At 72.6% G+C, this 56,427-nt stretch carries 46 protein-coding genes, 1 tRNA gene and 3 pseudogenes (1 of these 50 cut by a window edge); 28 read left to right on the plus strand and 22 right to left on the minus strand.

Going from position 1 to position 56,427, the window contains the following annotated elements; all coding sequences use genetic code 11:
• Positions 1-255: 255 nt before the first annotated feature.
• Positions 256-343: transfer RNA gene (locus tag ACWFQ8_RS05170), tRNA-Leu, on the plus strand.
• A 244-nt stretch (positions 344-587) separates the two neighbouring features.
• On the opposite strand, the pseudogene ACWFQ8_RS05175 reads toward ACWFQ8_RS05170, so the two are convergent.
• The 3 genes and pseudogenes from ACWFQ8_RS05175 to ACWFQ8_RS05185 form a co-directional block, all read right to left on the minus strand.
• Positions 588-716: pseudogene (locus tag ACWFQ8_RS05175) on the minus strand (DUF6879 family protein); the annotation flags it as partial.
• A 404-nt stretch (positions 717-1,120) separates the two neighbouring features.
• Positions 1,121-1,819, minus strand: a complete 699-nt coding sequence (locus ACWFQ8_RS05180; protein ID WP_453784810.1) for a CDP-diacylglycerol diphosphatase — start codon at positions 1,817-1,819, stop codon at positions 1,121-1,123.
• Positions 1,820-2,810: 991 nt separating this feature from the next.
• Positions 2,811-3,152: a hypothetical protein gene (locus ACWFQ8_RS05185; RefSeq protein WP_453784811.1), complete on the minus strand. Its 342-nt coding sequence runs from the start codon at positions 3,150-3,152 to the stop codon at positions 2,811-2,813.
• A gap of 56 nt (positions 3,153-3,208) precedes the next feature.
• On the opposite strand from ACWFQ8_RS05185, the gene ACWFQ8_RS05190 reads away from it, so the two are divergent.
• A complete protein-coding gene (locus tag ACWFQ8_RS05190; RefSeq protein ID WP_453784812.1) occupies positions 3,209-5,020 on the plus strand; it encodes an outer membrane protein assembly factor BamB family protein in 1,812 nt (603 codons plus the stop codon).
• A gap of 546 nt (positions 5,021-5,566) precedes the next feature.
• Here the strand turns inward: ACWFQ8_RS05190 and ACWFQ8_RS05195 are convergent.
• Both ACWFQ8_RS05195 and ACWFQ8_RS05200 read right to left on the minus strand, forming a co-directional pair.
• Positions 5,567-6,265 (minus strand): annotated as a pseudogene (locus tag ACWFQ8_RS05195) (IclR family transcriptional regulator domain-containing protein); the annotation flags it as partial.
• Between the two features lie 827 nt (positions 6,266-7,092).
• The gene (locus ACWFQ8_RS05200) at positions 7,093-7,614 is read right to left on the minus strand and encodes a sigma factor-like helix-turn-helix DNA-binding protein (protein ID WP_453784813.1); all 522 of its coding nucleotides are present in this window, start codon (positions 7,612-7,614) and stop codon (positions 7,093-7,095) included.
• A gap of 592 nt (positions 7,615-8,206) precedes the next feature.
• Here ACWFQ8_RS05200 and metG point away from each other — a divergent pair.
• The 3 genes from metG (at position 8,207) to ACWFQ8_RS05215 (ending at position 11,688) form a co-directional block, all read left to right on the plus strand.
• Positions 8,207-9,922, plus strand: a complete 1,716-nt coding sequence (gene metG, locus ACWFQ8_RS05205; RefSeq protein ID WP_453784814.1) for a methionine--tRNA ligase — start codon at positions 8,207-8,209, stop codon at positions 9,920-9,922.
• A gap of 313 nt (positions 9,923-10,235) precedes the next feature.
• Positions 10,236-10,832: a hypothetical protein gene (locus ACWFQ8_RS05210; protein WP_453784815.1), complete on the plus strand. Its 597-nt coding sequence runs from the start codon at positions 10,236-10,238 to the stop codon at positions 10,830-10,832.
• A gap of 76 nt (positions 10,833-10,908) precedes the next feature.
• Positions 10,909-11,688 (plus strand): bestrophin-like domain, encoded by a 780-nt coding sequence (locus ACWFQ8_RS05215; RefSeq protein WP_453784816.1) that lies wholly within the window; start codon positions 10,909-10,911, stop codon positions 11,686-11,688.
• Between the two features lie 9 nt (positions 11,689-11,697).
• On the opposite strand, the gene ACWFQ8_RS05220 is transcribed toward ACWFQ8_RS05215, so the two are convergent.
• The 3 genes from ACWFQ8_RS05220 to ACWFQ8_RS05230 form a co-directional block, all read right to left on the minus strand.
• On the minus strand, positions 11,698-12,897 hold the full coding sequence (locus ACWFQ8_RS05220; RefSeq protein ID WP_453784817.1) for an MAB_1171c family putative transporter: 1,200 nt from the start codon (positions 12,895-12,897) through the stop codon (positions 11,698-11,700).
• Positions 12,894-13,451, minus strand: coding sequence for a toxin-antitoxin system, toxin component (locus ACWFQ8_RS05225; RefSeq protein ID WP_453784818.1), 558 nt, complete (start codon positions 13,449-13,451; stop codon positions 12,894-12,896). The genes ACWFQ8_RS05220 and ACWFQ8_RS05225 overlap by 4 nt, the downstream gene beginning before the upstream one ends.
• Positions 13,452-13,515: 64 nt before the next feature.
• A complete protein-coding gene (locus ACWFQ8_RS05230; protein WP_453784819.1) occupies positions 13,516-14,184 on the minus strand; it encodes a helix-turn-helix domain-containing protein in 669 nt (222 codons plus the stop codon).
• Positions 14,185-14,520: 336 nt separating this feature from the next.
• Here ACWFQ8_RS05230 and ACWFQ8_RS05235 point away from each other — a divergent pair, with 336 nt between their 5' ends.
• The 4 genes from ACWFQ8_RS05235 to ACWFQ8_RS05250 all read left to right on the plus strand — a co-directional run bounded on the left by ACWFQ8_RS05235 (position 14,521) and on the right by ACWFQ8_RS05250 (position 19,922).
• The gene (locus ACWFQ8_RS05235; protein WP_453784820.1) at positions 14,521-15,390 is read left to right on the plus strand and encodes a helix-turn-helix domain-containing protein; all 870 of its coding nucleotides are present in this window, start codon (positions 14,521-14,523) and stop codon (positions 15,388-15,390) included.
• A 206-nt stretch (positions 15,391-15,596) separates the two neighbouring features.
• Positions 15,597-16,946, plus strand: coding sequence for a 6-phospho-beta-glucosidase (locus tag ACWFQ8_RS05240; protein WP_453784821.1), 1,350 nt, complete (start codon positions 15,597-15,599; stop codon positions 16,944-16,946).
• A 62-nt stretch (positions 16,947-17,008) separates the two neighbouring features.
• Positions 17,009-19,105: an MDR family MFS transporter gene (locus ACWFQ8_RS05245; RefSeq protein ID WP_453784883.1), complete on the plus strand. Its 2,097-nt coding sequence runs from the start codon at positions 17,009-17,011 to the stop codon at positions 19,103-19,105.
• A gap of 154 nt (positions 19,106-19,259) precedes the next feature.
• Positions 19,260-19,922, plus strand: coding sequence for a GOLPH3/VPS74 family protein (locus ACWFQ8_RS05250; protein ID WP_453784822.1), 663 nt, complete (start codon positions 19,260-19,262; stop codon positions 19,920-19,922).
• Positions 19,923-20,039: 117 nt separating this feature from the next.
• On the opposite strand, the gene ACWFQ8_RS05255 is transcribed toward ACWFQ8_RS05250, so the two are convergent.
• Positions 20,040-20,585 carry a nucleotide triphosphate diphosphatase NUDT15 gene (locus ACWFQ8_RS05255; RefSeq protein WP_453784823.1) on the minus strand — a complete coding sequence of 182 codons (546 nt, stop codon included), beginning with the start codon at positions 20,583-20,585 and terminating at the stop codon, positions 20,040-20,042.
• Positions 20,582-21,208 carry a helix-turn-helix domain-containing protein gene (locus tag ACWFQ8_RS05260; protein ID WP_453784824.1) on the minus strand — a complete coding sequence of 209 codons (627 nt, stop codon included), beginning with the start codon at positions 21,206-21,208 and terminating at the stop codon, positions 20,582-20,584. The genes ACWFQ8_RS05255 and ACWFQ8_RS05260 overlap by 4 nt, the downstream gene beginning before the upstream one ends.
• A 137-nt stretch (positions 21,209-21,345) precedes the next feature.
• Here ACWFQ8_RS05260 and ACWFQ8_RS05265 point away from each other — a divergent pair, with 137 nt between their 5' ends.
• Positions 21,346-22,728, plus strand: a complete 1,383-nt coding sequence (locus tag ACWFQ8_RS05265) for an NAD(P)/FAD-dependent oxidoreductase (protein ID WP_453784825.1) — start codon at positions 21,346-21,348, stop codon at positions 22,726-22,728.
• A gap of 16 nt (positions 22,729-22,744) precedes the next feature.
• Here the strand turns inward: ACWFQ8_RS05265 and ACWFQ8_RS05270 are convergent, their stop codons facing one another.
• The gene (locus ACWFQ8_RS05270; protein ID WP_453784826.1) at positions 22,745-23,860 is read right to left on the minus strand and encodes an ATP-dependent DNA ligase; all 1,116 of its coding nucleotides are present in this window, start codon (positions 23,858-23,860) and stop codon (positions 22,745-22,747) included.
• A gap of 75 nt (positions 23,861-23,935) precedes the next feature.
• Between ACWFQ8_RS05270 and ligD the strand changes: the two genes are divergently transcribed.
• Both ligD and ACWFQ8_RS05280 read left to right on the plus strand, forming a co-directional pair.
• On the plus strand, positions 23,936-24,967 hold the full coding sequence (gene ligD, locus ACWFQ8_RS05275) for a non-homologous end-joining DNA ligase (protein ID WP_453784827.1): 1,032 nt from the start codon (positions 23,936-23,938) through the stop codon (positions 24,965-24,967).
• 244 nt (positions 24,968-25,211) lie between these two features.
• The gene (locus tag ACWFQ8_RS05280; protein ID WP_453784828.1) at positions 25,212-25,454 is read left to right on the plus strand and encodes a WhiB family transcriptional regulator; all 243 of its coding nucleotides are present in this window, start codon (positions 25,212-25,214) and stop codon (positions 25,452-25,454) included.
• Positions 25,455-25,584: 130 nt separating this feature from the next.
• Here the strand turns inward: ACWFQ8_RS05280 and ACWFQ8_RS05285 are convergent, their stop codons facing one another.
• From ACWFQ8_RS05285 to ACWFQ8_RS05295, 3 genes are all read right to left on the minus strand, one after another.
• Positions 25,585-26,556 carry an acyl-ACP desaturase gene (locus ACWFQ8_RS05285; protein WP_453784829.1) on the minus strand — a complete coding sequence of 324 codons (972 nt, stop codon included), beginning with the start codon at positions 26,554-26,556 and terminating at the stop codon, positions 25,585-25,587.
• A 302-nt stretch (positions 26,557-26,858) separates the two neighbouring features.
• Positions 26,859-28,496 carry an ABC-F family ATP-binding cassette domain-containing protein gene (locus tag ACWFQ8_RS05290; protein ID WP_453784830.1) on the minus strand — a complete coding sequence of 546 codons (1,638 nt, stop codon included), beginning with the start codon at positions 28,494-28,496 and terminating at the stop codon, positions 26,859-26,861.
• 239 nt (positions 28,497-28,735) lie between these two features.
• On the minus strand, positions 28,736-29,152 hold the full coding sequence (locus tag ACWFQ8_RS05295; protein WP_453784831.1) for an SsgA family sporulation/cell division regulator: 417 nt from the start codon (positions 29,150-29,152) through the stop codon (positions 28,736-28,738).
• Positions 29,153-29,613: 461 nt separating this feature from the next.
• On the opposite strand from ACWFQ8_RS05295, the gene ACWFQ8_RS05300 reads away from it, so the two are divergent.
• Positions 29,614-30,654 carry a WD40/YVTN/BNR-like repeat-containing protein gene (locus tag ACWFQ8_RS05300; RefSeq protein ID WP_453784832.1) on the plus strand — a complete coding sequence of 347 codons (1,041 nt, stop codon included), beginning with the start codon at positions 29,614-29,616 and terminating at the stop codon, positions 30,652-30,654.
• Between the two features lie 52 nt (positions 30,655-30,706).
• Here ACWFQ8_RS05300 and ACWFQ8_RS05305 read toward each other — a convergent pair whose 3' ends face one another.
• Positions 30,707-31,006, minus strand: a complete 300-nt coding sequence (locus ACWFQ8_RS05305; RefSeq protein ID WP_453784833.1) for a YciI family protein — start codon at positions 31,004-31,006, stop codon at positions 30,707-30,709.
• 26 nt (positions 31,007-31,032) lie between these two features.
• Here ACWFQ8_RS05305 and ACWFQ8_RS05310 point away from each other — a divergent pair, with 26 nt between their 5' ends.
• On the plus strand, positions 31,033-31,713 hold the full coding sequence (locus ACWFQ8_RS05310; protein WP_453784834.1) for an endonuclease V: 681 nt from the start codon (positions 31,033-31,035) through the stop codon (positions 31,711-31,713).
• Here ACWFQ8_RS05310 and ACWFQ8_RS05315 read toward each other — a convergent pair.
• Positions 31,710-32,909 carry a saccharopine dehydrogenase family protein gene (locus ACWFQ8_RS05315; RefSeq protein WP_453784835.1) on the minus strand — a complete coding sequence of 400 codons (1,200 nt, stop codon included), beginning with the start codon at positions 32,907-32,909 and terminating at the stop codon, positions 31,710-31,712. The genes ACWFQ8_RS05310 and ACWFQ8_RS05315 overlap by 4 nt on opposite strands.
• Before the next feature lie 268 nt (positions 32,910-33,177).
• Between ACWFQ8_RS05315 and ACWFQ8_RS05320 the strand changes: the two genes are divergently transcribed.
• The 5 genes and pseudogenes from ACWFQ8_RS05320 to ACWFQ8_RS05340 all read left to right on the plus strand — a co-directional run bounded on the left by ACWFQ8_RS05320 (position 33,178) and on the right by ACWFQ8_RS05340 (position 39,288).
• Positions 33,178-34,425: a CaiB/BaiF CoA transferase family protein gene (locus ACWFQ8_RS05320; protein WP_453784836.1), complete on the plus strand. Its 1,248-nt coding sequence runs from the start codon at positions 33,178-33,180 to the stop codon at positions 34,423-34,425.
• 60 nt (positions 34,426-34,485) lie between these two features.
• Positions 34,486-34,617: pseudogene (locus ACWFQ8_RS05325) on the plus strand (LLM class F420-dependent oxidoreductase); the annotation flags it as partial.
• Between the two features lie 10 nt (positions 34,618-34,627).
• Positions 34,628-35,770: an acyl-CoA dehydrogenase family protein gene (locus tag ACWFQ8_RS05330; RefSeq protein WP_453784837.1), complete on the plus strand. Its 1,143-nt coding sequence runs from the start codon at positions 34,628-34,630 to the stop codon at positions 35,768-35,770.
• Positions 35,771-35,797: 27 nt separating this feature from the next.
• On the plus strand, positions 35,798-37,012 hold the full coding sequence (locus ACWFQ8_RS05335; RefSeq protein WP_453784838.1) for an acetyl-CoA C-acetyltransferase: 1,215 nt from the start codon (positions 35,798-35,800) through the stop codon (positions 37,010-37,012).
• A gap of 104 nt (positions 37,013-37,116) precedes the next feature.
• A complete protein-coding gene (locus ACWFQ8_RS05340; RefSeq protein ID WP_453784839.1) occupies positions 37,117-39,288 on the plus strand; it encodes a 3-hydroxyacyl-CoA dehydrogenase NAD-binding domain-containing protein in 2,172 nt (723 codons plus the stop codon).
• A gap of 104 nt (positions 39,289-39,392) precedes the next feature.
• Here the strand turns inward: ACWFQ8_RS05340 and ACWFQ8_RS05345 are convergent, their stop codons facing one another.
• Positions 39,393-40,127 (minus strand): MerR family transcriptional regulator, encoded by a 735-nt coding sequence (locus tag ACWFQ8_RS05345; protein ID WP_453784840.1) that lies wholly within the window; start codon positions 40,125-40,127, stop codon positions 39,393-39,395.
• 85 nt (positions 40,128-40,212) lie between these two features.
• Here ACWFQ8_RS05345 and ACWFQ8_RS05350 point away from each other — a divergent pair, with 85 nt between their 5' ends.
• Positions 40,213-42,054, plus strand: a complete 1,842-nt coding sequence (locus ACWFQ8_RS05350; protein ID WP_453784841.1) for an AMP-dependent synthetase/ligase — start codon at positions 40,213-40,215, stop codon at positions 42,052-42,054.
• A gap of 69 nt (positions 42,055-42,123) precedes the next feature.
• Here ACWFQ8_RS05350 and sph read toward each other — a convergent pair whose 3' ends face one another.
• Positions 42,124-43,110, minus strand: coding sequence for a sphingomyelin phosphodiesterase (sph, locus tag ACWFQ8_RS05355; RefSeq protein WP_453784842.1), 987 nt, complete (start codon positions 43,108-43,110; stop codon positions 42,124-42,126).
• A 255-nt stretch (positions 43,111-43,365) separates the two neighbouring features.
• On the opposite strand from sph, the gene ACWFQ8_RS05360 reads away from it, so the two are divergent.
• On the plus strand, positions 43,366-44,292 hold the full coding sequence (locus tag ACWFQ8_RS05360; protein WP_453784843.1) for an oxygenase MpaB family protein: 927 nt from the start codon (positions 43,366-43,368) through the stop codon (positions 44,290-44,292).
• A 6-nt stretch (positions 44,293-44,298) separates the two neighbouring features.
• Here ACWFQ8_RS05360 and ACWFQ8_RS05365 read toward each other — a convergent pair whose 3' ends face one another.
• Positions 44,299-45,822 carry a M1 family metallopeptidase gene (locus ACWFQ8_RS05365; protein WP_453784884.1) on the minus strand — a complete coding sequence of 508 codons (1,524 nt, stop codon included), beginning with the start codon at positions 45,820-45,822 and terminating at the stop codon, positions 44,299-44,301.
• Positions 45,823-46,160: 338 nt separating this feature from the next.
• On the opposite strand from ACWFQ8_RS05365, the gene ACWFQ8_RS05370 reads away from it, so the two are divergent.
• The 5 genes from ACWFQ8_RS05370 (at position 46,161) to ACWFQ8_RS05390 (ending at position 52,450) form a co-directional block, all read left to right on the plus strand.
• On the plus strand, positions 46,161-47,024 hold the full coding sequence (locus ACWFQ8_RS05370) for an SCO6745 family protein (RefSeq protein ID WP_453784844.1): 864 nt from the start codon (positions 46,161-46,163) through the stop codon (positions 47,022-47,024).
• A gap of 93 nt (positions 47,025-47,117) precedes the next feature.
• On the plus strand, positions 47,118-49,595 hold the full coding sequence (locus tag ACWFQ8_RS05375; RefSeq protein ID WP_453784845.1) for a Tex family protein: 2,478 nt from the start codon (positions 47,118-47,120) through the stop codon (positions 49,593-49,595).
• A 309-nt stretch (positions 49,596-49,904) separates the two neighbouring features.
• A complete protein-coding gene (locus ACWFQ8_RS05380) occupies positions 49,905-50,402 on the plus strand; it encodes a hypothetical protein (RefSeq protein ID WP_453784846.1) in 498 nt (165 codons plus the stop codon).
• On the plus strand, positions 50,392-51,579 hold the full coding sequence (locus ACWFQ8_RS05385; protein ID WP_453784847.1) for an MAB_1171c family putative transporter: 1,188 nt from the start codon (positions 50,392-50,394) through the stop codon (positions 51,577-51,579). The genes ACWFQ8_RS05380 and ACWFQ8_RS05385 overlap by 11 nt, the downstream gene beginning before the upstream one ends.
• Positions 51,580-51,625: 46 nt before the next feature.
• Positions 51,626-52,450, plus strand: coding sequence for an SDR family NAD(P)-dependent oxidoreductase (locus ACWFQ8_RS05390; RefSeq protein WP_453784848.1), 825 nt, complete (start codon positions 51,626-51,628; stop codon positions 52,448-52,450).
• On the opposite strand, the gene ACWFQ8_RS05395 is transcribed toward ACWFQ8_RS05390, so the two are convergent.
• Both ACWFQ8_RS05395 and ACWFQ8_RS05400 read right to left on the minus strand, forming a co-directional pair.
• Positions 52,437-54,074, minus strand: a complete 1,638-nt coding sequence (locus tag ACWFQ8_RS05395) for an ABC-F family ATP-binding cassette domain-containing protein (RefSeq protein WP_453784849.1) — start codon at positions 54,072-54,074, stop codon at positions 52,437-52,439. The two genes, ACWFQ8_RS05390 and ACWFQ8_RS05395, sit on opposite strands and share 14 nt — an antisense overlap.
• Positions 54,075-54,300: 226 nt before the next feature.
• Entirely contained in the window at positions 54,301-55,083 is a 783-nt protein-coding gene (locus tag ACWFQ8_RS05400; RefSeq protein ID WP_453784850.1) for an enoyl-CoA hydratase/isomerase family protein, read from the minus strand.
• On the opposite strand from ACWFQ8_RS05400, the gene ACWFQ8_RS05405 reads away from it, so the two are divergent.
• Together ACWFQ8_RS05405 and ACWFQ8_RS05410 are read left to right on the plus strand one after the other, a co-directional pair.
• Positions 55,082-55,213, plus strand: coding sequence for a hypothetical protein (locus ACWFQ8_RS05405; protein WP_453784851.1), 132 nt, complete (start codon positions 55,082-55,084; stop codon positions 55,211-55,213). The two genes, ACWFQ8_RS05400 and ACWFQ8_RS05405, sit on opposite strands and share 2 nt — an antisense overlap.
• A gap of 130 nt (positions 55,214-55,343) precedes the next feature.
• A complete protein-coding gene (locus ACWFQ8_RS05410) occupies positions 55,344-55,847 on the plus strand; it encodes an ATP-binding protein (RefSeq protein WP_453784885.1) in 504 nt (167 codons plus the stop codon).
• A 29-nt stretch (positions 55,848-55,876) separates the two neighbouring features.
• Here ACWFQ8_RS05410 and idi read toward each other — a convergent pair whose 3' ends face one another.
• On the minus strand, positions 55,877-56,427 hold the 3' portion of the coding sequence (gene idi / locus ACWFQ8_RS05415) for an isopentenyl-diphosphate Delta-isomerase (protein ID WP_453784852.1). 49 nt of this gene lie beyond the right edge of the window; 551 of the gene's 600 nt are visible here — the last part of the coding sequence; the start codon falls outside the window, past its right edge; it ends in the stop codon at positions 55,877-55,879.

Genomic DNA, 56,427 nt, shown 5'->3' on the forward strand with positions numbered 1-56,427 from the left:
CCCCGCCCGGTCCCCCCCGTGCCGAGACGGGCCCAAACCGAAATTCCCCGGCCATATAAACCGCCGCCCCCGCCCCCCCCCGCCCCCCCCCCCCGCGCCCCCCCCCCCCCCCCCCGCCCCCCCCCCCCCGCCGAGGTATGCGCGCAGGTCAGCACGGCGTGGCGGGCACCGACCGCCTCGATAACTGGTCGGAAGCCCGCCGATCCTTTGCTATGGTTGTCCATGTCGCCGCGGGAAACCGGGGCCGACCACCTGGTCCGGGTGGCGGAATGGCAGACGCGCTAGCTTGAGGTGCTAGTGCCCTTTATCGGGCGTGGGGGTTCAAGTCCCCCCTCGGACACCAGCTGGGACCCCACTTCATGTGGGGTTTTTTGCTTTCCAGGGCTGTGGCGTGACCCGCCACGCGACCAACGGCCCAACGATTCCCCAGGTCAGCCCAAGGATGACAGGCCGGGTCGGCCCGCTCCGGAGCGGCGAGCTTCCGCGCTCCATCCTTACGTGCATGCCCGTACCGGGCCATGGTGCAGCCCGGCGAGTGGTGCCGGACCTTCGCTGAGACCCCTGTGTGCGCGCAGCTCTGCCACTCAGTCGGCGTTGTAGCCCTCCGGCTGCTGCTGGCCGGCCTGGAACGCCCGGTAGGCGTCTGTGTTCCCCGAGCGGCTGTAGTCGTCCGGAGTCTCCAGGCGGACTGCTTCGTACGGGAAGCGCTCGAACAGCTAGGCGAAGCTGCTGGACGAGGGCATCAGTAAAGGCCTTCTTGATCAGCTCGACGGGGATCTCCACGAGGGATACGACGCACGGCCGCACTGCGATCCATGCCAGTCGACGCGGGGCCGTGACGTGGCGATCATCGCGCATCCGCCGGGTGAGGAGATCCAGTTCGACTGGCCTGAGCCCGCGGCGCCTCTACGGTCGCCGGGCGGCTGTTGGCGCTGGCTGCGGTCCGCCTCGTGCCGGTGGAGTTTCTGACTGATGAGCAGGCCGAGGCGTGCGGGACGCTCTCCCAGGTGCCCACGCGCCCGGAGCTGGAGCGGTTCTTCTACCTGCCCGGTAAGACCGCAAGATCACCCCATGGTTCTTTTTGGGCTTACCTCGGCGATGCCCCATACGGGGCGGGGGCTCAGGCGCAGTCGAGGAGGTGGTTGCAGGTGTTGGTGCCGCTGGGGAGGTCGCTCTCACTGTTCAGGATGTAGAAGCCGTACTTCGCCGGAAGCACGATCATCGTCTGATACTGCATCCGGCTGTCGTCCCCGACCACGTGATGCCTGAGGGAGTAGAAGAGGTTGCCGCTGAGGTTCGGGGACTTCATCACCCGGTAGTTTCGGGTCTCCGATGCGAAGCCCGTCACCGGAAGCACCGCATTCTTCCACTTCGTCACGTCCGCAGTGATCTTCTGCTGCTTCTCATATCCTTCGAGGTCGCGCAACGCCTGGGCGGCGCAATGGGACATGTGGATGTGCAACTGGTCCTGTCTGCGGGCCTGTTTGGAGTTGATGCCCAGTCCGGCCGCAGCTGGTTGACTGAAGTAGTGGGGGATCCTGCCTTGCGCGGCAGACCAGTAGTCGGTAGCGCCGCCGGCCCAGATCCTGGAGCATTCGATCCCTTTGAGGCGCTCCGTCGGAACCAGTTGAAAGTCCGTCGTGCTTCCCTTACGGCCCGCCATCACGCCCCAACGGCTTTCCACTTCCAGGCAGGGTCCGGGCTGTTTCAGGACGCACGCCTGGATTTCCTTCCAGAGGTGTCCGTCGTCCGTCTGGCTGCCGCAGTCGTCACCGAAAGGATCGGCGCTGGGAGCGTTCTCCTGATTATCCGTGGACATGGCATGCCTCCGCCCCTTTGGAGTCGTCCGAGAGCCTGTGTGCAGGATCGGCTGAGTTCAGGAATCCCCCCGATATTGAACAGATAACCAGTCAGGTGAGCCAATCACCCGCAGGTGCAGCTGTGACGCCGCCGAACGTCCCAGCCGCCTGGTCTCCTCACCTCGCGGCTCACCTCGCCGAACACCACAAGGCTCAGACGTACCCCAAAGCCGTCGCGCAGGCGGACGCCGACTTCGCCGACCTCCAGGACGCCGACGACATCCCCCGCCCCCGCCGAGTCCGCATCCGGCGGCCGGACGACCCGCTCACCCCAACGCCAACCGGACCATGATCAATCTCAGCGGCACTTTCAGCCCCTCAAACACGCTCATGCTCCCCACCTTCCCCAGACGCCCCAAACCGGAACAAGTGAGGAGGAGGAGCACCTCTGGCCGTTTTCAAGGAGTCTCATCAACAGTCCGCCGTGGGTCCAGCAGGCCGATATCGACACGGCCGAGCCCGACCAGGGCTACGCCACCCGGACACGCCGGTCCCTGGAAGCCCGGCGCCAGCTCGACGACCCGACATTGGGACTGGTGGCCGGGGTGTGGGGCGGAGCCCCGCGCATCGGTGACAGATCCCCCTGCCGGCCCGGCCCCGGCCTTGCCCTCCTCCGGTCCGGCCCTCGGCGGGGTGCACGACCGGATCGTGTAGCCGTCACACCGCCAGCCCGGCCGCACGCGCCCGGTCGCGTTCCCGCCACGCCGCTGTACGGCATCGCCCAGAACAAAACACCTGGTCAGAGCGAGTGAAATAGCCGGAAGCCAGACGGCGGCCACACGTCGGACACCTCGGGCCCCGTCCCGATCGTGTGGGAGGCGATGAGGTCCGGTCCGCGGCCGTAACGGCGGTATTGCCGGAACCAGGCCGCCTTGCAGCGGGCTGAGCAGTACCGGCGCCGCGGCGCTGCGCCCGGGGGCAGAACGGTTTCAGCCGTGGCGCATTCCCGTCTCAGAGCACGCCGTGCAGGGCGTTCTCCTTGAACCCGTCGTCGGCCTCGCGGTAGCCGCGCATGCTCTTGGAGCCGTTGGCCCATCCGCCTTGGCGTTCCATGACCGCGTCGGGGTTGCCGGCGCGGGCGGACTCGGTGACGAGTCCGCGGCGGAGGCTTTGGCCGGTGGGCCGGATGTCAAGCTCGGCGCGGGCGCCGATGCGGGTGAGGACGTCGCCGACGGTCTCGGCGACGAGTCCGCCTTTCAGGACGGTTCCCCACCGGTTGTGCGGGCGGCGGTAGGCGAATCCGTCCGAGTCGTCGCCGTGACCGGCCGATGGTGAGCACTGTGGAATCGCCATCTCGTCAGGGGCCTGTACGGGAGAATGCGCGCAGTTCTTGGAAGGCGGGGGAGCCGGTGGCGCAGCGGGTGATCGCGGGCAGGTATGAGTTGGAGCGGTTGCTGGGCCGGGGCGGGATGGGGGAGGTGTGGGCGGCCCGCGACGGCATGATGGAGCGTTCCGTGGCGGTGAAATTGCTCCAGGCGCATCTCGAAACGACCGAGGGTGAGGAGCTGTTCTTCCGAGAGGCCCGCACGGCGGGGGCGCTGAGCCATCCGGGGATCGTCACCGTCCACGATCTCGGACGGGACGGCGACGGCACGCTCTACCTGGTAATGGAGAACGTTCCCGGCCGGAACCTGGGCGTTGTGCTGAAAGACGGCCTGCCGCCGGTCGCGGACGTCCTGGCGTGGACCGCGCAAGCCGCCGACGCGCTGCACGCCGCGCACACCGCTCGGATCCTGCACCGTGACCTCAAGCCTGCCAACCTGATGCTCACCCCGGCGGGCAGCGTGAAGATCCTCGACTTCGGAATCGCCCGCTACATCTCCACCCGGACCGTCGCCAGCCGCGTCGTCGGCACGGCCGCCTACATGCCGCCCGAGCGGCTCCGGGGCAAGGTCGGCGACACCCGCGGGGACCTGTACTCGCTGGGCTGCGTGTTGTACGAGCTGCTGACCGGCCGCACCCCGTTCGGTGACCTCGACGCCCTCGCCCTGATGTACGCCCATGCAAACACCCCGCCCGCACCGCCCTCCAGCCACCGCCCCGGCCTGCCGCCCCACCTCGACACGCTGCTGGCCGAGCTTCTTGCCAAGGAACCGGGCGACCGGCCCGCCAGTGCCGCCGAGGTCCGTAACCGCCTCAGCCACCCACCCTCGTCCCCGCCCCCCGGACCACCCCCGGCTCTGCGGGCAGGGCCCAGCCACCGGCTTGCCGACACCGCCGTCGTCCCCGGCGGCCTCCGGCCCCCACCTGCCCGGCCCACCCTGGCGACGCCCTCCAACCAGCCCTGGACATACCCCACCGGCGGCTGGGTGTGGTCGTCGCCGACGGTGGTGGACGGCATCGCCTACATCGGCAGCAACGACAGGAAGGTGTACGCGCTGGACGCGGCCACCGGGCACTGCCGCTGGACACACACCACCGGCAGCATCTGGACGTCTATCTCCACTGGCTCCGGGGTCGATTCGTCGCCAGTGGTCGTGGACGGCACCGTCTACGTCGGCAGCAGCGACAGGAAGGTGCACGCGCTGGACGCGGCCACCGGCACCCCCCGCTGGACACACACCACCGGCGGCCGGGTCGAGTCGTCGCCGGCGGTCGTGGACGGCACCGTCTACATCGGCAGTTGGGACAGGAGGGTGTACGCGCTGGACGCGGCCACCGGCGCCTCCCGCTGGACACACACCACCGGCGGCCGGGTCGAGTCGTCGCCGACGGTCGTGGACGGCACCGTCTACATCGGCAGTTGCGACAGCAAGGTGTACGCGCTGGACGCGGCCACCGGCACCCCCCGCTGGACACACACCACCGGCGGCGTGGTCACGTCGTCGCCGACGGTCGCGGACGGCACCGTCTACATCGGCAGTTGGGACAGGAACCTGTACGCGTTGGACGCGGCGACCGGCACCCCCCGCTGGACACACACCACCGGCGGCGTGGTCTCGTCGTCGCCGACGGTCGTGGACGGCACCGTCTACATCGGCAGTTGGGACAGGAACCTGTACGCGTTGGACGCGGCGACCGGCGCCCCCCGCTGGACACACACCACCGGCAGCCATGTCTCGTCGTCGCCGGCGGTCGTGGACGGCACCGTCTACATCGGCAGCCACGACAGGAAGGTGTACGCACTGGACGCCGCTAGCGGTCAGGCCGGCGCCTCGTGACCGGAGCGACCGGACGTCTGGGGCCCGTTCGGTGCGACAGCCCCGGTCACAGCACGCCGAGCAGGGCGTTGTCCTCCCACTGGTCCACCACTTCGAGGTAGCCGGCCAGGACTTTGGAGTGCGGAGCCCATCCGCCCTTCGGTGGGGTTCTTCCGCGTTTCCGGGGGTCGGCCCGCGGGTCGCGCGTGCCGGCCGCGTCCGGTCGGCTCAGGTGCGCAGGACCACCAGGCCGCTCGGGGTGGTCAGCGTGCCCGGTGTGACCGGGGTGAAGGTGTGGGGGAGCGACAGGCAGGGGGGGTCGGATTCCGGGACGGCGTCGAAGAGGTAGGCGGCGGCGGACGTGGTGTCGCTGACCAGGTGGGGGCCGCCGGGGGAGGGGGTCGCACCCGTCAGGCGGGTGCGGAACAGGCGGCGCAGGTACCGCAGCGTCTCCGGCGTGAGGGGGATCTGCGGCTGCGGGCGCCGCGGCGCGGGGTCGGGGTCCGGTCGGCGACCGAGGTCCCGCGCCGGCTCCGGGGGCGGGGCGTGCGGGGGGATCGCCCCCGTCAGGAGGAGCGCGAGGAGGACCGGTACCGCCTTGCGGCGCAGGGCCTCGGTCGCCGACCGGAGCCGGTGGGCGTGGGCCACCGGGAGGGACAGCGCGAGGCTCCCGGCCGCGTCGCCGATCGTGATCGGGACCGCCGCGCAGACGACCCCGGGCGAGTACTCCAGCAGGTCGAACACCGGAGCGCCGGGGGCCACCGCGTCCAAGGCGGTGAACAGGGCCCGACTGTCGGTGATGGTCTGCGCAGTGAGCCGCGCGGGCCGGTGTCGCGCCACGTGGTCGGCGCGGCCGTCGTGGTCGAGCTGGGTCAGCAGGCACTTGCCCACCGCGCTCGCGTGGGCGGCCGCCCGGAAGTCCACCCACTCCCGCACCGGGGGTGTCGCCGGACCGTCCGCCATCTGCGTGATCCGGACCTCGCCCTCCGCGTACCGGCTCAGGTACACGGCGGCGCCCGCGCTGTCCCGTGCCAGCGCCAGCGTGCGCTGGAGCTGCCGCGCCAGGCCCTGCCCGCCGGGTGCGGCGAGCCGGTCGAGGGCCGGCCCGCGCGCGAACACGCCCGCGCCCGGGCGGTACGCGTACCCCTCCTCGCACAGCATGGCCAGCAGCGGGCGCAGCGCGGCCTCGCTCAGCCCGGTCTCCCGGCCGAGCTGGCCGGCCCGTACGCCCAGCGGGTGCCGCTCCAGGACCCGTACGACGGACAGCGCGCGGCGCGCCTGCGCGAGCGCGGCACCGGTGCCGGCCTGGACGGAGGTACGGCGGGCGGCCGCCGTGAGCGCCGGGTGGCGCAGCGGGCCCGCGGCCGGCCGGGGCCCTGCGGGCGGAGCCACCCGTACGGTGACGGGCGGTGGCGGCAGGAACCCCGCGACCACCGCGGGCAGTCCCGGCCGGGGCAGCGGCACCGGGCCCAGATCGGGATCGTCGAACTGGTCCACGAAGCGCAGGACGGCGGCCTGCGCGCACAGCCGCACCTCCCGGAAGTCCCGGCGCCCGCTCGGCCGGAATCCGCGGCGTCCCAGCTCGCGCGCCCAGAACCGGGCGTCGTGGTGCTCACCGCGCCGGGAGTGGTCGAGGAAGAGGCAGTACGCGGCCGAGGAGGTCCGGGGGCTGCCCGAACCGGCGGCGAACTGCCACCAGAACCGGGCGCCCTCGCGCAGCCCGGCGAGGTGGAGCAGACAGCCGAAGACGGCCGCGCCGGCCAGGTCGGTGCGCCCGTCCGAGACGAAGGAGTCGAGCTGGTCCCCGGCCTTCGGCGCGCACACGGCGGCCAGGCAGGCGGCCTTGAGGTCGCGCCGGGCCCGTTCCGCGTCGAGGGGGCACTCCCGCGCGGGGTCGCTCCAGCCGTGGGCGGCGCGGCGCCGGGTGCGGTGCCCGGGCAGGGGCGAGTGCCGCGTCGCGCGCAGCAGCCGCGCCTCGGCCGCGCCGAGGTCGTAGTGCGGATAGCGGTCGCGGACGACCGCGCGGGCCAGGAACTCGGCCAGGGAGCGGGAGGTGCCGTCGTCCTCCCGCCGCTCGTGCCCCTCGTACCGCCTCATGATTCGGCGGACGTGTCGAGCAGACGGGCGAGGCGGCGGTGGGCCTGGCCCAGCTGCGAGCGGATGGTCGCCTCGTCGACGCCCATCACGGCCGCGGCCTCGCCGGGGGTGCACTGGAGCCCGTACCGCAGCAGCACCGCGTCGCGTTGCCGCTCGACGAGCCGGGACACGGCGGAGTAGAAGCGGATGGTGTCGGTCAGCACCTCGTAGCGGTCGGCGTGGGCCTCCTTGAGCGCGGCTTCGAAGGCGCTGATGTCCATGGGTTCGGGCCACGGGCTGCGCCGGTGCTGACGGTCCACCAGGCAGAGTTTGAGGACGGTCCAGGCGTAGGCGTCCAGGCGGTCCATGTGCAGCATCCGCAGCCACTGGTTCATGATCGAGTCGAAGGCGGCGTCCACCGCTTCCTCGGCGGCCGCGTCGGAACCGAGCTGCAGGTACGCGAAGCGCATGTACGCGGGCCTCCGATTGGCGTGGAAGGCCCAGTACGACAGGCGCGCCGTCGGATCCCACTGACTCATGGGCGTCGGCCGCCGGCGCCGACTCGGCAGTCCCACGGCTCCACCGGACTCCTCCGGACCACCATCGCTCACCGTTCCACCTCATCCCCTGTGCGCGCAGAACAGGAAAGCAGCGCGGGCGCACTCAGAGGGCGTAGAGAGGAAACCTGTAAGGATTACGGTCGGTGATGACCGACCTGTGATCGATGTCGACCGGGCCGGGGTTCAACCAGCGCATACGCATATGCCCCCCTCATGGGCGCGCGCACCGCGTGTGACCATCCCGCGATTCACTCGTTCGCCGGATGCGGTCCCATCGCGGCGATCCGGCTCCGAGTCCCGACTCCGGCTCCCACTCCCGCGCCGGACCCGGGGCGTCCGGTCCCCGGACACACGGAGTCCGGCTCCCGGACGCCGGTCGGGGGCCCCGTCGTCCGGCTGTAGCATGGGCCCATCGCGAGGGCCGTGACGGAGAGGTCACTGCCCTCGCTTTTGCGTTACGCCACCCCCGAACAAATGCGGCGCGTGGCCTTTCGGCGGTTCGATACGATGAACCGCACTCACAGACCGTCACGTCATGCTGTACCGCATATATGAAATGGAGCATCCGAGGATGGCTCGACACCTGATCACCAGCGCGCTTCCGTACATCAACGGGATCAAGCACCTGGGCAACATGGTCGGGTCGATGCTTCCGGCGGATGTGTACTCCCGGTACCTCCGCCAGCGCGGCCACGACGTCCTCTACATCTGCGCCACCGACGAGCACGGCACCCCCGCCGAACTCGCCGCGAAGGAAGCCGGCATCTCGGTCGCCGAGTTCTGCGCGCAGGCCCACGACGCCCAGAAGGCGGTCTACGACGGCTTCGAGCTGTCCTTCGACTACTTCGGCCGCAGCTCCTCGGTGCAGAACGCCGAGATCACCCAGCACTTCGCGCGCCGACTCCAGGAGAACGGCTTCATCGAGGAGCGCGCGATCCGGCAGGTCTACTCGCCCGCCGACGGCCGCTTCCTGCCGGACCGCTACGTCGAGGGCACCTGCCCGCACTGCGGCTACGACAAGGCCCGCGGCGACCAGTGCGAGAACTGCACCCGCGTCCTGGACCCCACGGACCTGATCGAGCCCCGCTCGGCCATCTCCGGCTCCACCGAGCTGGAGGTCCGCGAGACCAAGCACCTGTTCCTCCTCCAGTCCGCGCTCCAGCACGAGGTCGAGGCCTGGGTCGCGGAGCACGAGGAGGAGTGGCCGCAGCTCGCGTCCTCCATCGCCCGCAAGTGGCTGACCGAGGGCCTGCACGACCGCGCCATCACCCGCGACCTCGACTGGGGCGTTCCCGTCCCGGCCGACACCTGGCCCGAACTGGCCGCCGAGGGCAAGGTCTTCTACGTCTGGTTCGACGCGCCGATCGAGTACATCGCCTCGACGAAGGAGTGGGCGGACGCGGACCCGGCGAACCGCGACTACAAGTCGTGGTGGTACGAGGCCGAGGACGTCCGGTACACCCAGTTCATGGCCAAGGACAATGTCCCCTTCCATACCGTGATGTTCCCGGCCACCGAGCTGGGCGTCCGCGAGCCCTGGAAGATGGTCGACTACGTCAAGGCCTTCAACTGGCTGACCTACTACGGCGGCAAGTTCTCCACCTCGCAGAAGCGCGGCGTCTTCACCGACCAGGCGCTGGAGATCCTCCCGGCCGACTACTGGCGCTACTTCCTCATCGCCAACGCGCCCGAGTCCGACGACTCGTCCTTCACGTGGGAGCACTTCACCGCCACGGTCAACAAGGACCTCGCCGACACCCTCGGCAACTTCGTCAACCGCGTGCTGTCCTTCTCCCGCAAGCGCTTCGGCGACGACGTGCCCGCGGGCAACGCCGCCGGGGAGGTGGAGGCCAAGCTGGGCGAGCAGATCGCCGAGCTGCTCGCCGAGTACGAGGGCCACATGGACACCCTCCAGTACCGCAAGGCCGCGGCCGCGCTGCGCGCCCTGTGGTCGGCCGGAAATTCCTACCTGGAGGAGAAGGCCCCCTGGTTGGAGATCAAGACCGATCCCGAGGGCGCGGCGCTCACCCTGCGCACCGCGATGAACCTCATCCACCTGTACTCCGTGGTGTCCGAGCCGTTCATCCCGGCCTCGGCGCGCGCCATGCGCTCCGCGTTCACGCTCGCCGGGGACACCGCGACCTGGGTGACCCCGGAGCAGGCCAAGGCACTGGACGCGGTGCCGGCCGGCACGCCGTTCACCGTGCCGCCGGTGCTCTTCGCGAAGATCACCGATGAGGATCTGGAGTCCTACCGCGAGCGCTTCGGCGGTACCCCGGAGGCCTGACCCTCCCGAACCGCCACCGAGGGGCGCGACCCGCGAGGGGTCGCGCCCCTCCGGCGTGTCCGGGCGGCGGCGACCGGTCCACCGATCACCGGGCGGGTACCCGCGGGCGCCGCGGTGGACGGGGCCGACCGGATGGCGGGCAGGGCGGAGCGTCGGGGGCGGGCCGGTCGCTCACGGTCCGGTCCGCACCCCCCTGGCTTGAAGTGGCCCCTCGGCCAGGGATCTTGACCTGTCTGCCGCGTGTCGAACCGGCCCCGTGATCGTTTCTTCAGCCGTAACCCTCACAAGTGCTGCGGAATCGGGAGGACGCGCGGTGACCTCATGGCGGTACTTCGCCGGTGCGGGCCTGGTGGCGGCGCTCTGCCCGCTGCACGGCCACGTGGCGGTCGCGGGCGACGGCGCCCGGGTCGACGTCTGCGTCCCGGGCGGCAGCCCGGGACGGCCCGTCGTCAGGCCGCCCTCGGTACGTCCCCCCGTGCCGTCGGGGCGGCCCTCCGTACGGGTGACCGTGCCAGGGGCCGACCGGCCGACCGTGCTGCACCCGGGGCGGATCGAGGTACCACCGCTCGCCCCGGTCCCCGCCCCGCCGCGGTCGCCGGGGCCGTCCGACCCGCCCGCGCCCGTCGCGAAGGCCGCTCCCGACGACCCGAAGCCGCCCGGCCCGGACGCCGCACCCGCGCCGGACGCCGCACCCGCGCCCGGCCCGGAGCCCGCGGCCGTCGCGGCCCCGCCGCCGGCCGCGGCGGCGCTCGTGCGCGCCAGCGCCTTCCGGGTGCGCCCGTACCGCGCGGTGGCCCTGGAGCGGCGCGGCCCGGACGGCCTGTCCACCGTGATGCTCATGGCCGTCATCACCACCCCGGCCGTCCTCGCGGCGGCCGCCCTGCGCCCCCGCTCCAAGGGGCGCGGCTGACCACCGCCCCGCCCCCCTCGCGGGCACCGACCGCCCCATCCGTACGCTCCGCACGATCCACACCGGGAGAATCCACGTGTCCGAATGGCTGGTCCTGGCCATCGCCATGGCGCTCGTCTGCGCCGTCGTCCTCGCCATCACCGCGATCCGGCACCGCCGGGCCGCCGACGACGAGGACACCAGCGAAACCCCCGACGTCATCGAGTACATGACGATGATGGTGGGCGTGGTCTACGCGATCGTGCTGGGCCTGGCCATCGCGGGAGTCTGGGAGGCCCGCGGCGCGGCCGAGGACAGCGTCCGGCGCGAGGCGCAGGCGCTGTACGAGGTCACCCAGCGCGCCGACGTCTACCCGGTGCCCGTCCGCGACCGCATCCGCGGCGAGGTGGACGCGTACGTCTCGCACACCGTCGCCGTGGACTGGCCGCTGCTGACCTCCGGCGAGACCGCTTCGGCCCAGGGCGCCCAGCTGCTCGGCAAGCTGCGCAGCGACGTCACCCACCAGAGTCCGGCGACGGAGCTCCAGGCGCAGGCCTACCAGCCGCTGCTGGACCACATCGCGGCCGCCGACGACGCCCGCCACTCACGGACCCAGAGCGACGAGTCCACCCTGCCGGGCGTGGTGTGGTTCGGGCTGCTGGTCGGCGGAGTGGTCACGGTCGGGCTGATCTTCACCTTGCAGATCCGCAAGTCCGGGCGGGAGCTGCTGCTGGCGGGGCTGTTCAGCGCGCTGATCGTCTTCCTGCTGTTCATGGTGTGGAGCTTCGACGCGCCCTACGGGCGGGACGGGACCGATTCCGCCGGACCGTTCCAGGACCTGTTCCCGAGGCTCGCGGTGTCGGCGGCCGCCCGCTGAGACTCCGCCCTACGGCGGCCCGTGGCCCGCCGGGGCCGCCGCCCGCCGGCGGTCCGCCTGCACCACCGGCGAGTGCCGCAGCGCGTGTGAGATCCGCAGCAGGTCGCGCGGCCCGTCGGTGGTGGGGAGCGCGCCGTCCGAGCCGTTCTCGCCCTCCCCGATGACCTTGCCCTCGGGGTCGGCCGAGCGGGCCCGTACGGCGGCCACGACCATGGCCGCGTCGGCGACCGCGCGCGCGGTCTCCTCGTCGTCCCCCGACGCGACGGCCCGCGCGTAGGCGTCGTCGTGGCGGCTGCGGTCGAAGTACGGGCACAGGTGCAGGAACCCGTCGTGGATGTCCGACTCCCGCTGGATCACCCGCAGCTCGGCGGCCGACCACCAGGACATCCGGACGCCGGCCGCGGCCCCGGGCGCGGCGATCCGCACCTCCTGCCAGAGCGTGCCCAGTCGGCGGTACGTCCCCCAGATGTGCCAGTTGTCCGACAGCCGCTGGCAGACGAGCGGGACCACGAACCCCATCGCGCTGATCAGCGCGCCCACGGCGGCCAGCGGCGGGGCGACGGAGGTGCTCAGGACGTCGAGGTCGTGGCCCAGCCAGCGGGCGACGACCGCCGAGATCTTGGTGGCGTCGTAGCTGAGGTTGAACACGTAGCCCGACACGATGATCACCAGGCCGACCCGGAGCCAGCCGCGCACCTGGAGCGACCAGCGCCAGCACATCGCCACCATCACGACCGCGGCCACGTGGTGCGCGCCCAGGTACAGGGCGATCATCTGCCGCATGTACGGGGTGTTCGCGTAGTACGTGTCGAAGTCCCGCAGCCGCTCCACCGGGGCGTCACCCAGGAGGAAGAGCACGACCAGGGCCACGATCACCGCGCCGTAGCCCAGGATCCAGCGCCGGGAGACGCGCCGGGTGCGTTCGGGCGGCCCGCCGCGCCAGTTGACGACCAGGACCAGGCAGGAGGCGCTGAAGGCGGTGATCAGGCAGTACACGAGCGGGGCCGAGAAGTTCGCGATCCCGGTCCAGCGGTTGACCGCCAGGATGGTGGGCGGCGCGGCGAAGGCGAAGACCGCTCCGGCCAGGGCCAGCAGCGCGCAGACCGAACGCAGCAGCGGATCGCGCCAGTTGGTGCGCAGCGCGGGCAGTTTGAAGGCCAGGCTGACGGCCATCGCCGCTGCCGGTATGTAGTAGTCCTCGCCGTTCAACGGTCGTTCCTGTGCCCCCGGTATCCGAGCGAGGCCTCGATGCGGCCCGCCAACTGGTCACGCTGCGCCGGGGCGCGGTGGCTCGACGATCCGGCCAGCCAGTTCCGGCACCTGCTGCCGAGCAGCAGGCCGAAGGTCTCCGCCTCGGTCTCCTCCTGCACGTCGGCGCGGGTGCGCGCGGCGACCCGGCGGACCGTCTCGCCGATGTCGGCCTGGTCGGTCAGCAGCCGGGCCGCGACGGCGGCGCCGTCGACGTGGTGGCTGCAGTGGCCGGCCTTCATGTGCCACAGCTCGTGGCCCAGGATCACCAGCTGGTGGTCCGGCGCGGTGCGGTCCTCGATGACCACGAGGTCGCGGTCCGCCATGTCGAGCCACAGCCCGCTGGCCGTGCCGGGCGGGAACGAGGCCATCCGGAACTCCACGGGACGGCCCCGGTGCCTGCTCATGCCGTCGCAGAGGGCGGCGTAGAGGTCCACGGGTGCCACGGGGGCGGTCAGCCGGATGCCGGCCACCAGCTCCCCGCACAACCGCCGCTGCTCTCTGCCTATGCTCACCGTTCTCCCCGTCGGCGCGGATCCGGATCAGGACTCAAGGAACAGACCCAGAATTTCGACTGGGTCAGGATTCGTTCGGTTTAACGCTTTCGAGGAGCATGTCCAGCCATTCCGTCACCTTGTCCCGGTGTTTGTCGCTGGGGAGTTGGGCGGCGCGCCAGGCGATTCCCCGTACGCCGTGGTTCTGGAGGAGTCGTGCCAGCGGATCGCCCGCCGAGGCGGCCGGGACGGGTACGGTCTCCCGTGCGCGCCCGGCGAAATCCTGCAGCAGTTGCTGCTCGGTCCGTTGGAGGGCGTCGGTGAGGGCGTCCGCGTCGTGGGCGGTGAGGAATCCCGCGTGCACGCCGAAGAAGCGCTGGATCGCGTCGCAGTGCTCCATGGTGGGTCGGCGGTCGCCGTTGATCAGGGCTCCGGCCTGCTGCCGGGACATGCCGGCGCCGTCCGCGATCTCCTGCTGCGTGTAGCGGCGGCCGTTGGGTTTGACGCGCGTGCGCCGGAGCAGGTCGAGGCGCTGGAGGAACCGGGTCTGCAGGTCCGGTTCACCCGCCTGCCTGCCGTCGAGCAGGGTCCGGACCACGTCCGCGGGCACACCGGACGCCTCGGACAGTCGCCGCAGGTCGAAGACCTGGTTCAGGTCGCGACCCATCTTGCCCGCGAGTTCGGCGACCCGTGCGACGGTGGCGGCCAGGGGTGCGTGGGCCACCGCGACGGGAGCCGGGAAGCCTTCTGTCACCAGTGGTTCTCCTAGATCGCGCGATGTCGGTACGAGCACGTGGTCGGCTTCTGGAATCTAGCCGTTCTCCACCCGGAGGGCTATAACGTGCCACAGCTGTGGCGGGAATGAGCTGTCAACAGGCCGGAATTGCCACAATAGTTGACACTCGAATGAAGTCGGTAGCAGGATCGCCACACGGAAATTGAAGATCCAGACCGTGAGGAGGGGGAGCTCTCGGTGCCACATCTCGCAGCGGTGGGCCCGTCCGATGGCCTCGCCCGAGCCGGTGAGGACCGCCTGGCGGGCGAAGAATCCGCACGCGGTGTCGTGCGGTCGGAACGACGCAAGGAGATTTTGCGCCAGCGCCGCGAGGAACTGGGCCTGAGTCAGGAGGATGTCGCCGCTCGGCTGCGCATCAGCGTGCGCGCGTACGGAAACTGGGAGCGCGGCCTGGTCAAGGAATGGACGGACCGCAAACTGCTCGCCCTGGCCGAGGCCCTGGAGATGAGCGAACGCCAGTGCTGCTGGCTGTTCCGCATCATGGTCGACCGCGACCCGCCGCCCACGTGGCGCGCGGCGGAGGAGAGCCGGCTCCCCGCGGACCCCGCCCAGCGCGACTACCTGTGCGACTACGCGGCCCTCATGGAATCCACGCCGTACCCGAGCTTCCTGGTGGACCACCGCTGGGACGTCGCGCTCACCAACTCGGCCTTCGACCAGCTCTTCCTGTCCGTCCGGCCGCACCCGACGGCCCTGCCGGACGACAACTTCCTGCGCTTCGTGCTGTTCCACCCGGACGCGGCGGGCGTACTGGAGGATCACGAACCGGCCTGGTGCGTCCCGCTGCTGGCCCAGTTCGCGACCGCGCTGGCCGGCGCCCCGGACGACGAGGGACTGCGCAGCATCCGGCAGGAGGTGGCCCGCGACCCGTTCATGGAGGCCGCCTACCGGTACGGGGTGCCGCACTGGCTGGGCACCCACGGGGCCGAGGCCGCCGAGCGGGACGGGGCGGTGCGCACCGTGCGCCACCCCGACGCGCGGTGGGGGCAGACGCGCTGCCGGATGGTGGCCGAAACCAGTCGGATGCTCGACGCGATGGGGCTGACCCGGATCACGCTGATCCTCACCGCCGCGCAGGGCGGGCCGGTGGGACCCGCCCGGGACGGCGGGGCCGTGCAGCAGCACGGGGCCCGACTGCGCGCCGTGCCCTCGCTCGGGGACTGACCGGACGGGGGACACTGGTCCCCCCGGCCGCGCGCGCGGCCGGGAGCGCCGCCGGGTGCGGCGGAGCGCGGCCGCCGCGGACCGCGTCACGAGCCGTCGATGTCACGGATCGTGGCATGCGGCGCGTGGCGTGCGGCACACTCCGGCCCGCGCAGCGGCGCACCCGTACCGCGGCGTGGTGCGGCACTGGCGAAAGGCGGTAGGGCGTGCGGCTGACGATCCTCGGCGGGGGCGGCTTCCGGGTACCGCTCGTGTACGGAGCACTGCTCGGCGACCACGCGGAGGGCCGGGTCTCCCGGGTGACCCTCTACGACGAGGACGCCGGCCGGCTCGCCGCCATGACCCGGGTGCTCTCGGACCAGGCCGCCGCCGTGGCGGACGCCCCGGCCGTGACGGCCACCGGGGACCTCGACGAAGCCCTGCGCGGCGCCGATTTCGTCTTCTCCGCCATCCGCGTCGGCGGCCTGGACGGGCGCGCCGCGGACGAGCGGGTCGCCCTGGCTGAAGGGGTGCTGGGGCAGGAGACGGTGGGCGCGGGCGGCATCGCGTACGGCCTGCGGACCGTCCCCGTGGCCCGGGAGATCGCGGCGCGCATCGCCCGTATCGCCCCCCAGGCGTGGGTCATCAACTTCACCAACCCGGCCGGGCTGGTCACCGAGGCCATGGCCGAGCGGCTGGGGGACCGGGTGATCGGCATCTGCGACTCACCCGTGGGACTCGGCCGGCGCCTCGCCCGGCTGCTGGGAGCCCGGCCCGAGGAGGCCTGGATCGACTACGTGGGCCTCAACCACCTGGGCTGGGTCCGCGGACTGCACATCGGCGGCCGCGACGAACTGCCCCGGTTGCTGGCCGACGCCGCGGCGCTGGAGTCCTTCGAGGAGGGCCGGCTCTTCGGCGCGCAGTGGCTGCGCTCGCTCGGCGCGGTCCCGAACGAGTACCTGCACTACTACTACTTCAACCGCGACACCGTCCGCGCGTACCAGGAAGCCGAGCAGACCCGCGGCGCCTTCCTGCGCGACCAGCAGCGCGGCTTCTACGCCGAGGCGGGCCGGCCCGGCCGGCCCGTCGGCGCGGCCCTGGCCGCCTGGGACCGCACCCGCGCCGAGCGCGAGGCCACGTACATGGCGGAGAACCGCGAGGCGGCGGGCGCCGGGGGGCGCGAGGAGAGCGACCTGGAGTCCGGTGGCTACGAGAAGGTCGCCCTCGCCCTGATGCGGGCCATCGCCCGGGACGAGCGGGCCACGTTGATCCTCAACGTCCGCAACCGCTCCACGCTGTCCGTACTCGACCCCGAGGCGGTCATCGAGGTGCCCTGCCTGGTCGACGCGAACGGCGCCCATCCGGTGGGCGTGGCCCCGTTGCCGCTGCACGCGGTCGGGCTGGTCACGTCGGTCAAGGCCGTGGAGCGCGAGGTCCTGGCGGCCTCGGCGAGCGGTTCGCGGGCGGACGCCGTGAAGGCCTTCGCGCTGCACCCCCTGGTGGACTCGGTGGGAGTGGCCCGGCGCCTGCTCGACGGGTACGCGGCCGTCCACCCGGGGCTGGGCTACCTGCGCTGATGCGGCCCGTCCGCGGCCCTCCTCGGCGCGGGCGGGCGATCACCCGTACGGGCCCGTCGGGCATGCGGCCGGACGGGGGAGCTGTGAGGGTTCCAGGTGTGACCACTGCCCCCGCCACGGCCCCGGCGCCGCCCGTGCTCGACCGTCGGCGGCGCAACGTCATCTTCGCGACGATCATGCTGGGCGTGCTGCTGGCCGCCCTCGACCAGACGATCGTGGGCACCGCCCTGCCCACGATCGTGGCCGACCTCGGCGGCGGCGACCACATGTCGTGGGTGGTGACCTCCTACCTGCTCGCGGAGACCGTCGCGACGGTGCTGGTCGGCAAGTTCGGTGACGTCTTCGGCCGGAAGTTCATCTTCCAGCTCTCGGCGATCATCTTCATCAGCGGCTCGTTCCTGTGCGGGTTCGCGAGCAACATGACCCTCCTCATCCTGTGGCGGGGCGTCCAGGGCATCGGCGCCGGCGGCCTGATGGTCACCGCGATGGCCCTGATCGCCGACGTGGTGCCGCTGCGCGAACGGGGCAAGTACCAGGGTGCGATCGGAGCCGTGTTCGGTGTCGCCACCATCATCGGGCCGCTGCTGGGAGGCCTGTTCACCGACTCCTTGAGCTGGCGCTGGTGCTTCTACGTCAACGTGCCGATCGCCATCCTGGTGGTGGTCGCCGCCGCGCGCACGATCCCCTCGGTCCGGGCCGCGGGGAAGACCGTGATCGACTACCTCGGTATCGCGCTGGTCGCCGTCGGGTCGAGCGCCCTGATCCTGGCCACGAGCTGGGGCGGCAACGAGTACCCCTGGGCCTCCCCGGTGATCATCGGCCTGTTCGCGGTCGGGGTCCTGGCCCTGGGGCTGTTCTGCCTCGCCGAGGTCCGGGCCGCCGAACCGATGCTCCCCATGCGGCTCTTCCTGAATCCGGTCTTCTCGGTCTGCTCCGTCCTGAGCTTCGTCGTCGGCTTCGCGATGCTCGGCGCGATGACCTTCCTGCCGACCTACCTCCAGTACGTGGACGGGGACTCGGCCACCGTGTCGGGCGTGCGGACGCTGCCGATGGTCGTCGGCCTGCTGATCGCCTCCGTCTTCAGCGGCAACGTCACCAGCAAGACCGGCCGCTACCGGATCTTCCCCATCGTGGGCTGCGCGGTGATGGGCGTCGGGCTGTACCTGCTGTCGCTGATGGGGCCGGGGACCAGCACCTGGCTGGAATCGCTCTACATGTTCGTGCTGGGCACCGGCATCGGACTGTGCATGCAGGTCCTGACCATCGCCGTGCAGAACACCGTGGACTACGCCGACCTCGGCACGGCGACCTCCGGCGTCACCTTCTTCCGTACGCTCGGCAGCGCCTTCGGGACCGCCGTCTTCGGCACCATCTACGCCAACAGCCTGGGCCCCGGCCTGGAGGCGGCGGTGGCCGAGGCGGCCCGGGCCACCGGAGCCGATCCGGCGCAGCTGGGCGCGGCCGCGTCCAGCCCGCAGGGCGTGCACGGGCTGGACCCGGCGCAGGCGGCCCCGGTGATCGCGGCATACGCGCAGGCGCTGCAGACGGTGTTCCTGTGGACCGTGCCGGTGGCGGTGTTCGGCTTCGTGGTCGCGCTCTTCCTCAAGCAGGTCAAGCTCCGCGACAGCGCCCGGGCGGGCTCGACGGACATGGGCGACGGTTTCGCCTCGCCCGCGACGGCCTCGGGGAACTCGGCCAAGCTGCTGGAGCTGGCGGTCGGCAAGCTCGTACGGAACATGGGGGCGCGGGAGGCGCGGGCCATCGTCGAGGGCTCCGACACCCGGTTGGACATGGCCGGCGCCTGGACCGTGATGCAGGTGGAGCTGCTGACCCGGACCGTGGGCCACGCCAGTCTGGGACTCGTCGCGGGCCGGCGGCACCTGCCGCCCGAGGTGCTGCTGCCGGCCTTCGACCGGATGGTCGAGGAGGGCTACCTCACCCGCACGGGCAGCTTCTTCACGCTCACCGCGGGCGGGCAGCGGGAGGCCGACGTGATCTCGGCGGCCTGGGCGGACTGGCTCGGGAGTCGACTGGAGAAGGACCGGGGCCGGCCGCGGAGCGCGGAACTGCGGGCGGCGGCCGACGCGATCGCGAAGCGGCTGCTGGCGGAGGACCTGGGCGAGGGGAACTTCGCGCCGAGGGTGGGGGCGCGGGGGTAGCGCACAGCGCGGCGGCGCGCAGGGGCAGGCCGGGGCTGCGCGCGGGGGTGCCGGGGTCGTGGCCGGAGGTAAGGGGCGCAAGGAGGCGGCGGAACTTTCCGTGGCTCCGGGACGTCCTCCTCTGCGAGGCGCACGAGCTACGGGGGTACCGCTCATGAGGATCACGCTGGCCGAGGAGATCATGCTGCTGTCCCTGGACGACGCGTCGGGGGCGGTACGGGAGCGCCAGTCGGTCAGTTGGGCGGTGGCCGGAGGCCTCCTGCTCGAACTGGTCCTGGCCGGGCGGGTGTCGGTGACGGGCCAGTACCTCGCTCCGGCGGACACCGCGCCCACGGGCGATCCGCTGCTCGACGGCCGCGTCCGGCTCATCGAGGCCTGGTTGCGGGGCCGCGACAAGCGCCGGGTCACGGACTGGCTGACGAAGGACCGGACCCCGTCCGTCGGCGCCGTGCTGGAGAGCCTGCGCGGACGCGGGCTGGTCACCGAGGAACAGCGCCGGGTGCTGGGGGTGGTGCCGGTGCGGCGGCACCCCGAGACGGACGGTTCGTACGAACGCGCCCTGCGCGCACGGCTGGCCGCCGTCGTCCTGGACGGGGCCGAGCCGGACACGCGCACGGCCGGCCTGATCGCCCTGATCCACTCCGCCCGGCTGCACCGGCTCGCGTTCCCCGACCTGCCCCGCCGGCAGGTGGCGCCGAGGCTGGCGGAGACGGCCGCCGGCCACTGGGCGTCAGAGCAGGTCCGCGCGGCGATCAGGGACATGCAGGCGGCGATGGTCGCGGTCACCCTGGTGACGGCGGCCGGGGCGGTGCTCTAGGTGCAGTGACCCGCAGGGGTGCGGGCGCGACCGAGGGGCGGCGTCGACGCGGGGTACGGATACGGCCAATCGGGGGAGGCGTGCTCCGGCCGTGGGGCACCGGCCTCCGCACCACGCTCACAGGTGCGCGGGTCCTGGGCCGTCGGGCGCCGGCCCGAACCCGTTCGTGGCGGGGTAGTCGTACGCGGGCGCGTGCGCCGGGGCCAAGAGGTCCGGGCGCCAGGTGCGCAGGACGGCTGCCGAGGGCGCGTAGAGCGCCGAGGGGAGATCGGACGGGGCGAACCACTGCCAGCGCACGATCTTGTGGGGTTCGGTGACCTTGGGGACGCCCTGCGCCGCGGTGGTGACGGCGGCCGCCGTCAGGCGGGTCACCCCGGACCTCGCGTCGATCTGGACGGCAAGGATCCGGATGGTCCCGGGCGCCGTCCGCAGGTCCGTCTCCTCGGCGAGCTCGCGGGCGGCGGCCTGCTCGAAGCCCTCCCCGGGGTCGACCTTGCCGCCTGGGAGTTCCCAGCGGCCGTCGTGGGCCTGCCCCAGCAGCACCCGGCCGTCCGGCCCGACGACGACCAGCCCGACGCCGACCACGGCGTTGGGCTGCGGGGCCGCGCGCTCCGGGCGCTCGGGTCGCGTGGCGGGTGCCCGGCACTCGTCGGGGTCCGTCATGTCCGTCCTTCCGGTGGGGTGGCGGTGGGGGTGGTCCGGGCCCGCACGTGGATCCGTTCGCCCTGCGGCCCGAACAGGCTGAGGAACTCGGCCGGGTACGCGCCCGCGTTGAAGAAGGCGTGCGGGGTGCGCGTGTCGAACTCGGCCGCCTCGCCGGGGCCGAGGACGAGGTCGTGCTCTCCGAGCAGGAGCCTGACCTGACCTGAGAGCACGTACAGCCACTCGTAGCCCTCGTGCACCTTCAGTTCCGGCTCGGCGGGTGGGCTCTCGACGGGCGGCAGGATCTGCTTGAAGGCGCGCACTCCGCCGAGGTCGCGGGTCAGCGGGATGTAGGTGCTGCCGTTGCGGACGAGGGGGCGGGGGCGGATCCGGGGGTCCCCGGTCTCCGGGGCGCCGACCAGCTCGTCCAGCGGGACCCGGTGGGCCTTGGCCAGGGGCAGCAGCAGCTCAAGCGTCGGCCGGCGCTGCCCCGACTCCAGCCGGGAGAGGGTGGAGAGGGAGATTCCGGTGGTCTCGCCGAGCTGCGCCAGCGTGATGCCGCGCTGCTGGCGCAGGGCGCGCAAGCGGGGCCCCACGGCGGTGAGCACGCCGGCGAGCTCCTCGTCCCGTTCCTCGGTGGTCATGGAACCAATGTGCCGCTTCGGCAAGGCGTTCTGTCAAACGGAACCCTCGGACATCTGTGCGGGTTTCGGACATGGCCGGCTCGTGCAGGCTCTGTGCGGTCTGATCGTCGTACCGTTCATCGGCTCAGGGGGCGCACATGGCACACGTGCTGGTCATCGGCGGGGGTGTCGGAGGCCTGGCCACGGCGCTGCTCGCGGCACGGCGGGGACACACCGCCGAGTTGTTCGAGCGCGACACCCGGGCCCCGGGCACCGCGCTCGACCGGGACTCCTTCGGCTGGCGGCGACCGGCCGTCCCGCAGGCGAACCAGCCGCACGCGCTCCTCGGGGCCGCGCGCAACGTGCTGCGGCGCGAACTGCCCGACGTCCACCGGGAGATGATCCGGCTCGGCGCGCGAGAGCGGCACGAGCTGGACTGGTTCGACGTACGCCCGCCCGCGCGCCCCGGCGACGAGGACCTCGTGATGCTCCAGGCCCGGCGCATCGTGCTGGAGAGCGCCCTCGTCACCGCCGTGCGTGCCGAACCGGGTGTCGTCGCGCGGTACGGGCAAGCGGTCACCGGGCTCACCACCGTTCCCGGGATCCGGGTGACGGGAGTGTCCACGGACGCCGGCACCCACGCGGGCGACCTCGTCGTGGACGCGAGCGGGCGGCGCGGGGGTACCGAGCGCTGGCTGGCCGCCGCGGGCTGCCGGCCCGCCGTCGTGGAACGGCACCGCACGGGGATCGCGTACTTCTGCCGCTGGTACCGGCTGCCCGAGGGGGTGGACGAAGGCCCGCGCCGGCCGTGGGCCGTGGCCGGCGGAGCCTTCGCGGGGTGCGCGGTCTTCCCGGCCGACAACCGGGTGTTCGCCGTGACCCTGTTCGTGCACACGACGGACACCACGCGCTCCGCGCTGCGCGATCCGGCGGCCTTCGAGTCCGCCGCCCGGGCCTTCCCGCCCGGCGCGGCCTGGCTGGGCCCGGGCGCCGAGCCGCTGTCCGGGGTACTGGCCGCCGCGTGCGCGGACAACCGCTGGAGCGCTCTGGCCGACGAGCGGGGCCCGGTGGTGACCGGGCTGGTGCCCGTCGGGGACGCGATCACCCACACCAACCCCACCCTGGGCCAGGGCGCGTCCCTCGCGCTGTGGGCCGCGAGCAGGGTGGCGCGCACGGCGCACCGGGACCCGGGATCGGAGCGGTACGCCGCCGACCACCACGCCTGGGCGGTGCGCACCCTGAAACCGTGGTTCGACTTCCAGGTCGTCGCCGACGCGGCCATCGGGGAGCGGTTCGCGACCCGGGCCGCCCGGACCGGGACCGCCCGGGAGGTGGCCGCGCTGTTCGACTGTGCGCTGGAGGACCCGGAGGTGATGCGCGCGCGGGCCAGGGTCCGCCACCTGGCGGAGCAGCCGCAGCGGGCGTACGCCGACCCGGCGATCAGGCAGAGGGTGGCGCGCTGGCTCGCGGCCCGGCCGGACTACGCGCCGAACGCGGTCGGGCCGGACCGGGAGGAGTGGGAGAAGCTGACCTCGGGGTGAGGCGGGGACGCGCGGCCTACTCGGTGCCGGTGCCGGTGTTCGTCTCGGTATCCGTCTCGGTCTCGGCGGGAGGGGCTCCGAGGACTTCGGCGAGGTCGTAGCCGACGACTTCCTCCAGCTGGGCGTAGGTGCAGCTCTCCGGCTCCCGGTCGGGCCGCCAGCGGGCGAACTGGGCCGTGTGCCGGAAGCGGTCCCCCTCCATGTGGTCGTACCGCACCTCCAGGACCCGCTCCGGCCGCAACGGCACCCACGACAGGTCCTTCTTCCCGGTCCAGCGGCTCTGCGCGCCCGGCAGCCGCGCGCTCTCGTGGGCCGACTCCTGCGCCCATGCTGCCCACGGGTGCCCCTGCGGGTCCGGCATGCGCAGTGGTTCGAGCTCCTCGACCATCTCGGCCCGGCGCTTCATCGGGAAGGCGGCGCACACGCCGACATGCTGGAGCGCGCCCCCGTCGTCGTACAGACCGAGGAGGAGTGATCCGATGATCGGACCGCTCTTGTGGAAACGGTAGCCCGCGACGACGACGTCCGCCGTACGTTCGTGCTTGACCTTGAACATGAGGCGGGCATCGGGCCGGTAGGGGAGATCCAGGGGCTTGGCGATCACCCCGTCGAGCCCGGCGCCCTCGAACCGTTCGAACCACTCCCGCGCGAGCGCCGGATCGGTGGTCGCGGGCGCGAGATGGACGGGGGGACGAGCGGTGGAGAGGATCTGGGCGAGGGCGGTGCGGCGCGCGCTGAGCGGGGTGTCGAGGAGCGCCTCGTCGCCGAGCGCGAGCAGGTCGAAAGCGACGAAACTCGCCGGCGTGGCACCGGCGAGCAGGGTGACCCGCGACTGCGCGGGGTGGATGCGCTCGGTCAGCCGGTCGAAGTCCAGGCGCCCGTCGTGCACGATGACGATCTCGCCGTCCACGACGCAGCGGTCGGGCAGGTTCTCCTTCAGCGCCGCCACCAGCTCGGGAAAGTACCGGTTCAGCGTCTTGCCCGTGCGGCTGCCGATCTCGACCTCGTCGCCGTCGCGGTGCACGATGGCCCGGAAGCCGTCCCACTTGGCCTCGTACTGCATGCCCGGCGGGATCTTCGCCACGGACTTGGCGAGCATCGGTTTCACGGGCGGCATCACCGGCAGGTCCATGACTGAAATTCTGCGGTGGTACGTCCGGCCCCGCCCGGTATGCGCACCCGGCCGGGCCCGCCTACCGTGGCGCACATGGGTGCTGCCGGTAGTGCGATCGAGCTGGACGCGGGCGGGCGGACGGTCAGGCTGTCCAGCCCGGACAAGGTGTACTTCCCGGAGCGCGGGCTCACCAAGCGGGACGTGGCCGAGTACTACCTGGCGGTCGCGGGCGGCATCACACGGGCCCTGCGCGACCGGCCCACGACGCTGGAACGCTTCCCGGACGGAGTGGAGGGCGAGTCGTTCTTCCAGAAGCGGGCCCCGAAAAACCTCCCCGACTGGATCCCGACCGCCCACATCGCCTTCCCCAGCGGTCGCACGGCCGACGAGATCTGCCCGACCGAGCCGGCCGCCGTCCTGTGGGCCGCGAACCTGGGCTGCCTCACCTTCCACCCCTGGCCGGTGCGGCGCGAGGACACCGACCGGCCCGACGAACTGCGCATCGATCTGGACCCGCAGCCCGGCACCGACTACCACCACGCGGTGGCCGCCGCCCATGAGCTGCGCGCACTCCTGGAGGAACTGGGCCTGCGCGGCTGGCCCAAGACCTCGGGAGGCCGGGGCCTGCACGTCTTCGTACCCATCGCACCGCGCTGGACCTTCACCGAGGTCCGGCGGTGCGCGATCGCCCTCGGCCGGGAACTGGAACGCCGGATGCCCGGAAAGGTCACGACGGCCTGGTGGAAGGAGGAGCGAGGCGAGCGCATCTTCGTCGACTACAACCAGACGGCGCGCGACCGCACGATCGCCTCCGCCTACTCCGTCCGCCCGCGACCGCACGCCCCGGTGTCGGCGCCGCTGCGCTGGGACGAGGTGGACGACGCGGAGCCGAGGGACTTCGACATCGTGACGATGCCGGCCCGCTTCGCCGAACTGGGCGACCTGCACGCCGACATGGACGACCACGCCTTCACCCTGGACGCCGTCCTGGAACTCGCCGCCCGCGACGAGCACGACAACGGCCTGGGCGACATGCCGTACCCGCCGGACTACCCGAAGATGCCGGGCGAACCCAAACGCGTCCAACCGAGCCGCGCGAAGCAGGAGGGCGGCTCGGACGGGTAGCCGCCCGGTCCGTGTTCCCGAGACCGCCTCCCGGGGGGCCGGTCGCGGCGGCCGATCCGTCGAGCACGGGCGGGCCGGCCTTCCCGACCCGCGCCGCCTGCACGTTCCTGGACCTGGAGGCCCGCCCGCTGCCGTGCCCGAGCTTGTCAGTGGCGGGTGCGATGCTCGCCCTCGGGGAGGGTGCGCGGTAAGTGTTGATCAGGCGTTGATCGGACGTCCATCGGCGGCGGCGAGGATCACCGGCATGTCGATGAACACCACCGCTGCCGCCGCCCCCGCCTGGTACGACCTGGCCCTGTGCGCCCAGACGGGCCCCGGATTCTTCTTTCCGGAGCCCGGTTCGTCGCTGCGCGACGCGAAGCGGCTGTGCGGGGCGTGCGAGGGGCGGGCGGCATGCCTGGAGTACGCCTTGGCCAACGACGAGCGCTTCGGTGTCTGGGGCGGCCTCTCCGAGACCGAACGCCTGGCGTTGCGCGCCGGCCGCTGACGGGCCGGGCCAGGCACCGACGCGCCCCGCACCCGACACGCCCGCGCCCCGCACCCCTCACGCCCGCGCGCCCCGGCCCGAGCACGAGCTCGGACCGGGGCGCGCGGGCGTGAGGGGTAGGAGCGTCCGCTCAGCCCTTGCGGGCGGCGATCCGGGCCGCGCGTGCGGCCAGGCGCTCGTCGAACTTGCGGGCCTCGGTGTCCAGGCCGTTCATGAACAGGCCGAGCTCCTCCTGGGCCTTCTGACCCTCGGGCCCGAGACCGTCGATGCTCATGATCTTGAGGAAGCGGATCACGGGGCTCAACACGTCGTCGTGGTGGATCCGCAGGTTGTAGACCCCGCCGATCGCCATCTGCGCGGCCATCCGCTCGAAGCCGGGCATGCCGTGTCCGGGCATCCGGAAGTCGACGACGACGTCCCGGACGGCCTGCATGGTCAGGTCCGGGGCGATCTCGAAGGCCGCGCCCAGCAGATTGCGGTAGAAGACCATGTGCAGGTTCTCGTCCTGCGCGATGCGGGCCAGCATCCGGTCGCAGACCGGGTCGCCGGACTGGTGTCCGGTGTTGCGGTGCGAGATGCGGGTGGCGAGCTCCTGGAAGGCGACGTACGCCACGGAGTGCAGCATCGAGTGCCGGTTGTCGGACTCGAAGCCCTCCGACATGTGCTGCATCCGGAAGGCTTCCAGCTTGTCCGGGTCCACGGCGCGCGAGGCCAGCAGGTAGTCGCGCATCACGATGCCGTGGCGGCCCTCCTCGGCCGTCCAGCGGTGCACCCAGGTGCCCCAGGCGCCGTTGCGGCCGAAGAGCGAGGCGATCTCGTGGTGGTAGCTGGGGAGGTTGTCCTCGGTCAGCAGGTTCACGACCAGCGCGATCTTGCCGATCTCGGTGACCTTGGACTGCTCCGGGTCCCAGGCCTCGCCGTCCTCGAAGAATCCGGGGAAGTTGCGGCCGTCGCTCCACGGGACGTACTCGTGGGGCATCCAGTCCTTGGTGACCGTCAGGTGGCGGTTGAGTTCCTTCTCCACCACCTCTTCCAGCGCGAACAGCAGCTTGGCGTCGGTCCACGCCTCCGAGCTGCCGAGGTGGGGAGAGGTGATCGTCACGGGTACTCCTGAGTGCAAAGCGAAATTACCTACGGTTCCGTAGCCTACGGAGTCGTAGGTTAAGCGCGACATCAAGGTGAGCCAAGTCCCAGGCATGCCTATGTCCGGTTACATCCCGTTATCTACGCAGTTTGAGTGGCCTCCGCAGGGCATATGGAGGAGCAAAGTCACGCGGCCAGGTGGCCTCTCCGTCCCCGCATTGACAGCGGGAGCGGGTCGCAGAGCGCGGAGGGCAAAGTTCCGGTGAGCCGGGAACGCACGCTGCGGGCGGCCGGTCGACCGCACCGGCCGCCCGCCCGCCGTCAGTGCCACAGCGTCGCCCGGACCTCCTCGGCCGTGGTCGGCCGCAGGTCGCCGTCCAGCAGCAACCAGCGCGTGATGCCGATCGACTCCAGGAACGGCACGTCGTGACTCGCCACGACGAGTGCCCCCTCGTACGACTCCAGCGCGGCGGTCAGCTGCCGCACGCTCGCCAGGTCCAGGTTGTTCGTCGGCTCGTCCAGCATCAGCAGCTGCGGGGCCGGCTCCGCCAGCAGCAGGGCCGCCAGAGCCGCCCGGAACCGCTCGCCGCCCGACAGGGTGCCGGCCGGCCGGTCCGCCCGGGCGCCGCGGAAGAGGAAGTGCGCGAGCCGGGCCCGGATCACGTTGTCGGTGGCCTGCGGCGCGAACCGCGCCACGTTCTCCGCCACCGTGCGGTCGTCGTCCAGCACGTCCAGCCGCTGCGGCAGGAACCGCGTGGTCACGTGTGGTACCGCCGTCCCGGACGCCGGTGCCAGCAGTCCCGCGATCGTGCGCAGCAGCGTGGTCTTGCCCGAACCGTTGCGACCCACCAGCGCGATCCGCTCCGGTCCGCGCAGCTCCCACTCGCCCCGCACGGCGGCGCCGTGGGCGAGCTCCACCTCGTTCAGGGTCAGGACGCGCCGCCCCGGCGGGACCTGGGTGGCGGGCAGTCGGACGCGGATCTCGTCGTCGTCGCGCACCGCATCCACCGCCTGATCGAGCCGCTCCTTCGCCTGCGTGAGCCTCTCGGTGTGCATGATGCGGTGCTTGCCCGCCGACTCCTGCGCCGCCCGCTTGCGGGCGCCCATGACGATCTTCGGCTCGCGCTTGTTCTCGAACATCTTCTGGCCGTAGCGCTTGCGACGCGCCAACTTGACCTGTGCATCGGCGAGTTCGCGCTTCTGGCGCTGCACGTCGGCCTCGGCGACGCGGACCATCCGCTCCGCCGACTCCTGCTCGACCGCGAGCATCTCCTCGTAGTCGGTGAAGTTCCCTCCGTACCAGCGCACTTCGCCGTCACGCAGTTCGGCGATCTGGTCGACCCGCTCCAGGAGCTCGCGGTCGTGGCTGACCAGGACCATCACGCCCGTCCAGGACTCGACCGCCGCGTACAAGCGGCGCCTGGCGCGCAGGTCCAGGTTGTTGGTGGGCTCGTCCAGCAGCAGCACGTCGGGCCGCGCCAGCAGCAGGGCCGCCAGCCGCAGCAGGACGCACTCGCCGCCGGACAGCTCGCCGACCGTACGGTCCAGCCCGATCCGGGCGAGCCCGAGTCGGTCGAGCGCGGCCAGGGCCCGTTCCTCCACGTCCCAGTCGTCGCCGACGGCGGCGAAGTCGGCCTCGGTGGCCTCGCCGGCCTCGATGGCGTGCAGGGCGGTACGGGTGGCGCGGATGCCCAGCGCCTCGTCCACACGGAGCGCGGTGTCGAGGATGACGTCCTGCGGGAGGTGACCGACCGTGCCGGCGACGGACAACTCGCCGTCCGTCGGGATCAGTTCACCCGCCATCAGTCTCAGCAGGGTGGACTTTCCGCATCCGTTGAGCCCGATCAGGCCGGTGCGGCCGGGGCCGACGGCGAGGTGGAACCCGTCGAGGACGGGGGTTCCGTCGGGCCAGCCGAAGGACAGGTCGGAGCAGGTGATGAAAGCAGGGGCATGACTCATGGAGGCCTCCAGGTTGCGTGAGTGGTGCGTGCAACTCGGGGAGACAGCCGACGGCGGGCCGGCGACACGGAGGGTCGCGGGGGTCGGTGTCTCGAACCTCAGACGAGCAATGTCCTACTCCGTTTCGGCGGCGATGGGGCGTCTACGAAGCTACGGGCGGCCGGAGCCGCCCGCAAACGAATAAGGGCAAGGGGGGTGCCGGTGGGCGTGGGCGGTGCGGGCGGCGGGTGCGTGCCCGGTCAGCAGGTGTCGCGCATCAGCTGCGCCAGGCTCTGGTCCACATCGAGGTAGAGGTGCTCCAAGCCGGGCGGGACCACGGTCGCGGCGCGCTCCAGGAAGCGCCGCAGCTCGGCCGTCAGCAGCAGGACGATCGCGACGCCCTCGGGCGCGTGGAACTCGATGGTGGTGCGGTCGCCGTCGTAGGGGCGCACGCGCACGTCGCCGTGGCCCGAGGGGCGGCTGAGCCCGGACTCCAGAAGTTCGCGCGCGAAGGTCCACGAGACCGCGACGCCCTCCAGGGTGGCGGGGGCGGGGAACGCCATGCGGATGGCGAAGGGATCCGACTGTTCGTAGCAGAGAGTGACGGGAACGATCTCGACCTTCGGCGCGATGGCGACCAGACGGGCCTGCATGGCCTGCTCGATGACAGTGATCAAGGCTCACTCCCTTGCGGCGGATCTGCTGCCGGGCAATGGCTGGCGACCGGCAACCCGATAGACGCCGGAATCGGCAATTCCGTGCACGAGAGGTGACGTGACCTGTGTCACCGATTGGCCGGAACTTGCCTGTGTGATCGCACAGCGTGACCAAGAGTGGGGCGTGAGCCAAGGAAGAGCAGCCGGTTCGCCGTGCTCCCGGCCGTCGGAGAAGGGCTGGTTCCCGATCACTCCACAGGCCCAAGGCGCCGTTTTTCAGGGCACGGAGGCACCCTGGACGGCGTATCCGCCGTGCGTTAGCTTCCGGCGCCATGAGACTTCTGGGAACTGGGCTCGGAGTTGGCATGTGTGCGGCACTTCTGGCGGCGGGCCTGACAGCCGCGCCCGCACATGCCGGGGGCGGATCATCGGGCGGGGCGCCGTCGGGCGGTGGGAGCACGGCGACCGCGGCGGACCTGGCGATGGCCGGTGCCGGTGCCGGTACCGGCGGCGCGGGTGCGGGAGTCGGGGCCGAAAGGGCCGGTGTGCACTGGGCGTTGAAGGAGACCGGCAAGGACTCCCGCTTCCGCGGGCTGGCGGCGGTCAGCCGGAACACGGCCTGGGTGGCCGGTTCCAAGGGGACCGTCCTGCGCACGGTGGACGGCGGACGCAGCTGGCGGGACGTCTCGCCGCCGGGCGCGGTCGCGGAGGGGCTGGAACTGCGGGACATCGAGGCCTTCGACGCCCGGCGGGCGGTGGCCCTGTCGATCGGCGAGGGCGAGGCGTCCAGGGTGCTGCGCACGGAGGACGGCGGCGCCACCTGGACCGAGACCTTCCGCAATCCCGATCCGCGCGCCTTCTACGACTGCCTCACCTTCTTCGACGCGCGGCACGGGCTGGCGATGAGCGACCCGGTGGACGGGAAGTTCCGCATCCTGTCCACCGATGACGGCGGCCGGAGCTGGCGGGTCCTGCCGGACGCGGGCATGCCGCGGGCGCTGCCGGGCGAGGCCGGCTTCGCGGCGAGCGGCCAGTGCCTGGTCGGCGCCGGGTCCCGCGACGTCTGGCTGGCCACGGGCGGCGGGGCCACCGCTCGGATCCTGCACTCCTCGGACCGGGGCCGGACATGGCGGGTGGCCGAGTCCACCCTGCCGGCGGGCGACCCGGCGCGGGGCGTCTTCGCCCTGGCCTTCCGGGACCGTACGAGGGGCATCGCGGTCGGCGGTGACTACCGGACGGGGCAGCCGTCGCCGAGGGCGGCGGCGCTCTCCTCCGACGCCGGCCGGAGCTGGCGCCCGGCGGCGACCCCGCCCCCGGCGTACCGCTCGGGCGCGGCCTGGTTCCCGTACAGCGCGGCGACGGCCCTGGCGGTCGGCCCGACGGGCACGGACGTGACGACGGACGGCGGGCGCACCTGGCGGCCACTGGCAGCCGGCTCGTTCGACACGGTGTCCTGTGCGGCGGACGCGGGCTGCTGGGCGGCGGGGGAGAAGGGAAGGGCGGCCAGGCTGGAACGCGGCTGAGCCGGGCCCCGGGCCCCGCGCGTCCCGCGGGGCCCGGGGCGGCGCGGGTTGCCTACAGGGGCGGGTTCTCGCGGACCGTCGACAGGTCCGACGAGGTCTTCGTGGCGAGGAACTCCGTGATGCGGTAGGCGCAGACGCCCGCCACGGTGAAGGGGTCCTCGGCCGCGATCTTCTCGATCTCGGCCCGCGAGACGCCGCCGGCCAGGATCACGCCGCCGTCGCGGGGGACCTTGCGGCCCGAGGCCAGGAAGACGCCGGACGCGTAGTAGCCGTCCAGCCAGGCCAGGTGGGCGTCCAGCTGGTCTTCGACGGCTTCGATGGGCGCGGTGTAGGTGAGCTCCATGACGAACATGATCGCCAGGCTACTCTCGCCTCATCATGACGAGTGTGAAGACCCCCGCCGATGAGGCCGATGCCCGGGCGATACAGGACGAACTGCGCCATCAGGTAGTGCTCACCGAGACCGGGCCCCCGCCGGGCCGGGGGCTGGTCGCGGGAGTGGACGTCGCGTACGACGACGCGCGCGACCTCGTCGCCGCCGCGGCCGTGGTGCTCGACGCCGCCACCCTGGAGGTCGTCGAGGAAGCCACCGCCGTCGGGCACGTCAGCTTCCCCTACGTGCCCGGCCTGCTCGCCTTCCGCGAGCTGCCGACCGTACTGGCCGCCCTCGACGCCCTCACCACCGCGCCCGGACTCGTCGTCTGCGACGGGTACGGGCTCGCCCACCCCCGCGGCTTCGGCCTGGCCTGCCACCTCGGCGTGGTCACCGGGCTCCCGGCCATGGGGGTGGCGAAGAATCCGTTCACCTTCACCTACGAGGAGCCCGGCGCCCATCGCGGCGACACCGCCGCGCTGCGGGCCGCCGACGGCGCCGAGGTCGGGCGGGCGCTGCGCACGCAGGACGGGATCAAGCCGGTCTACGTCTCCGTCGGGCACCGGATCTCGCTGGACAACGCCTGTGCCCACGCCCTCGCGCTGAGCCCCCGCTTCCGGATCCCCGAGAGCACCCGGCACGCCGACTCCCTGTGCCGGCGGGCCCTGCGCGAAGCGACGGGCTAGCGCTCCTGCGCCACCCGGAAGGTGATGCCGGCCTTCTGGAGGCGGGCGATGAGGGCGTCGCCCATCGCGACCGCCGTCGTGAGCTGGCCGGAGACCTCCGGGAGGGCGTCGTGGGCCAGGCAGAGCGCCGACTCCGCCAGCATCTTCGCGGTCTCCCCGTAGCCCGGGTCGCCGCCCGCGACCTCGGTCAGGACGCGCCGTCCGCCGCCCTCGCCCACGAACCGTACGGTGAACCAGCTGCGCGCCCGCCGCTCCGCGTCGGGCCCCTGACCCGACTCCCAGCGGTTCATGAGCCAGCGTCGGGCGGGCGGGACCTGCGCCAGGGCCGCCGCGGCGCCCACGGCGGCCGTACCGCCCAGGGCGACGGGCAGGTGCTTGACGGAGGCGAAGTGGCGGTAGCGGAAGTCCGGGCCGTACCGCTCCAGGGCGGCCGCCGAGCGGGCGACGATCGCGGGGTCCAGGGTCGGCAGCGGCAGGGCCCAGGTGCCGGTCTCCCGGCTGAACCGGGGCGCGCCCACCGGGCCCCGGGCCCGGCGTCCGAGCAGCCGGGGCTCGTGCAGCCGGCGGGCGCGCGCGGCCGACAGGGTCTGTGGGCCCCGGCTGAGCGCGGTCAGCGCCGAGGCCAGGGTCCCGCCGGAGAAGAGGGCGTTGGACCGCACGAAGCCGTCGACGGCGAGCGCGACGCCCTCCGGCAGTCGGCGCACGGTGAAGTACGCGCCCAGATCGGCCGGGATCGAGTCGAAGCCGCACGCGTGGACGATGCGTGCCCCGGTCTCGCGGGCGCGCGCGTCGTGTTCGACGTACATCCGGTCCACGAACTCCGGCTCACCGGTCAGGTCCACGTAGTCCGTGCCCGCCTCGGCGCAGGCGGCCACCAGGCCCGCGCCGTACCAGACGTACGGGCCCACGGTGGTGGCCAGTACCCGGGTGGACGCGGCGAGTTCGCGCATGGCCGCGGCGTCCGAGGCGTCCGCCCGGAACAGGGGCAGCCCGGTGAGGGACGGATCGGCCTCGGCCAGCCGCTCGCGAAGGCGCTCCAGTTTCGCGAGGTCCCGGCCCGCCAGGGCCCACCGGCAGCCTGCGGGCGCGTGCGCGGCGAGGTACTCGGCGGTCAGGGCCCCCACGAAGCCCGTGGCACCGAACAGCACCACGTCGTAGGGCCGTTCGGGATGGTCCTGTCGAACCGTTGCGTTCATGGCCGCTCCTCCCAGCTGGTGTCGGTGGCCGAGGCTAGCGTGCGGTGGCGGCGGGCGGCGCCCCGGGGACGCGCGCGGCGAGACGGTCCCGGGGGCGCCGCGCCGGCGATCGCGCGGCGCGGTCGATCACGGGGGAGCGGGGCGCGCCGGCGAAACGACTAAGCGCTTGCTCTTGTGCTGCGTGGAACACGTTCCTAGCATCGATGGTGTTACATCAGTTGTGTCACACAGTCGTAATCGCCGCGCGGACCGGAATGCTGGGGGCTCGATGGCAGTGACAGGGAACGGGAACGCGGGCGGCGGCGGGACCGGCCGCCCACCGGGTGGCGGCCTCCCCGGCGAGGGCGGCGGCTTGCCCGGCGGCGGCCCGCTCGCCGGTGTGCGCGTCGTCGAACTGGCGGGCATCGGTCCGGGCCCGTTCGCCGCCATGCTCCTCGCGGACCTCGGCGCGGACGTCGTACGGGTGGACCGCCCGGGCGGTGGCGGACTCGCCGTCGACCCGGCCTACGACATCACCAACCGCAACAAGCGGTCCGTCCTCGTCGACCTCAAGTCGCCCGGGGGCCCCGCCCGGGTCCTGGACCTCGCCGAACGGGCCGACGTCCTCGTCGAGGGCTTCCGCCCGGGAGTCGCCGAGCGGCTCGGCGTGGGCCCGGCCGACTGCCACGCCCGGAACCGGAAGCTGGTCTACGGCCGGATGACCGGCTGGGGCCAGGAGGGCCCGCTCGCCCACACCGCCGGGCACGACATCGCCTACATCGCGGTGACCGGCGCGCTGGGCATGATCGGCAACCCGGGCGAGCCCCCGGCCGTTCCCGCCAACCTGGTCGGGGACTACGCGGGCGGCTCGCTCTATCTGGTCATCGGGGTCCTCGCGGCCCTCCAGCACGCCCGCGCCACCGGCGCCGGCCAGGTCGTCGACGCGGCCATCGTCGACGGCACCGCCCACCTCACGGCCATGATCCACGGGATGATGGCGGCGGGGGGCTGGCAGGACCGGCGCGGCGCGAACCTCCTCGACGGCGGCTGCCCCTTCTACGGCACCTACGAGACCTCGGACGGCCGGTACATGGCGGTCGGCGCGCTGGAGCAGCAGTTCTACGACGAGTTCACCGCCCTCCTCGGCATCCAGGACCGGGCCCCGGCCCGCAAGGACCTCGCCCGCTGGGGCGAACTGCGCGAGGCCGTCGCCGTCCGCTTCAAGTCCCGTACCCGGCAGGAGTGGACGGAGGTCTTCGAGGGCAGCGATGCCTGCGTGGCCCCCGTGCTCTCGCTGCGCGAGGCCCCGCACCATCCGCACCTCGCCGCGCGCGGGACCTTCACCGACGTCGGCGGGATCATCCAGCCCGCCCCCGCACCGCGCTTCTCGGCCACCCCGGGGACGGTCACCGGCGGGCCCGCCCTGCCCGGCGCGCACACCGCCTCCGTGGCGGCCGACTGGGGCGTACCGGCCCTGCTGGACGACGCGGACCGGCCGCGGGACGCGCCGGCGGCGCCGTCGGAGGAAGAGGGCTGATGGAACTGTCCATGATGCTCGACCACGCCTGCGATCCGCGCCGCGCGGCCGCTGACGACGCTGTGCGGACCCGAGGGGTACGTACGCGAGCGCGTCGAGGCCTTCCAAGCAGCGGGGGTCACCATGCTCGACACCACGCCCGTCGGCCCCGAGCCGGCGCGGCTGGTCGAAACCGTCGAGAACTGGCTGTGAGGAGCCTTCGATGAAACGCCGGATCTTCGACGCCGACCACGAGGCGTTCCGCGAGACCGTCCGCACCTTCCTCGCCAAGGAGGTGCTGCCGCACTACGAGCAGTGGGAGAAGGACGGCATCGTCAGCCGCGCCGCCTGGCGGGCCGCCGGCCGCCAGGGCCTGCTGGGCCTGGCCGTGCCCGAGGAGTACGGGGGCGGCGGCAACACCGACTTCCGCTACGCCGCCGTGATCGCCGAGGAGTTCACCCGGGCGGGCGCCCCCGGACTCGCCATCGGCCTGCACAACGACATCATCGGCCCCTACCTGACCTCCCTCGCCACCGAGGAGCAGAAACGCCGCTGGCTGCCCGGTTTCTGCTCGGGCGAGACCATCACGGCCATCGCGATGACCGAACCGGGCGCGGGCTCGGACCTCCAGGGGATCAGGACCACCGCCGAGGACCGGGGCGACCACTGGGTGCTGAACGGTTCGAAGACCTTCATCTCCAACGGCATCCTCGCCGACCTGGTGATCGTCGTGGCCCGGACCACCCCCGAGGGCGGGGCGCACGGCCTGTCGCTGCTGGTCGTGGAGCGCGGGGCGGAGGGCTTCGAGCGCGGTCGCAACCTCGACAAGATCGGCCAGAAGGCGCAGGACACGGCCGAGCTGTTCTTCCATGACGTACGGGTCCCCAAGGAGAACCTCCTCGGCGAGCCGAACGGCGCGTTCGTCCACCTGATGACCAACCTCGCGCAGGAGCGGATGGGCATCGCGATGGCCGGCATCGCCGCCGCCGAGTACCTGCTGGAGATCACCACGCGGTACGTCAAGGAGCGCGAGGCCTTCGGCCGGCCGCTCTCCAAGCTCCAGCACATCCGCTTCGAGATCGCGGAGATGGCCACCGAGTGCGCCGTCACCCGTACCTTCCTCGACCGCTGCATCGCCGACCACGCGAACGGCGAACTGGACCACGTGCACGCCTCCATGGCCAAGTGGTGGGCCACCGAGCTCCAGAAGCGGGTCGCCGACCGCTGCCTGCAACTCCACGGCGGTTACGGATACATGACCGAATATCGGGTCGCGCGGGCCTTCACCGACGGGCGCATCCAGACCATCTACGGCGGCACGACCGAGATCATGAAAGAGATCATCGGCCGCTCCCTCCTCGGCTGACGCCGCACCTTCAGAAAGGCTTGACCAGTGAGCACCGAAGCTTACGTATACGACGCGATCCGCACCCCGCGCGGCCGTGGCAAGGCCAACGGCGCCCTGCACGGCACCAAGCCGATCGACCTGGTCGTCGGCCTCATCCACGCCCTGCGCGAGCGCAACCCGGGTCTGGACCCGGCGACCATCGACGACATCGTGCTCGGCGTCGTCGGCCCCGTGGGCGACCAGGGCTCCGACATCGCGCGGATCGCGGCCATCGCCGCCGGGCTCCCGGACACCGTGGCCGGCGTGCAGGAGAACCGCTTCTGTGCCTCGGGCCTGGAAGCCGTCAACATGGCGGCCGCCAAGGTCCGCTCCGGCTGGGAGGACCTCGTCCTCGCGGGCGGAGTGGAGTCGATGTCCCGCGTCCCGATGGCCTCCGACGGCGGCGCCTGGTTCGCCGACCCGATGACCAACTGGGACACCGGTTTCGTCCCGCAGGGCATCGGCGCCGACCTGATCGCCACCATCGAGGGGTTCTCCCGGCGAGACGTGGACGAGTACGCGGCGCTCTCCCAGGAACGCGCCGCCGCGGCCGTGAAGGAGGGCCGCTTCGCGAAGTCGGTCGTCCCGGTCACCGACCGCAACGGCCTGGTCGTCCTGGACCACGACGAGTTCATCCGCCCGGGGACCACGGCCGACACCCTCGCCAAGCTCAAGCCGTCCTTCGCCGACATCGGCGACCTCGGCGGTTTCGACGCCGTCGCGCTGCAGAAGTACCACTGGGTGGAGAAGATCGACCACGTCCACCACGCGGGCAACTCCTCCGGCATCGTGGACGGCGCCTCGCTGGTCGCCATCGGCTCCCGCGAGGCGGGGGAGCGCAACGGCCTCACCCCGCGCGCCCGGATCGTCTCGGCCGCCGTCTCCGGCTCCGAGCCGACCATCATGCTCACCGGTCCCGCCCCGGCCACCCGCAAGGCCCTCGCCAAGGCCGGCCTGACCATCGACGACATCGACCTCATCGAGATCAACGAGGCCTTCGCCGGCGTCGTGCTGCGCTTCGTCAAGGACATGGGCGTCTCGCTGGACAAGGTCAACGTCAACGGCGGCGCCATCGCTCTGGGCCACCCGCTCGGGGCCACCGGCGCGATGATCCTCGGCACCGTCGTGGACGAGCTGGAACGCCAGGACAAGCGCTACGGGCTCGTCACCCTGTGCGTGGGCGGCGGCATGGGCGTCGCCACCGTCGTCGAGCGCCTGTAGCCGTGCGGCGCAGCGAAGGCCAGACCCTCCTGTAGCGCCCGAGCCGGGACACCCGGCCCCCGCCCAGCCCTGCCGAACCAGACTTCCACGGAGAGACCCATCCCATGACCGAGACCCGCACCATCCGCTGGGAACAGGACGAGACCGGCGTCGTCACCCTCGTCCTCGACGACCCCGACCAGTCGGCCAACACGATGAACCAGGCCTTCAAGGACTCCATCGAAGCCGTCGCGGACCGCGCCGAAGCCGAGAAGGACTCCATCCGGGGCATCGTCTTCACCTCCGCCAAGAAGACCTTCTTCGCGGGCGGCGACCTCAAGGACATGATCCGGCTGCGCCCCGAGCACGCGCAGCTCGCCTTCGACACCGGCACCGCCATCAAGCGCTCCCTGCGCCGCATCGAGACCCTGGGCAAGCCCGTCGTCGCCGCCATCAACGGCGCCGCGCTGGGCGGGGGTTACGAGATCGCCCTCGCCTGCCACCACCGCGTCGCCCTCGACGCGCCCGGCTCCAAGATCGGCCTGCCCGAGGTCACCCTCGGCCTGCTCCCCGCCGCCGGCGGCGTCACCCGCACCGTGCGCCTCATGGGCATCGCCGACGCGCTGCTCAAGGTCCTCCTCCAGGGCACCCAGTACGACCCCCGGCGCGCCCAGGAGAACGGCCTGGTCGACGAAGTGGCCGCCACCCCGGAGGAGATGCTCGCCAAGGCGCGCGCCTTCATCGACGCCCACCCCGAGTCCCAGCAGCCCTGGGACGTACCCGGCTACAAGATCCCGGGCGGTACGCCGTCCCATCCGCGGTTCGCCGCCAACCTCCCCGCCTTCCCGGCCAACTTGAAGAAGCAGCTGAACGGAGCCCCCTACCCGGCGCCCCGCAACATCCTGGCCTGCGCCGTCGAGGGCTCGCAGGTGGACTTCGAGACCGCGCTGACCATCGAGGCCCGCTACTTCACCGAGCTGGTCACCGGCCAGACCGCCAAGAACATGATCCAGGCGTTCTTCTTCGACCTCCAGGCCGTCAACGCGGGCCGCAGCCGCCCCCGGGGCATCGCCGCGCGCCCGGTCCGCAAGGTCGCCGTGCTGGGCGCGGGCATGATGGGCGCGGGCATCGCGTACTCCTGCGCCCGCGCGGGCATCGAGGTGGTGCTGAAGGACGTCACCGCCGAGGCCGCGGCCAAGGGCAAGGCGTACTCGCAGAAGCTGCTGGACAAGGCCGTCTCCCGCGGCCGTACGACCGAGGCCCAGCGCGCCGAGCTGCTCGCCCGGATCACGCCGACCGCCGACCCGGCGGACCTCGCGGGCTGCGACGCCGTCATCGAGGCCGTCTTCGAGGACACCGCCCTCAAGCACAAGGTGTTCCAGGAGATCCAGGACGTCATCGCCCCCGACGCGCTCCTGTGCTCCAACACCTCGACCCTGCCGATCTCCGGTCTCGCGGAAGGGGTGAAGCGGCCCGCCGACTTCATCGGCCTGCACTTCTTCTCGCCGGTCGACAAGATGCCGCTGGTCGAGATCATCAAGGGCGCCGGGACCGGCGACGAGGCCATCGCCCGCGCCTTCGACCTCGTCCGCCAGATCAACAAGACCCCGATCGTGGTCAACGACTCGCGCGGGTTCTTCACCTCGCGCGTCATCGGCCAGTTCATCAACGAGGGCGTGGCCATGGTCGGCGAGGGCGCCGAGCCCGCCTCCGTGGAACAGGCCGCCGCCCAGGCCGGCTACCCGGCCAAGGTGCTCTCCCTGATGGACGAGCTGACCCTCACCCTCCCGCGCAAGATCCGCAACGAGACCCGCAAGGCCTTCGAGGCCGAGGGCCGGGAGTGGACCGAGCACCCCGCCGACACCGTCATCGACCGGATGGTGGACGAGTTCGACCGCCCCGGGCGCAGCGGCGGGGCGGGCTTCTACGAGTACGACGAGAGCGGGCAGCGCACCCGCATCTGGCCGGGCCTGCGCGAGCACTTCGCCAAGCCGGGACACGAGATCCCCTTCGAGGACATGAAGGAGCGGATGCTCTTCTCCGAGGCGCTCGACACCGTCCGCTGCCTCGACGAGGGCGTCCTCACCTCGATCGCCGACGCGAACATCGGCTCCATCATGGGCATCGGCTTCCCGGCCTGGACCGGCGGTGTGATCCAGTACATCAACGGCTACGAGGGCGGCCTGCCGGGCTTCGTGGCCCGCGCCCGCGAGCTCGCGCAGACGTACGGCGAGCGCTTCATCCCGCCCGCCTCGCTCGTGGCCAAGGCCGAGCGCGGCGAGACCTTCACCGACTAGTCCCGCGTACGGGAAAGGTCCGTCGGTCCCGCCCCGCGGGCCGGCGGACCTTTCCCACGGCCCGCCGGGCGGGCCGCGGCCGGTCGCGCTGCCGCACCTGCCGGCTACGCCCCGTCCTCCCCGGAGACGAAGGCCGCCCGCAGTTCCTCGCGCAGCGACCGCTGGAAGGCCGTCACCAGCGCCTGCACCACCATCGGCTGCATGTGCGCGGACAGCGCCTTCATCGACTCCACCCGCTCCGGATCGCTCTCGCCCTCGGTGAACGGCCCCCACACCTCGTCCCGGAACAGCGCGGTCAGCTCGTGCGCCGCCGACCTGGTGTGCTCCACCAGCACCTTCCGGGCCGCCAGGATCGTCTCGTGCGCGATCGGCACGTCGAGCAGCGCCACCCCCAGGCGCAGCAGACCCACGTCCACCCGGAACATCTCTCCCGCGGGCGCGACCACGTTCATCGCCGTCAGCCGCCGGACATCGGTGTCGGTCAGGGACCGGCCCGCCCGCTTCTCCAGCTCCGCCCGCGCCACCTCCTGCGCCGCGTCCGGCGCCCAACTGGCCACCATCGCACGGTGGATCGCCAGGTCGTGCGCGCTCAGGTCGTCGGGCAGCGCGTCCAGGTAGCGCTCGATGGCCGACAGGGTCATGCCCTGGTGCTGCAACTCCTCGATGAGGGCCAGCCGGGACAGGTGCTCCGGGCCGTAGTGCCCCACCCGACGCGGTCCGATCACGGGAGGGGGCAAAATCCCGCGCGTGCTGTAGAACCGTACGGTGCGGACGGTGACGCCCGCCCGGGTCGCCAGCTCGTCGACGGTGAGCATCGGCTCGGGTGCCTGGTCGGCCATCGTCTGCGCCTCGCTCTCTGCTCCACAGCTCGGGTTCAACAGTATTGCTGTCGCACCAACGATGTGAAACGGCCAGGAGCTGCCCATGCCCACGAACCTGCGACTGCCCGGACGACCCGAAGACCTCACCCTGCCCGCCCTGCTGGCCCGCAACGCCGCCGAGTACGGGGAGCTGCCCGCCCTCTCGTGGCGCACCGGCCCCGAGGCCGGCCGGTGGAGGACCCTCAGCTGGAGCGAGGTCCGCCGCCAGGTCGCCGTCCTCGCCGCCGGCTACGCCTCCCTCGGCGTCGAGCGCGGCGAACACGTGCTGCTGATGATGTCCAACCGCCCGGAGCACTGGCTCAGCGACCTCGCCCTCGTCCACCTCGGCGCCGTCCCCGTCACCGTGTACGGGACCTCCGCGCCGGAGCAGATATCCCACATCGCCCGCCACAGCCGGGCCCGCACCGCCGTGGTCGAGGGCGCCCGCGAACTCGCCCGGTGGGAACCGCTGCTGGCCGACCCGGGCGTACCGCTGGAGCGGCTGGTGGTGGCCGAGGCGGCCGAGGCCGGGACGCACCCCACGTACGAATCCCTGTACGCCGGCGGCGCCCGGCAGCACAGCGCGGACTCCTTCGAGAAGGCCTGGCGCGAGATCCGCCCCGAGGACCCGCTGACCGTCGTCTACACCTCGGGCACCACCGGCGACCCCAAGGGCGTGCGGCTGACCCACCGCAACCTGATGCTCCAGGCGGTCCGTCTCGACCGGCACGTCGAACTGCCCGAGCACGCCGAGCACATCTGCTACCTCCCCTTCGCGCACATCGCGGAGCGGGTCCTGGGCATCTACCTGCCCATGCTGCGCGCCGCACACGTCCGGCTGTGCGCGGACCCCACCGCCGTCGCCGGGGTGGTCCGCGAGCTGCACCCGGTGCAGTTCTTCGGCGTGCCCCGGGTGTGGGAGAAGCTCGCCGCCGGGGTCAAGGCGGTCCTGGCGCGGCTGCCGCGGGAGCAGCGCGAGGCCATCGAGGCGGCCAACGACCTGGCCCGCGCCCTGACGGGCCACCGGGAGCGCGGCGAGCAGGTCCCGGCGGAGCTCGAAGCCTCGTACGCCCGCGCGAAGGAGCAGGTGCTCGACCCGCTGCTGGGCCTCGCCGGCCTGGACCGGCTGGTGTGGACGGCCAGTGCCACCGCTCCGATGCCGATCGACGTGGTCCGCTTCTGGGCCGGCTGGGGCATCACCGTCATGGACGCCTGGGGGCTCACCGAGACCGCGGGCGTGTGCACGGTCAACAGCCCCGGCGCCTTCCGGCTCGGCTCGGTGGGCCGCCCGATCGAGGGGCTGGAGATCTGCCTCGCGCCCGACGGGGAGATCCTCACCCGGGGCGCCACCGTCTTCGGCGGCTATCTTCGGGACGACGGGTCGGTGGAGAGCGCCGCCGACGCGCAGGGCTGGTTCCCCACCGGGGACGTCGGCCGGCTCGACGAGGACGGGTTCCTCTGGCTGACCGACCGCAAGAAGGAACTGATCATCACGTCGAACGGCAAGAACGTCTCCCCGACGCTGGTGGAGAACACGGTCAAGGAGCACCCGCTGATCGGCCAGGCGCTGGTGCACGGCGACGGCCGGTCCTACCTCGTGGCGCTGCTGGTCCTCGACCCCGAGCTGGCCCCCGTGTGGGCCGCCGCCCGGGGCATCGGGGCCGGCTCCCCGGCCGAGCTCGCCGAGGATCCCGCCGTGCGCGCCGAGGTGGCCCGCGCGGTCGAGGCGGCGAACGCCCGGCTGAACCGCACCGAGCAGATCAAGCGGTACCGGCTGCTGACCGAGGAGTGGGGCCCCCGAAGCGGGGAGCTCACCCCGTCGCTCAAACTGCGGCGCCGCGTGGTCCGCGAGAAGTACGGGTCGATGATCGACGGGCTGTACGAGGAACCGTACGAAGCCCCCTGATCCCGCACGCCCCGGTCCGGCGGGCGCACCCGCCGCCGGACCGGGCCGGACGCCACCTCCGGCGGGCGGTCAGCGTCCGATGACCGGGTAGTGGTCGGAGAGGTTGGTGTAGGTGTAGGAAGTGCCCCAGCTGGAGACGGTCCAGGGTGCGGAGGCCTCCTTGACCACGTGGTTCTCCCAGCCCGCCGGGCGGGCGTGGCCCTTGCGGTGGAGGACGTAGTCCAGGTCCTCGCGCGGGTCCGTCGGGTAGCGGTAGTTCGCGATCGAGTTCAGCGCGGTGTCGAAGGAGTACGGGTGGCCCGTGCGGGTGTCGGAGCCGGCCAGGTCGGCGTCCGCGAGCATCGAGGCGTACTCGGGGGTGCGCGAGTCGACGTTCAGGTCACCGGCCACGATGACCTGCTCGTTCGCCGGGATGTTCTTGCCGTCCAGGAAGCCGTCGATGGTCCGGAACTGGCGGGCGCGCATCTGCGCGGCCTCGCCCGGGCCGCAGCCGGGGTCGGTGGACTGGGCGTGGGTGCCGACCACGTGCACCCTGGCGCCGTTCACGTTCAGCACCGCGTACGCGAAGCCCTTGTTGGACCACCAGTCGGCGCCGCAGGCGTCCTTGAAGACGACCTGCTCCTTGCGGACGATCGGCCACTTGCTCAGGATCGTCACGCCGCCGTCCTCCGGGGTGGTGGAGGAGTACGCGCCGCCCGTGGCGTCCCAGCCGCTCCTGCCCCGGCCGACGACCGGGGTCTGGTAGGGGTACTGCGAGGCCGAGTCGGCCTTGAGCGTGTCGGAGGTGCCGTTGTCGAAGGCCTCCTGGAGCACGACGACGTCGTGTCCCTGGTAGTACGGCGCCCGGGCGATCTGCGCCGCGCGGTGGTCCTGGCCCCAGTTCGGGTAGAGGTTCTTGCTCATCAGGAACACGTTGTACGACAGGACGCTGAGCCGGGGCGCGGCGGACTCCGCCGCCGTGGCGGTGGGAGCGGTGGTGGCGGCCAGCGCGCCGGCGGCTATCGCCGCGACGACCGCGGCGGCGGCCCGGGGACGGCGGTGCGTGGTGAGCAGCATGAGGTCTCCATCGTTCCTGCGGGGAAGAGCGGGGGAAGATCGGCTCCGTCATCCAAGCAGCCGCGGTTACCTCTGGGTAACACCCGTGACAAGACTTTCTGGCCGGAAGGCGGCGGGGCGGGTGCGGCGGCGGAAACGGAGCTGATCAGTCCTGCGACGCGGCGCGCGGGGAGGGGGCGGGACCGCCCCGGCGCGAGGCCCGCGAGCGCCGTCATACTGGAAGGACGGCGAGGTCGACACCCCGGGAGCGCATTCATGAGCACGACGGACCACCCGGTGCAGGACCCCGGGGGGCGGCCGGCGCCGGCGCGGACCCGCGCGGCGGGCGATCGCCGGTCCGATCCGCAACCGCCCCCGCCCGGCGGGGTGCTGTGGACCATCGCCGGCGACGTCCGGGCGCTCCTGATGCTGCCCGCCGCCTTCACCATGCAGGTCGCGCACCCCGCGATCGCCGCCGGTGTCGACGAGTACTCCGTCTTCCGCACCGACCCGTGGGGACGCGGCGAGCGCTCGCTGCGCTCCGTACAGCTGTGGGTCTACGGCGGCGAGCACGCCGCCGAGGAGGGCCGCCGCGTACGCCGCCTGCACAAGGACATCCACGGGACCGACACCCGGGGCCGGCGCTACCACTCCCTCGACCCCGCCTGCTACGCGTGGGTGCACGCGACCGGCTTCCCGGTCTACCTGTACGCCGGGCGGTACCTGCTGCGCCGCTTCACCCCCGCCCAGGAGCGGCAGCTCTACCGGGAGTGGCTCCAGGTGGGCCGGATCCTAGGCCTCCACGACCGGGACATGCCGCAGAGCATCGAGGAGTACTGGACGTACTGGGGCCGGATGCTGGCCGAGGAGATCGGGCCCACGAAGGTCGCCCGCGAGCTGGTCGCCACCGACGTGCCGCTGCCCCGCCCCGAGGGCGGTCCGGTGGCCGTACGGCTGCTGGTGCGGCTGGCCTGGCCGGCGCTGAGGGCGGCGTTCCTGCGGCTGCGGGCCTTCGTCAGCGTCGGGTACATGCCGCCCGAGGCGCGCGCCGCGATCGGTCTGGAGTGGAGCCCCGCCCAGGAGCGCCGGCTCCGGCGGTTCAGCGCGGCGGTGCGGATCGCCGTACCGCTGCTGCCCGAGCGGCTGCGGTACCTGCCGATGGCGCGGGCGGCGCGAGCCCGATGGCGCGCCGCCGCCCGCTGACGGCACTCAGTGGTCGTGGATCGCGTTCGTCTCCGCGATCTTCTTCCACGACTTCGGCTCGACCGCCGGCGCGGCCGGGAGCGAGCGGGCCGAGGGCTGCTGCTTCGCCGCCCGGTCTGCGGCCGCCGGGTTCAGCGCCGAGGCCTCCGGCTTGCCCGGGGTGTACAGCCAGGTCTCGAACAGTTGGGCCAGGGGCTTGTGGGAGACCTTCTCCGCGTAGCGGACGAAGTCGCCGACCTCGGCGTTGCCGTGGGCCCGCTCGGTCGGCCAGCCCTTGAGGATCTGGAAGAACTTCTCGTCGCCGACCTCGTTGCGCAGCGCCTGCACGGCGATCGCGCCGCGGTCGTAGACGGCCCCGTGGAACTGGTTCTCCGGACCGGGGTCGCCCGGCTTGACCTGCCAGAACGGGTCCTCGGCCGGGCGGACGGAGTACGCCCAGTCGGCCAGCTCCTGCGCCGTTCCCTCACCCTCCTTCTCCGACCACAGCCACTGGCTGTAGCGGGCGAAGCCCTCGTTGATCCAGATGTCCTTCCAGCTCTCGATGGACACGCTGTCGCCGTACCACTGGTGGGCCAGCTCGTGCACGACCACCGACACGTTGGCGCCGTTCTGGAACTGCCGGGGCCCGTAGAACGGGCGCGTCTGGGTCTCCAGCGCGAAGCCGGCGCTCACGTTCGGCACGTAGCCGCCCAGCGCGTTGAAGGGGTACGGCCCGAAGAGGCCCTCCAGCCACTCCGCGACCTCACCGGTCCGCTCCACGCTCGCGCGCGCCGCGCCCGCGTTGTCGCCGAGGTCCTTGCTGTAGGCGTTGAGGATGGGCAGCCCGCTCGCCGTCTTGTCGGTGGTGATGTCGAACTTGCCGACGGCGAGGGTGGCCAGGTAGGTGGCCTGCGGCTTGTTCGACCGCCAGTTGTACCGGGTCCAGCCGAGCCGGGAGGTCTGCGACTGGAGCACGCCGTTGCTGATGGCCTGGGTGCCGTCGGGCACGTTCACGGACACGTCGAAGGTGGCCTTGTCGAGCGGATGGTCGTTGCTCGGGAACCACCAGATCGCCGAGTCGGGCTCCTGCGCCGCCACACCGCCGTCGGGCGTGCGGTGCCAGGCCGTCCAGCCGTCCACCTTCAGCTCGGAGGGCTTCCCGGCGTACTTGACGACCACGGTGAGCGGGGTGTTGCGCGCCAGCGGCTTGGCCGGGGTGACCTCCAGCTCCTGCGTGCCGGAGGCAGTGAACGTCGCCTTGACGCCGTTCACCCGGACCTCGCTGACCTGGAGGCCGAAGTCCAGGTTGAACCGGGACAGGTCCTGCTTGGCGGTGGCGAGGAGGGTGGCGGTGCCTTCGAGCAGGTCCGTCTTCGGCTGGTACCGCAGGCGCAGGTCGTAGTGCGAAACGTCGTATCCGCCGTTGCCGCTGGCCGGGTAGTAGGGATCGCCGATACCCGGGGCTCCCGGGCCGTAACTCGCCGCCGACGCCGGGATCACCAGCAGCAGGGAGGCGGCGAGCACGCTCGGGGCGATGACTTTGCGGTGCACGAAGGGCTCCAAGTGGTAGGGGAGACACATCGGTTCACGGTCTCGTCGTTCGACCGTATTCACCCTTGGCGTCCCACGTCATGTCCATGGCCCCGCCTGTCACACGATCGCCATCCGGACGCAAGAGAATCACCCGCCGGGACGCCTCGTCACACCCCTCCCACCTGCGCATCCGGCCAGCTCCGGCCCCGTACGCACCCCGTCCCCGCCGCGCCCGGGTCGCCCCCGGCGCCACGCGCACGGCGCGAAAGTCGTCCTGATGCCGCCGTACGCCGGGGGTGCCGTGCTCGGCGGGGACGCCGCTGTCCGACATACCGAGTAGTCGGTATCCTGCCGGCATGACGCTTCCCCGCCTCGCCGCCCGGCACTGCTGGCACGGTGCGATCAACCCCCTGCACTCCACGGTCTACTTCTCCCCGGACACCGCGAAGGAGTTCGCCGCCCTCGGGATCACCGATCCGGTCGCGGTCAATCTCGCGAGCCGCTCCGCCGCCCTGGGCGCGGTCACGGCCGGCACGGTCACCGCCACCTTCTACAACTACGCGCACCGGCACATCGCCGCGTACCTGCCCGCCGTCTGGGACGTCGCCACCCCCGCGCAGGTCCTCGCCGCCCGGCTGCGGGCCGCCGACGCCACCCTGCGCCGCCTGCTCGGCGCCGAGACCATCGAGTCGCCCGAGCTCGCCGAAGCCGCCGACCTGGCCCTACGCGCGGCCGAGGGCTGTACCCGGCACGCCCGCCCGCTGTACTCGGCCCACGCCGACCTCCCCGTCCCCGAGGTTGCGCACCTGCGCCTGTGGCACGCCACCACGCTGCTGCGCGAACACCGCGGCGACGGCCACCTCGCCGCCCTCCTCGCCGCCGGCCTGGACCCGGTCGAGGCCCTCGTCAGCCACACCGCGACCGGCAAGGGCATGTCCCCGAAGTGGACCAGGGCCACCCGGGGCTGGCAGCAGTCCGACCTGGAGGCCGCGGCCCAGCGGCTGCGCGGGCGCGGCGTGCTCGACGCCGACGGCGCGCTGACCGAGGAGGGCGCCGCCCTGCGCGAGCGGCTGGAGGCCGAGACCGACCGCCTCGACGCCGCCCCCTACGAGCACCTCGGCGCGGCGGGAGTGGCCCGCCTCGCCGAGCTCGGCGGCGCCGTCGTGGTGAAGGCCGTGACCGCGGGAGCCTTCCCGGCCGACCTGCGCGGCAGGGCCTGAGGCCCGTTCCGGGCAGGGCTCCCCGCGTCCGCCACCGCCACCTGCCACACTTGGCAGCCTTCCAGTGCAAACGAAGGCAGGCGGGACCCGATCGTGACGACGTCCATCGAAGGCAGGATCGCCGAGGAGCTCGGCGTACGGGAGCGGCAGGTCAAGGCCGCCGTGGAACTCCTCGACGGCGGCTCCACCGTGCCGTTCATCGCGCGCTACCGCAAGGAAGCGACCGAGATGCTCGACGACGCCCAGCTGCGCACCCTGGAGGAGCGGCTGCGCTACCTGCGGGAGCTGGAGGACCGGCGCGCGGCGATCCTGGACTCCGTACGGGAGCAGGGCAAGCTCGACGCCGAGCTGGAGGCGCGGATCAACGGGGCCGACACCAAGGCCCGGCTGGAGGACATCTACCTCCCCTTCAAGCCCAAGCGGCGCACCAAGGCGCAGATCGCCCGCGAGGCCGGCCTGGGGGCGCTGGCCGAGGCGCTGCTCGCCGACCCGTCGGTCGAACCGGCCGCCCTGGAGGGGGCCCGGGCCGTTCTCACCGAGCGGTTCGCCGAGGACGCCGACCTGATCGGCGAGCTGCGCGAACGCATGTGGAGCCGGGGCCGGCTCGCCGCGAAGGTCCGCGAGGGCAAGGAGGAGGCGGGCGCCAAGTTCGCCGACTACTTCGACTTCGCGGAGCCGTTCACCGACCTGCCCTCGCACCGCGTCCTCGCCATGCTGCGCGGCGAGAAGGAAGAGGTCCTCGACCTCACCCTGGAGCCGGAGGACCGCGACGACGCGGCGACCCCCGGCCCGTCCACGTACGAGGGCACGATCGCCCGCCGTTTCGGCATCGCAGCCCCCTCGGAACGCGGCCGCCCCGGGGACAAGTGGCTGGCCGACACGGTCCGCTGGGCCTGGCGCACGAAGATCCAGGTGCACCTCGGCATCGACCTGCGCACCCGGCTGCGCCAGGCGGCGGAGGACGAGGCCGTACGGGTCTTCGCCTCGAACCTGCGCGACCTGCTGCTCGCGGCGCCCGCCGGCACCCGGGCCACCCTCGGCCTGGACCCGGGCTTCCGCACCGGCGTCAAGGTCGCGGTCGTGGACGCCACCGGCAAGGTCGTGGCCACGGACGTGATCCACCCGCACGTGCCCGCCAACAAGTGGGACGAGTCCCTCGCGAAGCTGGCCCGCCTCGCCCGGGAGCACGCGGTCGAGCTGGTCGCCATCGGCAACGGCACGGCCTCCCGCGAGACCGACCGGCTCGCCGCCGACCTCATCACCCGCCACCCCGAGCTGAACCTCACCAAGGTGATGGTCTCCGAGGCCGGCGCCTCCGTGTACTCGGCCTCCGCCTTCGCCTCGCAGGAACTCCCCGGCATGGACGTGTCCTTGCGCGGAGCCGTCTCCATCGCACGCCGCCTCCAGGACCCCCTCGCCGAGCTGGTCAAGATCGACCCCAAGTCGATCGGCGTCGGCCAGTACCAGCACGACCTGTCCGAGGTGAAGCTCTCGCGCTCGCTCGACGCCGTGGTCGAGGACTGCGTGAACGGCGTCGGCGTGGACGTCAACACCGCCTCCGCACCGCTGCTCTCGCGGGTGTCGGGCATCAGCGGCGGGCTCGCCGAGAACATCGTGGCCCACCGCGACGCCAACGGCCCCTTCCGCAGCCGCAAGGGGCTCAAGGACGTGGCCCGGCTGGGTCCGAAGGCGTACGAGCAGTGCGCGGGCTTCCTGCGCATCCGCGGCGGGGACGACCCGCTGGACTCCTCGGCCGTGCACCCCGAGGCCTACCCGCTGGTCCGGGCCATGGGCAAGACGGCCGGCGGCGAGGTGGCGGCCCTGATCGGCAACACCGGGGTGCTGCGCTCGCTGCGGCCCGAGCAGTTCGTCACCGAGTCCTTCGGGCTTCCCACCGTCACGGACATCCTGCGCGAGCTGGAGAAGCCGGGCCGCGACCCGCGTCCCGCCTTCAAGACCGCGACCTTCAAGGAGGGCGTGGAGAAGATCGGCGACCTCGCCCCGGGGATGGTCCTGGAGGGCGTGGTCACCAACGTGGCCGCCTTCGGCGCCTTCATCGACATCGGCGTCCACCAGGACGGGTTGGCCCACGTCTCGGCGCTGTCGAAGACCTTCGTCAAGGACCCGCGCGACGTCGTCAAGCCGGGCGACATCGTCCGCGTCAAGGTCATGGACGTGGACATCCCGCGCAAGCGGATCTCACTGACCCTGCGGCTGGAGGACGAGGTCGGGGCGGAGCGCTCCGGCGGCGCTCCCCGGCAGCGGGAGGACCGCCAGGAGCGGCGCGGCGCCGGTGGCCGTCCGCCGCAGCAGCGCGCCGGCGGGGGCGGCGGCGGCCGCGAGGGCGCCCCGGCGCAGGGCGGCCAGGGCCAGGCGGGCGGCCCGGGCGGCCGACGGTCCCAGGGCCAGGCCCAGGGCCAGGGCCAGGCCCAGGCCCAGGCCCAGGGCCAGCGCGGCGGCAGCGGCCAGCGGCCGGCCGGCGGCGGCGCGCCGGCCCCGGCCAACAGCGCGATGGCGGACGCCCTGCGGCGCGCGGGCCTGACCGGCAAGGAGGAGCGCCGCAAGCGGTAGGGACGGCTTGGGGCGGCGGGCGGCGAGGCGTGTCGGTCACCGCCCGGGAGGGAGCCTTGCAGCCACCTCGTGTGCGAGTTCCTTCGAACGGGATGGCCGAATAGGTACCCCACATGGGGACATACCTTGCCAACTCCCGTACAAGATCTGTAGGCATGGTGGAACGCCCGTTCGTCACCCGGCGGACGGGCTTCCGCGTTTCCCCTCAGGACCGCATTCCCCGAGGCCGCCTTGAAGGCACAGGACGCCATGCCCATGCCCCCCCACGCCTACCGACGCTGCCCGCGAAAGGGTCCGAAGAGGGATCACATGCCCCACCCGCAACTCAGCCTGCGCAAGAGGTGCGAGAAGATTCTCGGCCATCTGGATCTGTCTCATCCCTTCTCCCTGGAAGCGCTCTGCAACCGAATAGCGCAGCAGCGCGGCCGCCCCATCCGCCTGCACCCGCTCCCCAAGGAAGCGGCGGAGTCCGGAGTCTGCGGGCTGTGGGTGGGGACCGCCAGCGTGGACTACGTCTTCTACGAGGCGCAGACGACCCCGCTGCACCGCGAGCACATCGTGCTCCACGAGCTCGGCCACATCCTCTTCGGCCACCACGCGCTGGAGGGGGAGGAGACCGACGGCGCCCCGGTGGTGCTCGGGCGCACCAACTACACCACCCGCCAGGAGCAGGAGGCGGAAATGCTCGCCAGCATGATCCGCATCCGCACGGCGAACAGCGCCCCCCAGTCGGCCGCCCCGCCCGGCGGCACCCTGGCACGGCTGGAGTCCGCCATGGGCTACGAGCGGGTCGGCCATGGCAGCTGACCTGGCCGCCCTCGGCAACTGGCTCGCCGTGCCGAGCGTCGTGTGCCTGTGGATCGCCGTCCTGCTCCGCGCCCCCGGAGCCCTGCGTTCCCCGCAGCAGCGCGGGCTGTGGCTCGCCGTGGCCACGGCCGCCGCGGCGATGACGCTGAACCTCCCCGCCGTCGTCACCTACGCCATGCGCGACCCCGGCCACTCCCATGCCGTCGGCCTCGTCCGCAACCTCATCGGCGTGCTGTCGGCGGGCGCCGTGCTCTACTTCGTGGCCGCCGCCGCCGGCGGCCGCCGGCTCCAGCTCGCCTCCTGGAGCGCCACGGCGGGATGGCTGGCCGCGCTCCTCGCCCTCGACGCGGCCGCCCCCGAGCACGGCACGCACACCATGCCACCGGTCGGCGCCCCGGTCCCCTCCCTCGCGTACTGGCTCGTGCTGATCTCCGCCCACGTCATCGCCAACACCGTCTGCGTGTACGTGTGCTGGCGCTACAGCAGGCGCAGCGACAGCCCGGGGCTGGCCACCGGACTGCGCCTGTTCGGCCTCGGCACCGCTCTGGCCGGCCTGTTCTGGCTCGTCTACCTGCTCAAGGCCCTCTTCGGCAGCACCTGGGCGATGCCCGCGCTGCCGCTGCTGATGAACCTGCACGGCCTGCTGCGCGCCGCCGCGATCCTGGTGCCGACCCTGTGCTCCTACCGCCGCACCGCCGCCGACATCACCACCGCCTGGCGCCTGTGGCCGCTCTGGCGCGACCTGGTGCAGGCCGTCCCGCACGTGGCGCTCAACAAGCCGCGCGCCGGCCGGGTGGTGGAGCTGCTGTGGCCACCGGTCCCGCGCAACCTGCTCGTGTACCGCAAGGTCATCGAGACGCGCGACGCGATCCTGATCCTGGGCGAGTACGTGGCCCCGGGCGATCTGGCGCTCGCCCGCACCCGGCTGGCGGGCACCGGGATGCCCGAGGAGCACCGCACCGCCGCCGCCCTGGCCCGCGTACTCAAAGAGGCACGCCGGGCGAAGCTCGCCGGGCGGCCCGGGAACCCGGGGGCCAAAACGCTGGAACTGCCCGCCGCCATCCAGACCTCGCAGGAGGGCGGGGACCTGGAGGACGAGGCCCGCTTCCTCGTGGAGGTCGCCCGGGCGTACGCCGCGCCGGGCGCCGATGCGGCCCCGGCCGCAGCCCGCTCGTGAACCGTCAGCAGCACGCACCGCCAGTCGCACGAGGAAGTGACCCCTCTTGACCACCGTACTGATCACCGGGGCCAGTGCCGGACTGGGCGAGGCCTTCGCCCGGGGCTTCGCCGCCAAGGGCTGCGACCTGGTCCTCGTCGCCCGCGCCAAGGACCGGCTGGCCGCCGTGGCCGAGCGGCTCGGCCGGGAGTTCGGCGTGCGCGCCGAGGTGCTGCCCGCCGACCTGCTGGACGCCGCCGACCTCGCCGCCGTCGCCGGGCGCCTCGCCGACCGGGACCGGCCCGTCGACGTCCTGGTCAACAACGCCGGCTTCGGGCTGCCCGCGCCCTTCCCGTACAACCCCGTCGAGGACGAGGAGCGGATGCTCGACCTGCTGGTGAAGGTACCGCTCCGGCTCACCCACGCCGTCCTGCCGGGGCTGCGCGAGCGCCGGCGGGGCGCCGTCCTCAACGTCTCCTCCGTGGCCGGTCTGCTGCCGACCGGGACGTACGGCGCCGCCAAGGCCTGGGTCACCGCGTTCAGCGAGTCGCTGCGGGTGGACATGGCGCCGTACGGGGTCCGGGTGCTGGCGGTGGTCCCCGGTTTCACCCGCACCGAGTTCCAGGAGCGCGCGGGGATGGACGTCAGCGCGCTGCGCGACGCGGTGTGGCTGGAGCCGGACGACGTGGTCGAGCGGGCCCTGCGCGACCTCGCCCTGCGCCGCCCGGTCAGTGTCACGGGCCTGCGCTACCGGGCCTATGCCCTGGCCGCCCGCCATCTGCCCCGCACCTTCGTGGCGCGCAGGATGGCCCGCAGGCGCCGCCCCCCGGCGGACCTCGACCGAGGCCCGGGGCCGGGTCCCCGGCCCGGCGGCGCCGCTACAGCTCGGTGACCTTGCCGTCCTCGACCCGCAGGCGCCGGGTGACCTGGACGGCTTCCAGCATGCGGCGGTCGTGGGTGACCAGCAGCAGGGTGCCCTCGTACGCCTCCAGGGCGGACTCCAACTGCTCGATCGCCGGCAGGTCGAGGTGGTTGGTGGGCTCGTCCAGCACCAGCAGGTTCACCCCCCGGCCCTGGAGCAGCGCCAGGGCCGCCCGGGTGCGCTCGCCGGGGGAGAGGGTGGCGGCCGGGCGCAGTACGTGGGCCGCCTTGAGGCCGAACTTGGCGAGCAGCGTGCGGACTTCGGCCGGCTCGGTGTCCGGGACCGCCGCGCAGAAGGCCTCCAGCAGCGGTTCGTCGCCGAGGAACAGGCCCCGGGCCTGGTCCACCTCGCCGATCAGCACGCCGGAGCCGAGGACGGCCGAGCCGGAGTCGGGAGCCACCCGGCCCAGCAGGACCGCGAGGAGGGTGGACTTGCCGGCGCCGTTCGCGCCGGTGATCGCCACCCGGTCGGCCCAGTCGATCTGCAGGCTGGCCGGGCCGAAGGCGAAGTCCCCGCGCCGGACGGCCGCCTCGCGCAGGGTGGCGACCACCGAGCCCGAGCGCGGGGCCGTCGCGATCTCCATCCGCAGCTCCCACTCCTTGCGGGGCTCGTCGACGACGTCCAGGCGCTCGATCGCCCGCTGCGTCTGACGCGCCTTGGCCGCCTGCTTCTCGCTGGACTCGCCGCGCAGGTTCTTGCCGATCTTGTCGTTGTCGCTCGCCTTCCGCCGGGCGTTGCGCACGCCCTTGTCCATCCAGTTGCGCTGCATCTGAGCCCGGCCCTCCAGGGCGGTCTTCTTGTCCGCGTACTCCTCGAACTCCTCGCGGGCGTGGTTGCGCGAGCGCTCGCGCTCCTCCAGGTAGGCGTCGTAGCCGCCGCCGTAGAGGTTGATCTGCTGCTGGGCCAGGTCGAGTTCGAGGACCTTGGTGACCGTCCGGGCGAGGAACTCGCGGTCGTGGCTGATCACGACCGTGCCCGCGCGCAGCCCCGTCACGAACCGCTCCAGGCGCTCCAGGCCGTCCAGGTCCAGGTCGTTGGTGGGCTCGTCGAGCAGGAAGACGTCGTAGCGGGAGAGCAGGAGCGAGGCCAGGCCGGCGCGGGCGGCCTGGCCGCCGGACAGGGCCGTCATCGGCAGGTCGAGCCCGATGGAGAGGCCGAGGTCGGCGGCCACCTCCTCCGCGCGCTCGTCGAGGTCTGCGCCGCCGAGGTCCAGCCACCGGTCCAGCGCGGTCGCGTACGCGTCGTCCGAGCCGGGCACCCCGTCGACCAGGCCCTGCGTCGCGGTGTCCAGCTCCGCCTGCGCGGCGGCCACGCCGGTGCGCCGGGCCAGGAAGTCCCGTACGGACTCGCCCGCGCGCCGCTCCGGTTCCTGGGGGAGGTGGCCGACGGCGGCGGTGGGCGGGGAGAGCCTCAGCTCGCCGGTCTCGGGGGTGTCCAGGCCGGCGAGCAGCCGCAGCAGGGTGGACTTCCCGGCGCCGTTGACGCCGACGAGACCGATGACGTCACCGGGCGCGACGACGAGGTCGAGATCGGCGAAGAGGGTGCGCTCGCCGTGCGCGGCGGTGAGCTTCTTGGCGACGAGAGTGGCAGTCATGATATGTCGATCCTATCCGCGCGCCGACCGTGTTCCGGATGGCGGGACAGGTGGGAAGCGCCTCATCGCGGACACGGGGCCCGGCATCACGGCATGAGTGCGTCCCGTCGCGGAACGTGCCCGTCCTGCGCGGCGGGTGTGCGCAGCCCGGACGCGACGGGGCCGGTGGAGGTGCTCGCCGCGGCTCCGGGGCACGGACCCGCCGCGCCGGCGGCGGTTCGCCCGGTCAGTCCCGCGGCGTCCACGTGAACGACGGGGCGCGGCGCTCCAGGAACGCGGCGACACCCTCCATGGTGTCGCCGCTCCCGGCCGCCTGGTCCGCCCAGTGGGCGTCCCGGTCCGTGCGGCCGTCCGCGAACTCCTTGGCGGCCGCCTGAGTGAGCTGCGAGCGCGCGGCGAGGACCCCGGTGAACTCGGCGATCCGCTTGTCGAGCTGCCCGGCCGCTACCAGCTCGTTCAGGAACCCGGCCCGCAGCGCCTGGTCCGCGTCGATCAACTCCGCCGAGAAGAGCAGGTACTTGGCCCAGGCGGGCCCCACCAGCGCGGCCAGCCGTCGGGTGGAGGAGGCCGGGTAGACGATGCCGAGCCGCGCCGGGGTCACCCCGAAGGAGGAGCCCTCCTCCGCGAAGCGCAGGTCGCAGGCGGCCGCCAACTGGCTGCCGCCGCCCACGCAGAATCCGCGGATCGCCGCCAGCGTGGGCTTCGGGAAGGCGGCCAGCGCGTCCTCGGCGGCCACGGCCAGGGCCTGCGGGTCCTCGTCGCCGGTCAGCGAGGAGATGTCGGCCCCGGCGCAGAAGGTGGTACCGGCCCCGGTCAGGACGAGGACCCGTACCGCGGGGTCGGCCGCCAGGCCCGCCAGCAGGTCCGGCAGGGCCCGCCACATCGCCGCCGTCATGGCGTTGCGCTTTGCGGGGTGCGCGATGACGACGGTGGCCACTCCGCTCGCGACCGAGTGCCGCAGGGCCGCCTCCGGCGCCACGTCCCGAGCTGTTTCCCTGGCTGCGTCCATGCGGCGGATGCTATCCCGGGCCGGCGAACCCGAGATCAAGGGAGTCCCGGAGGGCGGCTGCTCCTGGCTCGCCGCCCTCGGCACGGCCGAGAAGAGGCAGGTGGAAGATCAGGAACAGTCGAACAACTGACTCTGTCATACGCCCGTGGTCAGAAAGCGTCCGAATGACGCTGATTTCTGGTCAGAGGTCCGGCCCGGACCGGCGTCGTCCCCACTCTTGACGCGTGGAGACGATCGAGCGTGAAGACGGGGGACTGAAGATGGATGTCAGCGGGAGTGTCCCGCCAGCCAGGGAGGATGCGCCGGAGGCCCCGGCCGACCCCCTCGCGGCGTACGAGGGAGTGTGGCGGTTCACCGCTCCCGCCGTAGAAGAATCCGTTCCCCAGGCCCGCCGGGCGGTCCGGGACCTGCTCGGGCGCCAGGGGGTGCCGGCCCACCAGGACCTGGTGTACTCCCTGCTCCTGATCGTCTCCGAACTGGTGACGAACTCCGTCCGGCACGCCGCCGTGCTGTCGCCGGAGGTCGCGGTCGAGGTGGCCATCGGTCGGGAGTGGGTACGGGTGGCCGTCGAGGACAACCACCCGTACCGGCCCAAGGCGCTGGAGGCCGATTTCGCCCAGACCGGCGGACGGGGCCTGCTTCTGGTGCGGGAGGTCACGCTGGAGGCCGGCGGGGTGTGCGACGTCGAGCACACCTCGACCGGCGGCAAAGTCATCTGGGCGGCCCTGCCCCTGGGCGTGCCCGCCCCCGGCCCCACCACCTGAGCGGCCCCGCCCGGACGGGCGTCCTGCGGCTACCAGCCCGCGGCGTCACCGGTCAGCTCGCGGATCGCGGGCCGCGCCGCGTCGAGCACGGTCATGAACCAGGCCGAGAACGGTGCTTCGGCGTGCCGCTCCGCCAGCTCCGCGGCGGTGACGAAGGCGGTGTCGCCGACTTCCTCCGGGTCGGGCCGCAGCGCCGCCTGCGCGAGTCCCACGAACAGGTGGTTGAACTCCTGCTCCACCAGACCCGACGCGGGGTCGGGGTGGTTGTAGCGGACCGTCCCGGCCTGCGCGAGCAGCGAGGGGGACAGCCCCAGCTCCTCGTGGGTGCGCCGGGCCGCCGCGGCGAACGGTGACTCCCCGGGGTACGGGTGGCCGCAACACGTGTTCGACCAGACGCCGGGGGAGTGGTACTTCCCGAGCGCCCGCCGCTGGAGGAGCAGCCGGCCCTGCTCGTCGAAGAGGAAGACGGAGAACGCCCGGTGCAGCTGTCCCGGCGCCTGGTGGGCCGAGAGTTTCTCCGCCGTGCCGATGGTGTTGCCGGACTCGTCGACCAGTTCGAGCATGATCGGTTCTTGGGTCC

The sequence above is a fragment of the Streptomyces sp. NPDC055254 genome (assembly GCF_053606025.1).

Excerpts from the sequence above, each read along its gene's own strand:
- ACWFQ8_RS05180 (WP_453784810.1), bottom strand. The coding sequence starts at position 1,819 with ATGTCCACGGATAATCAGGAGAACGCTCCCAGCGCCGATCCTTTCGGT.
- ACWFQ8_RS05185 (WP_453784811.1), bottom strand. The coding sequence starts at position 3,152 with ATGGCGATTCCACAGTGCTCACCATCGGCCGGTCACGGCGACGACTCG.
- ACWFQ8_RS05200 (WP_453784813.1), bottom strand. The coding sequence starts at position 7,614 with ATGAGTCAGTGGGATCCGACGGCGCGCCTGTCGTACTGGGCCTTCCAC.
- metG (WP_453784814.1), top strand. The coding sequence starts at position 8,207 with ATGGCTCGACACCTGATCACCAGCGCGCTTCCGTACATCAACGGGATC.
- ACWFQ8_RS05245 (WP_453784883.1), top strand. The coding sequence starts at position 17,009 with ATGCGGCCGGACGGGGGAGCTGTGAGGGTTCCAGGTGTGACCACTGCC.
- ACWFQ8_RS05250 (WP_453784822.1), top strand. The coding sequence starts at position 19,260 with ATGAGGATCACGCTGGCCGAGGAGATCATGCTGCTGTCCCTGGACGAC.
- ACWFQ8_RS05255 (WP_453784823.1), bottom strand. The coding sequence starts at position 20,585 with ATGACGGACCCCGACGAGTGCCGGGCACCCGCCACGCGACCCGAGCGC.
- ACWFQ8_RS05260 (WP_453784824.1), bottom strand. The coding sequence starts at position 21,208 with ATGACCACCGAGGAACGGGACGAGGAGCTCGCCGGCGTGCTCACCGCC.
- ACWFQ8_RS05265 (WP_453784825.1), top strand. The coding sequence starts at position 21,346 with ATGGCACACGTGCTGGTCATCGGCGGGGGTGTCGGAGGCCTGGCCACG.
- ACWFQ8_RS05270 (WP_453784826.1), bottom strand. The coding sequence starts at position 23,860 with ATGGACCTGCCGGTGATGCCGCCCGTGAAACCGATGCTCGCCAAGTCC.
- ligD (WP_453784827.1), top strand. The coding sequence starts at position 23,936 with ATGGGTGCTGCCGGTAGTGCGATCGAGCTGGACGCGGGCGGGCGGACG.
- ACWFQ8_RS05280 (WP_453784828.1), top strand. The coding sequence starts at position 25,212 with ATGTCGATGAACACCACCGCTGCCGCCGCCCCCGCCTGGTACGACCTG.
- ACWFQ8_RS05290 (WP_453784830.1), bottom strand. The coding sequence starts at position 28,496 with ATGAGTCATGCCCCTGCTTTCATCACCTGCTCCGACCTGTCCTTCGGC.
- ACWFQ8_RS05300 (WP_453784832.1), top strand. The coding sequence starts at position 29,614 with ATGGCCGGTGCCGGTGCCGGTACCGGCGGCGCGGGTGCGGGAGTCGGG.
- ACWFQ8_RS05305 (WP_453784833.1), bottom strand. The coding sequence starts at position 31,006 with ATGTTCGTCATGGAGCTCACCTACACCGCGCCCATCGAAGCCGTCGAA.
- ACWFQ8_RS05310 (WP_453784834.1), top strand. The coding sequence starts at position 31,033 with ATGACGAGTGTGAAGACCCCCGCCGATGAGGCCGATGCCCGGGCGATA.
- ACWFQ8_RS05315 (WP_453784835.1), bottom strand. The coding sequence starts at position 32,909 with ATGAACGCAACGGTTCGACAGGACCATCCCGAACGGCCCTACGACGTG.
- ACWFQ8_RS05320 (WP_453784836.1), top strand. The coding sequence starts at position 33,178 with ATGGCAGTGACAGGGAACGGGAACGCGGGCGGCGGCGGGACCGGCCGC.
- ACWFQ8_RS05330 (WP_453784837.1), top strand. The coding sequence starts at position 34,628 with ATGAAACGCCGGATCTTCGACGCCGACCACGAGGCGTTCCGCGAGACC.
- ACWFQ8_RS05340 (WP_453784839.1), top strand. The coding sequence starts at position 37,117 with ATGACCGAGACCCGCACCATCCGCTGGGAACAGGACGAGACCGGCGTC.
- ACWFQ8_RS05345 (WP_453784840.1), bottom strand. The coding sequence starts at position 40,127 with ATGGCCGACCAGGCACCCGAGCCGATGCTCACCGTCGACGAGCTGGCG.
- ACWFQ8_RS05350 (WP_453784841.1), top strand. The coding sequence starts at position 40,213 with ATGCCCACGAACCTGCGACTGCCCGGACGACCCGAAGACCTCACCCTG.
- sph (WP_453784842.1), bottom strand. The coding sequence starts at position 43,110 with ATGCTGCTCACCACGCACCGCCGTCCCCGGGCCGCCGCCGCGGTCGTC.
- ACWFQ8_RS05360 (WP_453784843.1), top strand. The coding sequence starts at position 43,366 with ATGAGCACGACGGACCACCCGGTGCAGGACCCCGGGGGGCGGCCGGCG.
- ACWFQ8_RS05370 (WP_453784844.1), top strand. The coding sequence starts at position 46,161 with ATGACGCTTCCCCGCCTCGCCGCCCGGCACTGCTGGCACGGTGCGATC.
- ACWFQ8_RS05380 (WP_453784846.1), top strand. The coding sequence starts at position 49,905 with ATGCCCCACCCGCAACTCAGCCTGCGCAAGAGGTGCGAGAAGATTCTC.
- ACWFQ8_RS05385 (WP_453784847.1), top strand. The coding sequence starts at position 50,392 with ATGGCAGCTGACCTGGCCGCCCTCGGCAACTGGCTCGCCGTGCCGAGC.
- ACWFQ8_RS05395 (WP_453784849.1), bottom strand. The coding sequence starts at position 54,074 with ATGACTGCCACTCTCGTCGCCAAGAAGCTCACCGCCGCGCACGGCGAG.
- ACWFQ8_RS05405 (WP_453784851.1), top strand. The coding sequence starts at position 55,082 with ATGCGGCGGATGCTATCCCGGGCCGGCGAACCCGAGATCAAGGGAGTC.
- ACWFQ8_RS05400 (WP_453784850.1), bottom strand. The coding sequence starts at position 55,083 with ATGGACGCAGCCAGGGAAACAGCTCGGGACGTGGCGCCGGAGGCGGCC.
- ACWFQ8_RS05410 (WP_453784885.1), top strand. The coding sequence starts at position 55,344 with ATGGATGTCAGCGGGAGTGTCCCGCCAGCCAGGGAGGATGCGCCGGAG.